52 protein-coding genes, 1 tRNA gene and 1 pseudogene (1 of these 54 cut by a window edge) are annotated in these 57,070 nt (G+C 59.2%); 24 read left to right on the plus strand and 30 right to left on the minus strand.

Annotated elements, in window-relative coordinates; genetic code table 11:
• Window positions 1–601, plus strand: a pseudogene (locus tag AKJ29_RS16860) (transposase); the annotation flags it as partial.
• 527 nt (window positions 602–1,128) lie between these two features.
• Entirely contained in the window at window positions 1,129–1,365 is a 237-nt protein-coding gene (locus AKJ29_RS16865; protein ID WP_055192718.1) for an EF-hand domain-containing protein, read from the plus strand.
• Window positions 1,366–1,434: 69 nt separating this feature from the next.
• On the opposite strand, the gene dgt is transcribed toward AKJ29_RS16865, so the two are convergent.
• Both dgt and clpB read right to left on the minus strand, forming a co-directional pair.
• Window positions 1,435–2,832: a dGTP triphosphohydrolase gene (gene dgt, locus AKJ29_RS16870; RefSeq protein ID WP_235477696.1), complete on the minus strand. Its 1,398-nt coding sequence runs from the start codon at window positions 2,830–2,832 to the stop codon at window positions 1,435–1,437.
• An 85-nt stretch (window positions 2,833–2,917) separates the two neighbouring features.
• Window positions 2,918–5,533, minus strand: a complete 2,616-nt coding sequence (gene clpB, locus AKJ29_RS16875; protein WP_055192720.1) for an ATP-dependent chaperone ClpB — start codon at window positions 5,531–5,533, stop codon at window positions 2,918–2,920.
• A 267-nt stretch (window positions 5,534–5,800) separates the two neighbouring features.
• On the opposite strand from clpB, the gene AKJ29_RS16880 reads away from it, so the two are divergent.
• From AKJ29_RS16880 to AKJ29_RS16890, 3 genes are all read left to right on the plus strand, one after another.
• Window positions 5,801–6,004, plus strand: a complete 204-nt coding sequence (locus AKJ29_RS16880; RefSeq protein WP_055192721.1) for a hypothetical protein — start codon at window positions 5,801–5,803, stop codon at window positions 6,002–6,004.
• A gap of 69 nt (window positions 6,005–6,073) precedes the next feature.
• Window positions 6,074–6,790 carry an orotidine-5'-phosphate decarboxylase gene (pyrF, locus tag AKJ29_RS16885; RefSeq protein WP_055192722.1) on the plus strand — a complete coding sequence of 239 codons (717 nt, stop codon included), beginning with the start codon at window positions 6,074–6,076 and terminating at the stop codon, window positions 6,788–6,790.
• Between the two features lie 207 nt (window positions 6,791–6,997).
• Window positions 6,998–7,753 (plus strand): hypothetical protein, encoded by a 756-nt coding sequence (locus AKJ29_RS16890; protein WP_055192723.1) that lies wholly within the window; start codon window positions 6,998–7,000, stop codon window positions 7,751–7,753.
• Here the strand turns inward: AKJ29_RS16890 and AKJ29_RS16895 are convergent.
• Both AKJ29_RS16895 and AKJ29_RS16900 read right to left on the minus strand, forming a co-directional pair.
• Entirely contained in the window at window positions 7,743–8,009 is a 267-nt protein-coding gene (locus tag AKJ29_RS16895) for an NfeD family protein (RefSeq protein ID WP_055192724.1), read from the minus strand. The genes AKJ29_RS16890 and AKJ29_RS16895 overlap by 11 nt on opposite strands.
• Window positions 8,009–8,887 (minus strand): SPFH domain-containing protein, encoded by an 879-nt coding sequence (locus tag AKJ29_RS16900; protein ID WP_302847604.1) that lies wholly within the window; start codon window positions 8,885–8,887, stop codon window positions 8,009–8,011. Before AKJ29_RS16900 ends, AKJ29_RS16895 begins: the two co-directional genes overlap by 1 nt.
• A 160-nt stretch (window positions 8,888–9,047) precedes the next feature.
• Between AKJ29_RS16900 and AKJ29_RS16905 the strand changes: the two genes are divergently transcribed.
• On the plus strand, window positions 9,048–10,313 hold the full coding sequence (locus AKJ29_RS16905; protein WP_055192863.1) for a DNA polymerase IV: 1,266 nt from the start codon (window positions 9,048–9,050) through the stop codon (window positions 10,311–10,313).
• Between the two features lie 48 nt (window positions 10,314–10,361).
• Here AKJ29_RS16905 and AKJ29_RS16910 read toward each other — a convergent pair whose 3' ends face one another.
• The gene (locus tag AKJ29_RS16910) at window positions 10,362–11,219 is read right to left on the minus strand and encodes an N-formylglutamate amidohydrolase (RefSeq protein WP_055192726.1); all 858 of its coding nucleotides are present in this window, start codon (window positions 11,217–11,219) and stop codon (window positions 10,362–10,364) included.
• Between the two features lie 167 nt (window positions 11,220–11,386).
• On the opposite strand from AKJ29_RS16910, the gene AKJ29_RS16915 reads away from it, so the two are divergent.
• Window positions 11,387–11,461 (plus strand) — tRNA-Val (locus tag AKJ29_RS16915).
• A 95-nt stretch (window positions 11,462–11,556) separates the two neighbouring features.
• Window positions 11,557–11,682, plus strand: coding sequence for a type B 50S ribosomal protein L36 (gene ykgO / locus AKJ29_RS16920; protein WP_005850168.1), 126 nt, complete (start codon window positions 11,557–11,559; stop codon window positions 11,680–11,682).
• A gap of 70 nt (window positions 11,683–11,752) precedes the next feature.
• On the opposite strand, the gene AKJ29_RS16925 is transcribed toward ykgO, so the two are convergent.
• Complete coding sequence (locus AKJ29_RS16925; RefSeq protein WP_082392660.1) at window positions 11,753–12,646, minus strand: LysR family transcriptional regulator; 894 nt, start codon at window positions 12,644–12,646, stop codon at window positions 11,753–11,755.
• A gap of 261 nt (window positions 12,647–12,907) precedes the next feature.
• Between AKJ29_RS16925 and AKJ29_RS16930 the strand changes: the two genes are divergently transcribed.
• Window positions 12,908–13,180, plus strand: coding sequence for a hypothetical protein (locus AKJ29_RS16930; RefSeq protein WP_055192728.1), 273 nt, complete (start codon window positions 12,908–12,910; stop codon window positions 13,178–13,180).
• A 130-nt stretch (window positions 13,181–13,310) separates the two neighbouring features.
• On the opposite strand, the gene AKJ29_RS16935 is transcribed toward AKJ29_RS16930, so the two are convergent.
• The 7 genes from AKJ29_RS16935 to AKJ29_RS16965 form a co-directional block, all read right to left on the minus strand.
• Window positions 13,311–14,531 carry a phenylacetate--CoA ligase family protein gene (locus tag AKJ29_RS16935; protein WP_055192729.1) on the minus strand — a complete coding sequence of 407 codons (1,221 nt, stop codon included), beginning with the start codon at window positions 14,529–14,531 and terminating at the stop codon, window positions 13,311–13,313.
• A gap of 68 nt (window positions 14,532–14,599) precedes the next feature.
• Window positions 14,600–15,424, minus strand: coding sequence for an ABC transporter ATP-binding protein (locus AKJ29_RS16940; protein ID WP_055192730.1), 825 nt, complete (start codon window positions 15,422–15,424; stop codon window positions 14,600–14,602).
• A gap of 74 nt (window positions 15,425–15,498) precedes the next feature.
• Entirely contained in the window at window positions 15,499–16,785 is a 1,287-nt protein-coding gene (locus tag AKJ29_RS16945; RefSeq protein WP_055192731.1) for an ABC transporter substrate-binding protein, read from the minus strand.
• A gap of 122 nt (window positions 16,786–16,907) precedes the next feature.
• A complete protein-coding gene (locus tag AKJ29_RS16950; RefSeq protein ID WP_055192732.1) occupies window positions 16,908–17,984 on the minus strand; it encodes a branched-chain amino acid ABC transporter permease in 1,077 nt (358 codons plus the stop codon).
• A 3-nt stretch (window positions 17,985–17,987) separates the two neighbouring features.
• Window positions 17,988–18,974 carry a branched-chain amino acid ABC transporter permease gene (locus AKJ29_RS16955; protein WP_055192733.1) on the minus strand — a complete coding sequence of 329 codons (987 nt, stop codon included), beginning with the start codon at window positions 18,972–18,974 and terminating at the stop codon, window positions 17,988–17,990.
• Window positions 18,975–18,984: 10 nt separating this feature from the next.
• A complete protein-coding gene (locus AKJ29_RS16960) occupies window positions 18,985–19,806 on the minus strand; it encodes an ABC transporter ATP-binding protein (protein WP_055192734.1) in 822 nt (273 codons plus the stop codon).
• Entirely contained in the window at window positions 19,806–21,971 is a 2,166-nt protein-coding gene (locus AKJ29_RS16965) for an AMP-binding protein (RefSeq protein ID WP_055192735.1), read from the minus strand. Before AKJ29_RS16965 ends, AKJ29_RS16960 begins: the two co-directional genes overlap by 1 nt.
• Window positions 21,972–22,209: 238 nt before the next feature.
• Between AKJ29_RS16965 and AKJ29_RS16970 the strand changes: the two genes are divergently transcribed.
• Together AKJ29_RS16970 and AKJ29_RS16975 are read left to right on the plus strand one after the other, a co-directional pair.
• Complete coding sequence (locus AKJ29_RS16970) at window positions 22,210–24,132, plus strand: hybrid sensor histidine kinase/response regulator (RefSeq protein ID WP_055192736.1); 1,923 nt, start codon at window positions 22,210–22,212, stop codon at window positions 24,130–24,132.
• Window positions 24,129–24,845, plus strand: coding sequence for a response regulator transcription factor (locus AKJ29_RS16975; protein ID WP_055192737.1), 717 nt, complete (start codon window positions 24,129–24,131; stop codon window positions 24,843–24,845). Before AKJ29_RS16970 ends, AKJ29_RS16975 begins: the two co-directional genes overlap by 4 nt.
• A 105-nt stretch (window positions 24,846–24,950) precedes the next feature.
• On the opposite strand, the gene AKJ29_RS19545 is transcribed toward AKJ29_RS16975, so the two are convergent.
• Entirely contained in the window at window positions 24,951–25,133 is a 183-nt protein-coding gene (locus AKJ29_RS19545) for a hypothetical protein (protein ID WP_139231332.1), read from the minus strand.
• A gap of 320 nt (window positions 25,134–25,453) precedes the next feature.
• Complete coding sequence (gene fdhF / locus AKJ29_RS16980; protein ID WP_409360045.1) at window positions 25,454–28,222, minus strand: formate dehydrogenase subunit alpha; 2,769 nt, start codon at window positions 28,220–28,222, stop codon at window positions 25,454–25,456.
• A gap of 156 nt (window positions 28,223–28,378) precedes the next feature.
• Between fdhF and AKJ29_RS16985 the strand changes: the two genes are divergently transcribed.
• The 5 genes from AKJ29_RS16985 to AKJ29_RS17000 all read left to right on the plus strand — a co-directional run bounded on the left by AKJ29_RS16985 (window position 28,379) and on the right by AKJ29_RS17000 (window position 32,817).
• Window positions 28,379–29,029: a histidine phosphatase family protein gene (locus AKJ29_RS16985; protein ID WP_055192738.1), complete on the plus strand. Its 651-nt coding sequence runs from the start codon at window positions 28,379–28,381 to the stop codon at window positions 29,027–29,029.
• A 31-nt stretch (window positions 29,030–29,060) separates the two neighbouring features.
• Window positions 29,061–30,116: a saccharopine dehydrogenase gene (locus tag AKJ29_RS16990; protein ID WP_055192739.1), complete on the plus strand. Its 1,056-nt coding sequence runs from the start codon at window positions 29,061–29,063 to the stop codon at window positions 30,114–30,116.
• A gap of 1 nt (window position 30,117) precedes the next feature.
• On the plus strand, window positions 30,118–31,260 hold the full coding sequence (locus AKJ29_RS16995; RefSeq protein WP_055192740.1) for a saccharopine dehydrogenase family protein: 1,143 nt from the start codon (window positions 30,118–30,120) through the stop codon (window positions 31,258–31,260).
• A gap of 151 nt (window positions 31,261–31,411) precedes the next feature.
• Window positions 31,412–31,567, plus strand: a complete 156-nt coding sequence (locus AKJ29_RS19060) for a hypothetical protein (RefSeq protein ID WP_200909167.1) — start codon at window positions 31,412–31,414, stop codon at window positions 31,565–31,567.
• A complete protein-coding gene (locus tag AKJ29_RS17000; protein WP_235477699.1) occupies window positions 31,564–32,817 on the plus strand; it encodes an NAD(P)/FAD-dependent oxidoreductase in 1,254 nt (417 codons plus the stop codon). The genes AKJ29_RS19060 and AKJ29_RS17000 overlap by 4 nt, the downstream gene beginning before the upstream one ends.
• 92 nt (window positions 32,818–32,909) lie before the next feature.
• Here the strand turns inward: AKJ29_RS17000 and AKJ29_RS17005 are convergent, their stop codons facing one another.
• From AKJ29_RS17005 to AKJ29_RS17045, 9 genes are all read right to left on the minus strand, one after another.
• A complete protein-coding gene (locus AKJ29_RS17005) occupies window positions 32,910–34,136 on the minus strand; it encodes a DNA recombination protein RmuC (RefSeq protein ID WP_055192741.1) in 1,227 nt (408 codons plus the stop codon).
• Window positions 34,133–36,040: a DNA mismatch repair endonuclease MutL gene (gene mutL, locus AKJ29_RS17010; RefSeq protein ID WP_055192742.1), complete on the minus strand. Its 1,908-nt coding sequence runs from the start codon at window positions 36,038–36,040 to the stop codon at window positions 34,133–34,135. The genes AKJ29_RS17005 and mutL overlap by 4 nt, the downstream gene beginning before the upstream one ends.
• A gap of 208 nt (window positions 36,041–36,248) precedes the next feature.
• Window positions 36,249–37,565 (minus strand): M16 family metallopeptidase, encoded by a 1,317-nt coding sequence (locus AKJ29_RS17015; protein WP_139231333.1) that lies wholly within the window; start codon window positions 37,563–37,565, stop codon window positions 36,249–36,251.
• A complete protein-coding gene (locus AKJ29_RS17020) occupies window positions 37,565–38,899 on the minus strand; it encodes a M16 family metallopeptidase (RefSeq protein WP_055192744.1) in 1,335 nt (444 codons plus the stop codon). Before AKJ29_RS17020 ends, AKJ29_RS17015 begins: the two co-directional genes overlap by 1 nt.
• 130 nt (window positions 38,900–39,029) lie before the next feature.
• Entirely contained in the window at window positions 39,030–39,554 is a 525-nt protein-coding gene (locus AKJ29_RS17025) for a DUF3035 domain-containing protein (RefSeq protein ID WP_139231343.1), read from the minus strand.
• Window positions 39,555–39,630: 76 nt separating this feature from the next.
• Window positions 39,631–40,101, minus strand: coding sequence for a signal peptidase II (gene lspA, locus AKJ29_RS17030; protein WP_055192867.1), 471 nt, complete (start codon window positions 40,099–40,101; stop codon window positions 39,631–39,633).
• 5 nt (window positions 40,102–40,106) lie between these two features.
• Complete coding sequence (purH, locus tag AKJ29_RS17035; RefSeq protein ID WP_055192745.1) at window positions 40,107–41,696, minus strand: bifunctional phosphoribosylaminoimidazolecarboxamide formyltransferase/IMP cyclohydrolase; 1,590 nt, start codon at window positions 41,694–41,696, stop codon at window positions 40,107–40,109.
• A gap of 26 nt (window positions 41,697–41,722) precedes the next feature.
• Window positions 41,723–43,462 (minus strand): heparinase II/III family protein, encoded by a 1,740-nt coding sequence (locus AKJ29_RS17040; RefSeq protein WP_055192868.1) that lies wholly within the window; start codon window positions 43,460–43,462, stop codon window positions 41,723–41,725.
• Window positions 43,463–43,634: 172 nt separating this feature from the next.
• A complete protein-coding gene (locus tag AKJ29_RS17045; RefSeq protein ID WP_082392662.1) occupies window positions 43,635–44,927 on the minus strand; it encodes an RsmB/NOP family class I SAM-dependent RNA methyltransferase in 1,293 nt (430 codons plus the stop codon).
• Window positions 44,928–44,995: 68 nt separating this feature from the next.
• Between AKJ29_RS17045 and AKJ29_RS17050 the strand changes: the two genes are divergently transcribed.
• Window positions 44,996–45,178 (plus strand): DUF1674 domain-containing protein, encoded by a 183-nt coding sequence (locus tag AKJ29_RS17050; RefSeq protein WP_055192746.1) that lies wholly within the window; start codon window positions 44,996–44,998, stop codon window positions 45,176–45,178.
• 90 nt (window positions 45,179–45,268) lie between these two features.
• Here AKJ29_RS17050 and dapB read toward each other — a convergent pair whose 3' ends face one another.
• A complete protein-coding gene (dapB, locus tag AKJ29_RS17055; protein ID WP_055192747.1) occupies window positions 45,269–46,078 on the minus strand; it encodes a 4-hydroxy-tetrahydrodipicolinate reductase in 810 nt (269 codons plus the stop codon).
• Window positions 46,079–46,174: 96 nt separating this feature from the next.
• On the opposite strand from dapB, the gene rbfA reads away from it, so the two are divergent.
• Window positions 46,175–46,600, plus strand: a complete 426-nt coding sequence (gene rbfA / locus AKJ29_RS17060) for a 30S ribosome-binding factor RbfA (protein WP_055192870.1) — start codon at window positions 46,175–46,177, stop codon at window positions 46,598–46,600.
• A 78-nt stretch (window positions 46,601–46,678) separates the two neighbouring features.
• Entirely contained in the window at window positions 46,679–47,584 is a 906-nt protein-coding gene (gene truB / locus AKJ29_RS17065; RefSeq protein WP_055192748.1) for a tRNA pseudouridine(55) synthase TruB, read from the plus strand.
• A 233-nt stretch (window positions 47,585–47,817) separates the two neighbouring features.
• Here truB and deoA read toward each other — a convergent pair whose 3' ends face one another.
• A complete protein-coding gene (gene deoA / locus AKJ29_RS17070; protein ID WP_055192749.1) occupies window positions 47,818–49,128 on the minus strand; it encodes a thymidine phosphorylase in 1,311 nt (436 codons plus the stop codon).
• 92 nt (window positions 49,129–49,220) lie between these two features.
• Between deoA and AKJ29_RS17075 the strand changes: the two genes are divergently transcribed.
• The gene (locus tag AKJ29_RS17075) at window positions 49,221–49,754 is read left to right on the plus strand and encodes a DUF1643 domain-containing protein (protein ID WP_055192871.1); all 534 of its coding nucleotides are present in this window, start codon (window positions 49,221–49,223) and stop codon (window positions 49,752–49,754) included.
• Window positions 49,755–49,797: 43 nt separating this feature from the next.
• On the opposite strand, the gene AKJ29_RS17080 is transcribed toward AKJ29_RS17075, so the two are convergent.
• Window positions 49,798–50,994 (minus strand): calcium-binding protein, encoded by a 1,197-nt coding sequence (locus AKJ29_RS17080; RefSeq protein ID WP_161805474.1) that lies wholly within the window; start codon window positions 50,992–50,994, stop codon window positions 49,798–49,800.
• Window positions 50,995–51,214: 220 nt separating this feature from the next.
• On the opposite strand from AKJ29_RS17080, the gene AKJ29_RS17085 reads away from it, so the two are divergent.
• Both AKJ29_RS17085 and rpsO read left to right on the plus strand, forming a co-directional pair.
• Complete coding sequence (locus AKJ29_RS17085) at window positions 51,215–51,523, plus strand: DUF5665 domain-containing protein (RefSeq protein ID WP_235477701.1); 309 nt, start codon at window positions 51,215–51,217, stop codon at window positions 51,521–51,523.
• Window positions 51,524–51,666: 143 nt separating this feature from the next.
• Window positions 51,667–51,936 (plus strand): 30S ribosomal protein S15, encoded by a 270-nt coding sequence (gene rpsO, locus AKJ29_RS17090; RefSeq protein WP_055192751.1) that lies wholly within the window; start codon window positions 51,667–51,669, stop codon window positions 51,934–51,936.
• Window positions 51,937–52,025: 89 nt separating this feature from the next.
• Here the strand turns inward: rpsO and AKJ29_RS17095 are convergent, their stop codons facing one another.
• Window positions 52,026–52,697 (minus strand): SGNH/GDSL hydrolase family protein, encoded by a 672-nt coding sequence (locus AKJ29_RS17095; RefSeq protein WP_235477703.1) that lies wholly within the window; start codon window positions 52,695–52,697, stop codon window positions 52,026–52,028.
• 290 nt (window positions 52,698–52,987) lie between these two features.
• Between AKJ29_RS17095 and pnp the strand changes: the two genes are divergently transcribed.
• Window positions 52,988–55,138: a polyribonucleotide nucleotidyltransferase gene (pnp, locus tag AKJ29_RS17100; RefSeq protein WP_055192752.1), complete on the plus strand. Its 2,151-nt coding sequence runs from the start codon at window positions 52,988–52,990 to the stop codon at window positions 55,136–55,138.
• A gap of 100 nt (window positions 55,139–55,238) precedes the next feature.
• On the opposite strand, the gene AKJ29_RS17105 is transcribed toward pnp, so the two are convergent.
• Together AKJ29_RS17105 and AKJ29_RS17110 are read right to left on the minus strand one after the other, a co-directional pair.
• Window positions 55,239–55,808, minus strand: coding sequence for a hypothetical protein (locus tag AKJ29_RS17105; protein WP_139231335.1), 570 nt, complete (start codon window positions 55,806–55,808; stop codon window positions 55,239–55,241).
• A 221-nt stretch (window positions 55,809–56,029) separates the two neighbouring features.
• Entirely contained in the window at window positions 56,030–56,767 is a 738-nt protein-coding gene (locus tag AKJ29_RS17110; protein WP_055192754.1) for a metallophosphoesterase, read from the minus strand.
• 108 nt (window positions 56,768–56,875) lie between these two features.
• On the opposite strand from AKJ29_RS17110, the gene AKJ29_RS17115 reads away from it, so the two are divergent.
• On the plus strand, window positions 56,876–57,070 hold the 5' portion of the coding sequence (locus AKJ29_RS17115; RefSeq protein WP_055192874.1) for an aquaporin. It continues 489 nt past the right edge of the window; 195 of the gene's 684 nt are visible here — the first part of the coding sequence; its start codon is at window positions 56,876–56,878; its stop codon lies beyond the right edge, outside the window.

The raw sequence follows: 57,070 nt of genomic DNA on the forward strand, positions 1-57,070 counted from the left end.
CGCAATGCCGAGGTCGACTTCAAGGGCGAGAAGCGCTCGAACGCGACGCATGCCTCGACCACCGATCCGGATGCGCGCCTTTACAAGAAATCCCCCGGCACGGGTGCCATGCTGTGCTTCATGGGGCATACTCTGATGGAGAACCGCAACGGGCTGGTCGTGCAGGGTGATCTGACCCAGGCCCCTCTCGGCAGATTGCTGCGCAATCGCCTGCCGGGCAATGGACGGTCATGCCGAGCGCAAGGCGGCACTGGACATGATCCATCGACATTCCCCCGGATCGACGCGGCAGCTGACGCTGGGTGCCGACAAGGGATATGACGCGGCCGGGTTCGTGTCCGACCTGCGCCAAGCCTGCGTCACGCCCCATGTCGCCCAGAAAACGAGATTTTCAGCAATCGATGGCCGAACCACCCGGCACGAGGGCTACGCTCTATCCCAGCAGCACCGAAAGAAGATCGAAGAGCCGTTCGGATGGGCCAAAACCGTCGGCGACATGGCGCAGACCATGTATCGGGGCGTCGAACGCATCCGATCCCGCTTCATCCTGACCATGGCCGCCAACAACCTTGCCCGGCTGCCGAGGTTGCTGGCGGTATGAAGGGAAAGATGGCCCCAGAAGCGAGCCGTGGGCGCGCCGACAGACATGACACTTCAGTCGAACCGGACCTGACGACGGGAAAGCGTTCCGGCTCAGCGACTATTTCAGCGACCTGTTAAAGAGCTCTCGGACAGAGGGTGCAGCCCCCATTCCTGGGCCACCAAATCGCCTCCCCTCCCCTGCAGTGCGGCCCTTCTCAGCTTTGGGCAGCGCCCCCAAAACGGTTCAGCTGCAGGAGGTTGCCCCCACGGAAGAAAACTCCTGACAAGCAGGCAAGCTACTGTGATTTAAGCAACTTTTCGCCAAAAACCGCGCGCGCTATAAGTGAGCTTTCGCCAACATCCCATCTTGGTGCTTTTCTGCGCAATTTCTCGCGCGCAGGTGGTGCACCTTCTCGCAGATCCACGCTCAAAACACCCGATTAGACGATTATCGATGCACAGGGGGACCGCATGGCGCCAGATAAGCCCGTGCCCCACGGGGCGCACCACTCACAAACCACTCACGGAACAAAAACGGAGAGAACCATGAAACTTTTCCCCCTCATCCCGCTGACCTTTATTGCAAGCGCAGGGATTGCTCTGGCCGACACCCAGATTGACACCAACGAAGACGGCCAGATCACCATGGAGGAACTGGTGGCTGTCTATGACCAGATCAGCACCGATACGTTTTCGCAGGCCGACACGGATGATGATGGCACGCTGAGCGTTGAGGAACTGGCTGCGGCGCGTGAGGCCGGCATTATCCCCTCAGAGATGTAACCCCACGTCTCTGCCACTCACGCCCCTTGCCCCTGCCGTCCCCTAACGGCAGGGGCTTTTTTATGCCTTTCAGGTGCCGGACACCAGGTTGGCCACCTCTACCGCATAACGATCGGTCATGCCTGACACGTAATCCGCCATGACATGCAGGGCAGAGTATTCATTCTCAATTCCCCGTAGATCCAGATCCAGCGCGCGTGTCAGTTTCTGTTCGTATTCCGGCAGGTTTGAGGCCTCCCAGTTGCAGGCCTGCAAGGCGTTGAACACCGGCAAGATACCGTCCAGAACACGCCGAATGACATTGCGACCACGCACCTCGAGCTTGGTCTTTCGCGGCGCCACGAACAATTGCTTCCCGGCCACGTTCCGAATTTTCCGAAATTCTTCACCCAATTGAGAATCGTCGATCAGTTCACCAGAGTATTGCCCCGCCATAATGGCATCGTAATGCGCCTTGAATGCTTCAAAGCTGGCCCAGATCGCCCCACCAATTGCCATAGCGCGGAAATGCGAGATCTTTTCATATTCCGTATGCGCGCCCAGATCATCATCATTGGGTTTCGTGTGGATCAACGGCAACAAAAGCGCGCGCACCTCGTCAAAGCTCAGATCCCCTGCCGTGAACCCATCTTCGAGATCCACGATATTATAACAAATGTCATCCGCCGCTTCGACCAGGCAGACAAGCGGATGGCGTCGCCACCAGCTTTGCCCATCCGGGCCGGTCTCTTCGATCAGACCCAACGCCTGAGCGGTTTTGGCAAACGTGACACGCTCTCCCTCAAAAAATCCAAACTTCTTTGCCCCGGCATAGATGTGTCTTTTGACCTCATCTGCGGGCACCCCCTCATCCTCCTTGGCTTTCTTGATTGCGGCCGACGTGCTGGCGGACATCGGGTATTTCGAAAACGCACCGATCACCGCATGGGAAAGATCCATCCCCACTTCGCCGCGATACATCTCCAGCCGGGTCACGATCCGGTGGCCCTGCGCGTTCCCCTCGAAGGCGGTAAATTCCAGCTGCAAGGGGATGGGTATGTCCTTGAAGAGCCCGGGGCCTTGGGCAAATTTCTCGGCAAACCAGCCGCTCATGCTCTCTTCACCCGAATGACCAAACGGCGGGTTGCCGATATCATGTGCCAGGCAGGCAGCATGAACAATTCCGGCCACCATATGCGCTTTCCCGCTGTCGATTTCCCCCTGGGTTTCAAGCCAGTGGCCAACCAGCATTCCAAGACTGCGCCCGACGCTGGCAACCTCGGCCGAATGGATCAACCGATGGCGCAGGTGGTCATTGTCGTAAAGGGGATGCACCTGCGTTTTGTTGGCCAACCTGCGAAACGGCGCTGAGAAGGTGATGCGGTCCGCGTCTATCGTATAATTCGGTCGCGCGAGGTCTTCTGCCTGTCCCGGTTTGCCATGACGTCCGGTATTCAAAAGCGACGCCCATTCCATTCTCTTTGTCATTGCAGACCCTTCCTGCTCAAGTCCCTCACCCTTAACAAAAAAAGAGCCCGCCGGGAAAGCGGGCTCTTGTTTGGTTGTGCGCGGTTTAATGCACCACTGCATCCTCGGGCGGGTGCTGGTTCGTGTTGCCAACACGGTCGCCGATGATCAGCCCTTCGGCCCCTGCGGTGACAGAGATCGTGTCGCCATCCATCACGTCCCCGGCCAGAAGCATTTCTGCCAACTGGTCCTGCAGCGCACGCTGGATCACGCGCTTCAAAGGACGCGCGCCAAACACGGGATCATACCCTTCATCCGCCAGCCAGGTCTTCGCCCCCTGGTCCAGATCAAGCGAGATATTCCGCCGTGCCAGACGTTTGCCCAGACGCGCGAGCTGGATTTCGACAATGCCGTCCATATCCGCCCGTCCCAGACGGTCAAAGATGATCGTCTCATCCAGCCGGTTCAGGAACTCAGGCCGGAAATGCGCCCGCACCGCGTCCATCACATCGCGCTTCGCGTCCGAGGCATCCGCCCCATCCGGCAGCTGGCTGAGCGCCTGCGCGCCAAGGTTCGACGTCAGGATGATCAGCGTCTGCTTGAAATCAACCGTCCGACCCTGACCATCGGTCAGCACCCCATCATCCAGGACTTGCAACAGCACGTTGAACACATCCGGGTGCGCCTTCTCGACCTCATCAAACAACACAACCTGATAGGGTCTGCGCCGCACAGCTTCGGTCAGCACACCGCCTTCGTCATAGCCCACATAACCCGGAGGCGCACCGATCAGGCGGGCCACCGCGTGTTTCTCCATGAACTCGGACATATCAATGCGCACCATCGCGCTGTCGTCGTCAAAGAGGAACTCAGCCACGGCTTTGGTCAGCTCGGTTTTCCCCACGCCGGTCGGCCCGAGGAACAGGAAACTGCCCAGCGGGCGGTTTTCATCATTCAGCCCGGCACGCGCACGGCGCACAGCATTCGACACTGCTTTCACGGCGGAATGCTGGCCGATCACGCGACGGTGCAGATCCTCTTCCATCCGCAAAAGCTTCTCGCGCTCGCCCTCAAGCATTTTCGAGGTCGGAATACCCGTCCAGCGTTCCACCACCGAGGCAATCTGCTCAGGGCGCACCGCCTCTTCGACCATCATATCGCTGTCTGCATCCTCGGCCGCCTCGAGTTTCTTCTCAAGCTCGGGGATGATGCCATAAGACAGCTCCCCCGCGCGGGCGAGGTTGCCATCCCGCTTGGCGATATCAAGCTCGGCGCGAGCGCGGTCGAGATGCTCCTTCAACTCACGCGCACCTTCCAGCTTGGCCCGTTCCGCCTGCCATTTGGCCGTCAGGGACGCGGATTTCTCCTGAAGATCCCCCAGTTCCTGCTCAAGCTTCTCAAGGCGGTCTTTGGACGCTTTGTCATCTTCAAGCTTCAACGCTTCCCCTTCGATCTGCATCTGCATGATCTGACGGTCCAGCGCGTCCAGCTCCTCGGGTTTGCTGTCCACTTCCATGCGCAGACGGCTGGCGGCTTCGTCCACAAGGTCAATCGCCTTGTCCGGCAGGAAGCGGTCGGTGATATAGCGATGCGACAGCGTGGCCGCCGAAACCAGCGCGCTGTCCGAGATCCGCACCCCATGGTGCAGCTCGTATTTCTCCTTGATGCCGCGCAGGATTGAAATCGTGTCTTCGACAGTGGGTTCCTCAACCATCACCGGCTGGAACCGGCGGGCAAGGGCTGCGTCTTTCTCCACATATTTGCGATACTCATCCAGCGTGGTGGCACCCACACAGTGCAGTTCACCGCGGGCCAGAGCAGGTTTGATCAGGTTGGCCGCATCCATCGCGCCATCCGATTTCCCTGCACCGACCAGCGTGTGCATTTCATCAATGAAAAGGATGATCTCACCCGCCGCAGCGGTCACTTCGTTCAGCACCGCTTTCAGGCGTTCTTCAAATTCACCGCGATATTTCGCACCAGCAATCAGCGCGCCCATATCAAGCGCCAGCAGACGCTTGTTGCGCAGACTTTCCGGCACATCGCCATTGACGATGCGCAGGGCAAGCCCTTCGGCAATCGCGGTTTTCCCCACGCCGGGTTCACCGATCAGAACCGGGTTGTTCTTGGTGCGACGGCTGAGCACCTGCATCGAGCGACGAATTTCCTCATCGCGGCCAATGATCGGGTCAATCTTGCCTTCACGCGCCACCTCGGTCAGATCGCGGGCATATTTCGAAAGCGCTTCATAGCTGTCTTCGGCACTGGCGCTGTCCGCCGTGCGCCCCTGACGCAGATCATTGATCGCAGCATTGAGCGATTTTGCATCCACACCGCCCGCTTCCAGCGCATCACGCGCCTTTGACTTCACAACAGCCAAAGCGGTCAGCAGACGCTCAACTGGCACGAAACTGTCCCCGGCCTGCTTGGCCAGTTTGCCTGCTTCATCCACCAGCACCGCGATCGAGTTGTCCATGTAGACCTGCGCACCCTCGCCGGACACTTTGGGCAGCTTTGCCATCCGCTCCTCAAGTGCCGCCAGCACACGTTCCGGCGCCCCACCTGCCTTGCGGATCAGGTTGGCACTCATCCCTTCTTCGTCATCCAGAAGGGCCTTCAAAACATGTTCGGGAACAAGGCGCTGGTGATTCTCGCGCATAGCGATAGTCTGGGCGGCCTGAATAAACCCACGCGACCGCTCGGTGAATTTCGATACGTCCATATCATTCTCCTTATCTTAAGCGCCCGAGAGAAAGGATGCCCACTGTTGCGGCACACCCCGGTTCGGGCCTCATAAGTCAGATGGGCATCCTTTTGGCTGAATGCAAGAGGTGTCTTTTCGCCGGGATGGTGTTCGGAAATTACCCTGAAACATCGCTGTCTTGTCCCTAAATATTGGGGCCATGAGAGGGGCCATGATGATCCATCCATTACCATTTCCGGGATCACGTTTGACGAGACGGAGCAAAAGCTAAACGCTTCCGTTGTCTTGACGCTTGACACCTCGGAAACCGATATCACCACCCGCGCGCAGTTCCTGTGGCGGACCGACATCGACCCGGACCAGTCCCGCGACCATCAGCTGCTCTCCCTTGCCCGTGAGACCCTGCGCCAGGTCCGGCGCCTGCCCGATTGCGTTGATCTTGCCGAAAACGCCGCGTTCCACCCCCAGAACATCACGCTCGTGGCCTGACCTCTCATCTGCCATTTGCCTTTGTCGCACACGCGCAGTAGGAGAGGCAGGACCAAGTAGGAGCCTGCCATGACCACCAAAGCCGATGACCGCCTGATTGTTGCCCTTGATGTCCCCAATGCGCTGGAGGGGCTGAAGCTGGCTGAGACACTGGGGGACGCCGTCAGTTTCTACAAGATCGGCCTCGGCATGCTGACCGGAGGCGGACTTGCTCTTGCCAATGAGCTGAAATCCGAACAGGGCAAGAAAATCTTCCTCGACATGAAACTCTTCGACATCGGCAATACGGTCGAAGCAGCGGTGCGCGGGCTTGCTCAATTCGACCTGGATTTCCTAACCGTGCATGGCGACCCGCATGTGGTGCGCGCCGCGCAGGAAGGCAAAGGCGGCAAAGACATGAAGATCCTCGCCGTAACCATCCTCACTTCGTTGGATCGCGCTGATCTGGATGCCAGCCTGATCAAACCCGGTGACGTGCAGGATCTTGTGCTCGAACGCGCCGCCCGCGCGATGGACGCCGGCGCCGATGGGGTGATTGCCTCGCCACAAGAAGCCGCACTCATCCGCGCCCTGCCCGAAGCCGAAGGCAAGCTGATCGTCACCCCCGGCGTACGCCCCGCAGGCGCCGCTCTCGGGGACCAGAAACGCGTCGCAACCCCGGCGCAGGCCGTGGCCGACGGCGTCGATCACATCGTGGTAGGCCGTCCGATCCGCAACGCCGCCAACCCGCGCGCGGCAGCCGAAGCGATCCTTGCGGAACTCGCCACGCCCCAGACACAGCACTGACCTGCAGCCATATTTTCTGGTTGTAAATATCCTGGGGTGAGGCCGTCAGGCCGAGGGGCAACGCCCCTCCCCTCCGCCCCGCTCCTCAAGATGTGAGCAAACGCGATTTGCCCTGCGACCGTCCTCTCAGGAACATAGCCTCGTAGTTGGTGACACGCGGTATGACATACCGTGGCGCCAAGCCCTTTGAGCACGAGGCCCCGTATCATGTCCCGCCACCACGGCCCCGACCTTGCCACCATGTTGCGCCTGCGCCGGTCAATCGGCGCAATTGGCCTCGGCCTGCCGATTGTTCTCATGCTGGGTGCGATGATCGCGCAGATGCCCATGAAGAATTCCATTTCCGAATTCTACTACTCCCCCTTGCGCGAAATCTTCATCGGCGCCGCGGCCGGGGTCGGACTGTTCTTGCTGGCCTATCAGGGATATCCTGCCACGAATGGCGAGTGGCTGACGGATCGCCGTGTCTCGAACCTGGCCGGGGCCAGCGTTCTGTTCATGGCTGCGGTCCCGACCAATTGCCTGCAGGCAACATGCTATCCGCCACAGACCCTGATGGACCAGCTGATTGCCGATGACCGCCTGCAAGCCGCACTGCACCTTGGGGCCGCCGGCCTGTTCCTGGCGAGCCTCGGCGTCATGTCCCATACCTTGTTCACCCGCTGCACCGCCCCACCCTGCAGCATGCAAAAAGAGCGGCGCAACCTGTGTTACCGGCTATTTGGCTGGGTTATCTATGCCATGGTGGCCCTGGTAGGGGGCGTCAAACTGGTGTTTCCAGAGCTGGGGCATATCTGGGACAATGGCTGGCATTTCACCTTCTGGGCAGAAAGTGTTGCCCTTTGGGCTTTTGGCCTGTCCTGGCTGATGAAGGGCGAGGCGCTACATGACACCTTGCCCTATTTTTACGAGCCCGCGCAGGTTGAGACTGGCGCGAGCCCTGACAACGCGGCTACTCGTTGATGTCGCGGTCGAAACTTTTCGACTGCCCGGCCCGCACCCCGAAGGCACGGCGCATGATCAACCAGGCGATGACCGACACCGCTCCAAAGATCACCAGCAGGGCAGGCAGGCCGATTGAGGGGCCGATCAGGGTCAGCAGCGCCACGACCGCAGCCCCGGCGGCAAAGCCCAGAAAGACAAACCCCGGCAAAAAGATTTCAAGAATCACCAGACCAATGGCACCGGCCGCCCAGACCCACCATTCATGCCAGAGCATCAGGATTTTCCTTTCAGCATACTGAACGCATCTCCGAAGGCATCCAGCGCATTGGACGGCAGAAGCACAGTCTGTTTGCCCTCGCCCTTGCCTACAATGGTCAGTGCCTCGACCTGTTTCAGAGCGACCTGATATTGCGCTGCCTCAATACCATTTTCCTTGATCGCCTTGGCCACAACCTCTGTTGCATAGGCCTCTGCATCTGCCGAGATCCGGCGCGCTTCCGCCTCTTTCTGAGCAGCATAAAGGTCGGCATCTGCGGCAAGTTCCACCGCACGGCGCTTACCCTCGGCCTCGGTCACCTGCGCGCGGCGCGCGCGTTCCGCATTCAGCTGTTGCAGCATTGCTTCGCGGGTGGCTGCATCAAGGTTCACGTCGAGGATTTCAGCACGGGTCACTTCGATCCCCCAGTCATCCACCGCATCCGCAACCTGCTGCTTGATCTTGGCAATCAGCTGCTGGCGGTTCGACTGCACCTCGTCCAGCTCCATCTCACCGATCCCGGCCCGAACAATCCCGGCAACCGTCGTGGCAATTGCCGCATCCACGTCACGGATACGGTAAACCGTCTTTTCCGGCTCCAGAATGCGATAAAACACCGACGTATCCACCTGCACCAACACGTTGTCGGAGGTGATTGCGTCCTGAGAGTTCGTCGGCAGCTGACGCTCCAGGATCGAGACTTTGTGGCGCACCACATCAAGGAACGGCACCAGAAAGTTGATCCCCGGGCCAAGCACCGTTTGCAGGCGTCCAAAACGTTCAACCACGAATTTCTGACTTTGCGGCACAATCTTGACGCCATTGAAAACCGTCAGGATCAGAAAGGCGGCAAAGACCAGCAAAACAATATTACCGCCACCAAGAAGCTCGTTCATTTTATCCCTCGTCAATCATAATAGTTTCAATTTCCACAACATATGGTCGTATCCTCGGGGAAATACAATATCCTGCTCGACATACGACCCGGTAGTTGCTCGGGCCTTCAACCCGCATGTTCCCCTTTCACCCCCGCTTATGCTTGGATATGATCAGACCATGCCCAGCCTGTGCCGATCCTGCCTGACCCCCTTTGAAACAGACCCGCCGACGCGGCGCTGTCCGGTCTGTCGCAGCCCGCGCCTGACCTCTCATCCAGAGCTTTTTGACCTTTCCATCGCGCATATGGATTGTGACGCCTTTTACGCATCGGTCGAAAAACGCGACAATCCCGATCTGGCCGACAAGCCCGTCATCATCGGGGGTGGTCGGCGCGGAGTGGTGTCCACCGCCTGCTACGTGGCGCGCATTCGCGGCGTGAAATCAGCGATGCCGATGTTTCAGGCTCTGAAGCTCTGCCCTGATGCGGTTGTCATCAAACCACGTGGCAGCCATTACGCGGCCATTTCAAAACAGATCCGCGCAATGATGGAGGAACTGACGCCGTCGATTGAACCCCTGTCGCTCGACGAGGCTTTTCTGGACATGAGCGGCACCGCCAGATTGCATGGCAACCCCCCGGCCGTGATGTTGGCAGGCCTCGTGAAGCGGATGAAAGATGAGCTGGGCCTGACCGGTTCCATCGGGCTTTCACACAATAAATTCCTCGCCAAAGTGGCGTCGGACCTCGACAAGCCGCGGGGGTTTTCCGTGATCGGCAAAGCCGAGACCATGGATTTTCTGCGCGATAAGCCGGTGCGAATGATCTGGGGGGTTGGCCCCGCCGCCCAGACCCAGCTGGAGCGCGCTGGCATCCGCACCTTTACCGACCTGCTGCGCTGGGATGAAAGCGATCTGGTGGCACGGTTCGGGTCAATGGGGACCCGGCTTTTCCATCTGGCCCGTGGCGCGGACCGGAGGCGGGTCTCGGCCCATGCCCCGGTCAAATCAATTTCAAAGGAAACTACATTTTTTGAAGATACCAGGGCACTTGAACTGCTGGACGGGCATCTGTGGCGCCTGGCCGAACAGGTGTCAGACCGCGCCAAGGCCAAGGGCAAGGCGGGGCGGGTGGTCACCCTGAAACTGAAACGCGCCAATCATGCCAGCCTGACCCGGCGGGTGAGCCTTGGCGACAGCACCCAATCCGCTGACCGGATTTATCGCACCGCACGTCCCTTACTGGAACGTGCGCTCAGCGAAGGGCCGTTTCGCCTGATCGGCGTCGGGATCAGCGATCTGGTGGGGGCTGAGGGGGCCGATCTGACCGATGACCTGCTTGATCCACAGGCGCGCCAACGGCGGGCCGCCGAACGGGCCACGGATGAGATCCGCGCGCGCTTTGGCAAGACGCTTATTGTCAAGGGGCGGGCTTTGCGCAAATAAAGCACGCGGATTTCCCTTTGGGGAGCCAAACCCAAAACTCTTAAACGGCTATTCCGCCGCGAGCCGCTCTTCAGAACACCCGATCTGACAGATATCCTGCGCCACTTTCGTCAGCCGCGTTCTGACCTGATCAAACTGCCCATTCGGCCGCACCATGCCTTCGTTCATATAAAGCGCGCGATCAATCTCAACCTGCACCACATGCTGATGATATGTCGGGCGCCCATAATGCTGCGCCATATAGGCACCCGCAAAGGGCGTGTTCAGGGCAACACTGAACCCCTGGGCCTCGAAAGCAGACGCCACCAGCTTCACAATCCCGGCCGAGGCCGCCGCACCATAACGATCCCCAAGGACAATATCGGGGCGCGCGCCCTGATAGGTCACATTGCGCACCGCCTCATGCGGCATGGAATGGCAGTCGATCAACACGGCCTGACCAAACTGGCGATGGCAACCATCAAGAAGGCGCTGCAGCTGATCATGATAGGGGAACCAGACCTCGGACAGGCGTTGCTGGGCCTCGCTCAGGCTGATCTTGCCATGATAGATCGGGCGCGCACCGGCCACCACGCGGGGGATCACCCCCAACCCCGACGCAATCCGCGCATTCAACGCCTGTCGCCGCACCCCGCGCACCAGGGCCGGGTCAAGCTCTTCAGCCCCACGATTGAGGTCGACATAGGCCCGCGGTGCATTGGCCACCAGAAACGGGGCTCCGAATTGCGGCACGTCGGCAAACAGCATGTCCACAAACGCATCCTCAGAGGAACGGATCTGCCACTGGTCCAGAAGGGTCGAACGCAGAAAAGACCGCTCATAGGCCCGCCCGGAATGGGGAGACGCAAAAACAACGCTGGTGCATCGCTCAGCCGGCAGATATAGCGCGTAAGGTTGGTTTTGCATGGTTGCTCGCACTGGTGTCTTCTGTCTTTCATATAAAGGCAAAAAAACTCTCACCAAAAGCCCTTGCGTCCTGCGCCGACTCCTTTTATAGGGACGGGACCGGCGCGGGATTTCCCGCGTTGTGTTGTTTGAAAGAGGGTGAAAACCTTGTTTCGGATAGGATTTCAGGGCGATTAGCTCAGCGGTAGAGCACTTCGTTGACATCGAAGGGGTCACTGGTTCGATCCCAGTATCGCCCACCATGAACCGCCGCACCGGATTTCGGGGTCCCCGATCAGGTGTTGGCAAAATGAAGCACAAGGCGCAATCCGCAGCGCCGCGTTGAAGGAGATAGGACATGAAAGTTCGTAACTCGCTCCGCTCGCTGAAAAACCGCCACCGCGATTGCCGCGTGGTGCGTCGCAAAGGCCGCGTTTATGTGATCAACAAAACGCAGCGCCGCTTCAAAGCTCGTCAGGGTTAATCCCCGGAGTTTTGGCATCAGCCAAGCGATTTGAAAGGCCGTCCTTCTGGGCGGCTTTTTCTTTGCGCCGCTATTCGGGGCGGGTGGCTGACTTGCCCGGTGTGATCAGTTGCGCCCCAAAGTCGCGTAGCATCGCCGCCTGGAGCCAGGTGATCACCGCCCTGACCCGCTTGCTTTCCATAGTGTCCGGATTGCGGTGCAGGTGAAGCACCCGGCCCATCTGCATAGCGCCTTCCCCATCCTGCAGCCGAACCAGACGGGGGTTCTCATCTCCCAGACATTCCGGCAACAAACCCTTTCCAATGCCATCCTCAACCGCCGTCATCAAAATGCTGGCATCCGTGGCCGTCAGCGGAACCTGCACCTTTTCACCCAGCTTTTTCCTAAGCTGGCGCGTCATGGTTGGCCCCCGCGCGTCATCATCCCGAAACAGCACCCATTGCATTGACTGTGCGGGCAGATCAAAGGCCCTGTAGCTTGCATAGGGCAACATGCAAAACGGTGTTGAAAACTCCATCGAGGCCGGGGGTGCATCAAACCACAGGGACAGGGTCGCCTCGCCATGCGGCGGCACGGGGGGCAGGCGCCCCGAAAAGCGCAGCTCAAGCCTTGGATGGCTGTTCAGAATATCTTTCGCTGCACGACGCGCCAGACGTTGCAACACCCAGGTATTGCTGACGATCCTGACAACCCCGGCCACATTTTCCGATTGCTCTCGCAGGTCATCCTGCATCTGCTCCAGCATCGCTTCGACGCTTCTGGCATGTTCCAGCACGATACGCCCCTGATCTGTCGCCATGAAGCCGGATTTGGAACGGACGAACAAAATCTCTCCCAACTGGGCCTCAAGCGCGTTCAGGCGGCGCCCGACGGTGGTCTGATCCATTTCCAGTAATTGCGCAGCCTGCGTCAGTGTCCCGGCGCGCGCAATCGCCATCACGACTTTCAAATGGCTCCAGTCCATCCTGCACCTCGGGTCTTGTGGCCAGCCGTGGCAGCCAGGCCTGCGCTTAGCAACCTGCAAATATGCAGGAAGGTTAGGCGTTTGAGATGCTTAATGTCCAGCACCTGTTCGGATAACGTGAAAAATCAGGGATGACGAACAGGCCCCCGGTTCCCAGCCGGGACAAGCATTGCACCACAACCCACCTTCGAAGACAGGGAGAACAATTATGCATTTCAAGACCCTTTCCACATTTGCGAGCGTCGTGGCCCTTATGGCCGCATGTTCGCAGGCCCCCCCGCCCCGGAACCCATTCGCGCGGATCCCGTGTTCAACAAGCAAGGGGAGCCGATCGGATGTGAACAAGGATATGTGCTGATTGCAGGAACCGCGGCCCCGCCGGCCTGTGTCCCCGATGGTGGGGAATGTGCAGAGCCGGCTTATTATGACGCCAATGGATCCTTGGTGGATCCCTGCCCCGAACCGCGCGATCCACGTGATCGCGGCGACACGCCCCAGCGCGACCCGCAGCGCCACACACCTGATCCCCAGTAACCACCTCACCTCATGAAAAAAAGGGCCGAGACAAAGCTCGGCCCAGTTCATCAGGAGGAAGAAGTTACCTGACGGGGATTTGTCCTGCGGATGCGGTCAGGGCTGCAGCCGCAGATACCAACTCGGTTAATCAGTCGTAGACCCGCTGATCGTCGATCACGACACCATCATTGGGCAGGCTGCCCCGGGCGACGATCTCGACCTTGCCTTTCAGCTTCAGTGTCTCGGCCACGGATTTGGCAAACGGGTCCGGGTCGGTGGCATCGGTTTCCACCTGCACGGTCATCGCATCCATCTCGCCCTCGCGGGTGGCAATCACGCGGGCTTTCGCAACATCCGAATGCTTGGCCACGAAATCGGCAACCTGTTCCGGGCGCACGAACATCCCTTTGATCTTGGCGGTCTGATCAGCGCGCCCCATCCAGCCTTTGATACGCATATTGGTGCGACCGCAGGGGCTTTCGCCTTCCATCACCGCCGACAGATCGCCGGTGGCAAAGCGGATCAGCGGGTAGTCGGGGTTGAGCGTGGTCACCACCACTTCCCCCACCTCTCCCGGAGCCACGGGATCACCGGTGCCGGGGCGCACAATCTCGACAATCACACCCTCATCGACAATCATGCCTTCCATCGCATCGCTTTCATAAGCCACGTTGCCCAGATCGGCAGTGGCATAGCTTTGCAGGCAGGTGATGCCGCGATCGGCGTATTCCTGACGCAGGCTCGGGAACAGTGCCCCGCCCCCCACGGCGGCCTTGGTGATCTTGAGCTTCACCCCATCTGCATCGGCACGGTCAAGAATGATCTTCAGATAATCCGGCGTGCCCGCATAGGCAGTGGTGCCAATATCGGCCGCGGCACGCACCTGAAGCTCGGTCTGGCCCACGCCAGCCGGCACCACAGCGGCCCCGACGGCACGCGCGCCATTTTCAAAGATCATGCCCGCAGGCGTCAGGTGGTAGCCGAAACAGTTCTGCACAATGTCGCCTTCGCCGATGCCGCAGGCATTGAGGAACCGCCCCATGCGCCACCAATCATGTCCGACCCCACCGGGTTCATAGATCGGTCCGGGCGATTGGAAGATATGGGCAAACTTATGCGTCGGCAGGGCAGCATACCCGCCAAGAGGACCATCTGCAGCCTGCGCCTTGCCGATCTCGGACTTGCGCAGAACCGGCAGCGAGGCCAGATCAGCCAGGGTTTTGACCGAAGCGGCTTCGACCCCCTTGAGGCTTTCACCATAGCCCGAGAGGGCCTGTGCGCGTGCGATCTGCGCGGGCAGTGCAGCGGCCAATGCGCTGATGCGTTCATCTGCGGAACGGGTTTCCAGCGCGTCAAAATACTTGGACATGAGTGAAACCTCTTGTCTGAGCCGGCAGCCACCGGCGATACGGAACTTTAAAGGTGGCGTTGGGGCGATCAGGCCAGCCAACGCTTACGACGGCGGTAGGAGCGCACGTCGCGGAAGCTCTTGCGCCCTTCATCGGACATACCGAGATAGAATTCTTTCACATCCGGGTTTTCGCGCAGTTCAGCAGCGGGACCGTCCATCACGATGCGGCCATTTTCCAGAATGTAACCGTAATGCGCATAACGCAGCGCCACGTTGGTGTTCTGTTCAGCCAGAAGGAAGGTTGTGCCCTGCTCTTCGTTCAGACGTTTCACGATCTCGAAAATCTGCTCCACCAGCTGCGGTGCAAGACCCATCGAGGGCTCATCAAGCAAGATCATTTCCGGGCGTGACATCATTGCGCGGCCCATGGCCACCATCTGTTGTTCCCCACCGGAGGTGTAGCCGGCCTGGGACTTGCGGCGTTCAGCCAGGCGCGGGAAATACTCATAGACCATTTCCAGGTCTTTTGCGACGGCAGCGCGGCCATCCGTGCGGGTATAGGCCCCGGTCAGAAGGTTTTCTTCCACTGTCAGGTGTTCGAAACAATGGCGGCCTTCCATCACCTGAATAACCCCGCGCTTCACCAGCGCAGCCGGGTTCAGTTCGGCAATGTTTTCGCCCATATGGTCGATGGTTCCCTTGGTCACCTCGCCCCGCTCGGCCTGCAACAGGTTGGAAATGGCTTTGAGCGTGGTGGTCTTCCCTGCACCGTTCCCGCCCAGAAGCGCGGTGATGCCCCCTTTCGGGACCGAGAGGCTTACACCTTTCAGGACGAGGATCACGTGATTGTAGATCACCTCGATATTGTTGACCTCGAGCAGGTTCTCTTTTGCTTTCGCGGCGTCCAGCATGATTGGTCGTCCTTAACGTAGTCGTTCGTGGGATGGTTCGGGCCAAATGGCCCGAACCCCTCGCGTATCGCAGCTTAGTTGCAGCGCTCAGCGATGTTGTTTTCAGAAGCGTAGGCTTGTGAGTCAGCATCGATCAGCGGCTGGATCACTTCCATATCCGACGGACCGAAATCCGAGATCAGCGACCAGGTGCCTTTGCCCGCATCCCACTGCGAGATCGCAGCAGTACCGGGGCCACCGTGGTTTTCACACGATACCGAGAATGCCGGGCCGAAGCCTTCCATGCCCAGCTCTTTCATGCGGGCATCGGTGATTTCCAGCTGCTCCAGACCATCACGCATCTGACCCGAGGTGATGTCTTTCACACCGTGGATCTCCTGCGCTTTGCGGGCCGCTTCGGCCAGCATCATGGCAGCGTAAACGCCACGGTTGTAGATCACGGTGCCGACATTGTCGCCGTTACCGGCGGCTTTGCCTGCGTCCACAACATATTTCTGGATGTCGCTAAAGACAGGATAGTCCGAGCCAACACCGTGGAAGGCAACAGCCTTGTAGCCGTTTGCAGCGTCACCAGCCGGTTTCACGTCGTGCTCAGCACCCGACCACCAGACACCGATCATGTTTTCCAGCGGGAAGCGGATGTTGGCAGCTTCCTGAATGGCCACCTGGTTCATCACGCCCCAGCCCCAGAACAGAACATAGTCCGGACGCTCACGGCGGATCTGCAGCCACTGCGACTTCTGTTCCTGACCCGGATAGTCAACCGGGATGGCCGAGAAGTCGAAGCCGTGTTTTTCGCCCAGCTTGGTCAGGGTCGGGATCGGCTCTTTACCATAGGCGCCGTTGAAGTGCAGCAGGATGACCTTCTTGCCCTTCAGGTCTCCACCATTGATGTCCAGCAGGTGGTTCACAGCAGCCGAGGCACCGTTCCAGTAGTTGGCCGGATAGTTGAACACGTGGCTGAACACTTTACCGTTGGCAGCCGAGGTGCGACCGTAACCCGGGGTGTAAAGCGGGATGTCATCTGCGGTCGCTTTCGGGATCAGCTGATAGGTGATGCCGGTCGACAGCGGGTTATAGGCAAGAGCGCCCTCGCCTTTGGTCGATTCATAACATTCCACACCTTTTTCGGTGTTGTAAGCGGTTTCACATTCCGGCACGGCGATCTTTACGCCACCCACACCACCGTCACGCTCGTTGAGCAGGGTCATGTAGTCGGCAAAACCGTCGGCGTAAGGAATACCACCAGCGGCAAAGGGGCCGGTGCGATAGCTCAGCGACGGGAAAACGAGATCGGCCATCGCCGGTGCGCCTACCATCAGCGCGGCAACCGACGCCGCTGCAACTTTCTTAAAGGTCATTTGCTTCCTCCCTAGATTAGCAAAAATATCGTGCCCGTTATGGGTCACTTTGGTTTCGGTCGTCCGGTCCGCTCCTCATGAACCGGAAGACCAATTTTTTCCCCGTCAGGGGCCGTTCCCAATTAGTGGGGGAATGGCCACAGACGCAGTTTCTCTTTGGTCAGGCGCCACAGTTGGGCCAGGCCATGCGGTTCCACGATCAGGAAGAACACGATCAGCCCCCCCACGATCATGAATTCGAAATGCGCCGCCAGGTCGGTCGGCCAGCCGAGGCCACCCACCAGCACGTTCTTCAGAAGCACCGGCATCAGCACCATGAAGGCCGCACCCGCAAAGGCCCCGAAGATCGAGCCCAGACCACCAATGATGATCATGAAGAGGATCAGGAACGATTTGGAGATCCCGAAGCTCTCACCTGCTTCAACCGCGCCAAGGTAGACCGAGAAGAACAGGGCCCCGGCCACGCCGATGAAGAATGAGCTGACCGCAAAGGCCGACATCTTGGCCATCAGCGGGTTCACCCCGATGATCTCAGCCGCGATATCCATATCACGAATGCCCATCCATTTCCGGCCGGTCATGCCGCGCGTCAGATTGCGGGCCACCCAGGCCAGCGCCACCAGGAACACCAGACAAATCAGGTATTTCGCCCAAGCGTCGGTATTGGGCCCGGTTACGATGATGCCAAACACGGTGCGTTCCGGTGCGTTGATCTGACCCGATGCCGAGTAGTTGTAGAACCACGGCACCTTGTTAAAGAGCCACACCAGGAAGAACTGCGAGGCAAGCGTGGCCACAGCGAGGTAGAACCCCTTGATGCGCAGCGACGGCAGGCCGAACAGAACACCCACAACCGCGGTGATGCCACCAGCAATTAACACGTGGAACACAATATTGATCTCTGGAAAGGCGACCATCAGCTTATAGACGGCGTAAGCCCCCACTGCCATGAACCCCCCGGTGCCCAGCGACACCTGACCAGCATAGCCCGTCAGGATGTTCAGGCCCAGCGCCGCAATGGCGTAGATGAAGAAGGGGGCAAAGATCGAGTTGACCCAGTAATCATTCACAATGAACGGAATGATCAGGAAGGCAACTGCCATTGCGACCCAATAGCCAGCCCGGTCCAGACGGATCGGAAAGGTCTGGTTGTCGTCCTGGTAGGATGTTTTGAAATCACCAGCTTCACGGTAAAACATGGATCAGACCCTTTCGATGATTTTTTCGCCGAACAGGCCTTGCGGCCGGAAGATAAGGAAGACGAGCGCAAGAACGTAGGCGAACCAGTTCTGCGTCGCGCCACCGATCAGCGGACCAATGGCAAATTCGAAAAGCTGCTCACCCACACCGATGATCAGACCGCCGATAATGGCGCCCGGGATCGAGGTGAATCCGCCCAGCATCAGAACCGGCAGGGCCTTCAGCGCGATCAGCGACAGCGAGAACTGCACACCGGACTTGGCGCCCCACATGATACCAGCGACCAGCGCCACAAAGCCTGCAATCGACCAGACCAGAACCCAGATGAAGCGCAGCGAGATACCAACCGACAGCGCGGCCGAGTGATCATCTGCCACGGCGCGCAGCGCACGGCCCTGTTTGGAGTATTGCGAGAAGATAGTCAGCGCAGCCACCAGAAGGGCAGCAATCACAGCGGCTACGATGTCTAGATTATCAAGGAAGAACCCGTAACCAAACAGCTTGTCAGTGGCATCCAGAACAGTCTCGTTCAGACCGGTCGGCAGACCCACGTCCAGCGTCTTGATCTCAGAGCCCCACATGATGTCCCCGAAACCTTCCATGAAATAGGCAAGACCAATGGTCGCCATGAACAGGATGATGTCAGGCTGGCCGACAAGGTGTTTGAGGATGTAACGCTCCACCACCCAGGCAAAGCCAACCATCACGCCAGCGGCAAGGATGATCGCGATGATCGCAGGCACCTGCCACGGGAAGTGGTGGACCTCAGTGCCGAAGATGGCGTTGATCAGGTGCGAAAACGGAATCTGACCGTTTTGAATACCCACCAGCGTCATGGCCGCAAACAGCGCCATCACACCCTGAGCATAGTTGAAGATACCGGAGGCCTTGAAAATCAAGACAAACCCCAGTGCGACGAGTGCGTAAAGAACCCCGGCCATCAGGCCGTTCAGGGTGACTTCCGCTGCAAAGAGCAATTGTTCAGACATGTCTCCCCCCTTAATCGTGTGCCACGCCGAGATAGGCGTCGATCACATCCTGGTTGTTGCGCACCTCGTCGGGTGTGCCGTCCCCAATTTTCTTACCATAGTCCATGACCACCACGCGGTCGGACAGGTCCATAACCACGCCCATGTCGTGCTCGATCAGGGCGATGGTGGTGCCAAACTCGTCATTCATGTCGAGGATGAAGCGGGACATGTCTTCTTTTTCCTCAACGTTCATGCCGGCCATCGGTTCGTCGAGCAGAAGCAGCGACGGTTCAGCCGCCAGCGCACGCGCCAGCTCAACCCGCTTTTTCAGACCATACGGCAGACGCCCCACCGGGGTTTTGCGGATGTGCTGAATTTCCAGAAAGTCGATAACTTTCTCGCACGCTTCGCGGTTTTCCAGCTCTTCCTTCTCGGCTTTGCCTTTCCAGATCGCCTGCTGAAAGATATTGGCGTTCATCTTGTTCAGGCGACCGGTCATGATGTTGTCCAGCACGGTCATGCCGTCAAACAGCGCGATGTTCTGGAAGGTCCGGGCCAGGCCCTGCTGTGCCACCTGATAGGGGCGCATCGGCGGGCGTTTTGCGCCGCGGAACCAAACCTCGCCTTCCTGCGGTTTATAAAATCCCGAGATCACGTTCAGCATCGAGGATTTGCCAGCCCCGTTCGGACCGATGATCGCGCGGATCTCGCCCTCACGAATGTTGAAGCTGATATCCTTGATCGCAACCACACCACCAAAACGCAGCGTGATATTCTTCAAATCCATGACAACGGGGCCAATGGTGCGCCCGTCTGCGGTGACGTAGCTGTCGGCGTTCATATCGGTCATCATTCTGCCGCCATCCCCTGAGTGTTACCCACCACAACCGCATCGCGGATTTCCAGGGTGGCGTTGATCGAACCCTTGCGGCCGTCCTCATAGGTGACCTCGGTTTCGATATATTGTTCGGATTTCCCGCCATACAGCGCGTCAATCAGCGGGGCGTATTTCTCCTCGACGATCTTGCGGCGCACTTTCCGGGTCCGGGTCATCTCACCGTCATCTGCATCCAGTTCCTTGTGCAGGATCAGGAAGCGGTGGATCTGACAGCCCGACAGCATCTCATCTTCAGCAACGGATTTATTGACCGTTTCAACATGCTCCTGAATGGTCGACAGCACCTTGGGGTGGCCGGCCAGTTCCTGATACGAGGCATAAGCCACGTTGTTGCGTTCGGCCCAGTTGCCAACGGCGGTCAGGTCGATGTTGATGAAGGCCGTGCACATGTCACGGTCATTGCCGAAGACAACCGCCTCCAGAATGTCCGGGTAGAACTTCAGTTTGTTCTCAACATATTTCGGCGCGAACATCCGGCCATCGGCCATTTTGCCCACATCCTTGGCGCGGTCGATAATGCGCAGATGACCGTTCGTCTTGTCGAAGAAACCAGCGTCACCCGTGGCCACCCAGCCTTCCGCATCCTTGGTGTCGGCGGTCGATTCCGGGTTGTTGTAATATTCCACAAACGTCCCCGGCGAGCGGTAGAAGATCTCACCATTATCCGCCAGACGGATTTCAACACCCGGAGCAGGCACACCCACGGTGTCATTGCGCACTTCGCCATCAGGCTGCACGGTGATGAACACGGTGGCTTCGGTCTGACCGTAAAGCTGTTTCAGGTTGATCCCCATCGAGCGATAGAACTCGAAAATCTCAGGACCAATTGCTTCACCGGCAGTGTAGCCCACACGAATGCGGCCAAAGCCAAGCGTATCTTTGAGCGGGCCATAAACCAGCACGTCGCCGCAACGATATTTGAAATATTCCTGCAGCTTGCCACGATAGAGTTTCAGACCGATCGGGTCTTTTGCCTTGAAATGCTTGCGGGTTTCTTTCGGGTGACGCAGCTTGGCAAAGCCCAAACGGATGGTGTTCTCAATCAGCGTTTCCACCGCAAACCCAATGCCCATGGCATAGCGGAACCCGTGGCGGATCTTCTGTTCCAGCGTCTTTTTCTCGGTGGTCACCTTGCGCTTGGGCATCCCGTATTTCTCGCCCGCGCCCTTTTTGGCAAAGTCCATGAAGTGGTGAAACAGCGCGTATTTAAGATCGCCACTGTCTTCCATGCGGATCATCACATTGGTCAGCTGGGTTTCAAACACGCGCGGCGGGGCAAAATAATAGGTCGGTCCGATTTCGCGCAGATCCGACATCAGCGTGTCAGCGCTTTCCGGGCAGTTCACACAGAAGCCGCTCCACATGGCCTGACCCAGCGAGAAGATAAAGTCCCCCACCCATGCCATCGGAAGATAGGCCAGAACATCTTCATTGCCGCCCAGATTGTCGAACTCGGACGAGTTCTTGGCGCTTTCAATGATGTTCCGGTTCGACAGAACCACGCCTTTCGGGCGACCGGTCGTGCCCGAGGTGTAAAGCATCACGCAGGTGCTGTCATAGGTCAGCTCAGCTTCGCGGGCGGCCATTTCTTCTTCGAAACGCGCATGTGCGACACGGCCTTCTTCCTGGATATCGTGATACCAGTGCAGATGGCTGTGATCGTATTTGCGCAGACCGCGCTTGTCGAAATAGATGACGTGTTCGATGCCATGGATCTTCTCCTGCACCTCGATCACCTTGTCGACCTGTTCCTGGTCACCGCAGATCACGAAACGTGCGCCGCAGTTTTCCAGAACATATTCCATTTCTTCGGCAACAGCGTCCTGATAAAGCGGCACCGGCACGGCGCCCACTTTCTGCGCGGCAACCATTCCCCAATAATGGGCAGGGCGGTTGCGCCCGATAATGGCAACATGGTCGCCCCGTTCAATCCCCAGCGCCAACAGGCCCATGGCCAGGTTCTGGATTTCTTCGGCGGCCTGCGCCCAGGTCCAGCTTTGCCAGATCCCGAATTCCTTTTCCCGATAAGCCGGGCGATTTCCAAATTCCTTCACGTTCCGCGCAAGGAGCGCCGGAATGGAAGCGAATGCACCAGCTGCGGCTAATTCTTGTCCCAAATTTTCCTCCCACCGTCGGCCTGTCCGACTTCGAATGTCAGGGCCTCTCCTCGGACCCGGTTGCAGACGAATCTATGCCAACAACCCTGACGGAAAAAATCTCGCCGTCAAAGGTTTCGCCACTTTTTCCAAATCCTAACGAATTGTAACAGCTTCATTAAGCAGGGTTTTTCCGCAGCAAACCCCTTTTCTGAAAGGGGGTTCGGTGATAGCGAAGACAAAGAGGGGACCGAAATTCATGCCAAACAGCAAAGAAGCCACCGCCCTGACGCAGGCCGGGCTGAACCTCATCCAGCAAGCGCTTTCCATCTATGATCGAGAGCTTCGGCTGGTCATTGGCAACCGCCAGTTCCAGGATATGTTCGATCTGCCCGACCGGCTGGTCCGTGCAGGCGCCGAGTTCGGTGAAACCATTCGCCACCTTGCCGAGCGCGGTGATTACGGCGCTGTCGGCAATATCGACGCCTTTGTTCTGGCCCGCGTGGAGCAGGCCAAAGCCTTCGTGCCGCACTACATCGAACGTACCCGCGCCAATGGCTCGGTGATCTCGGTTGAAGGAAACCCGCTGCCACAGGGGGGCTGGGTTACGGTCTATACCGACATCACCCATATCAAGCGGCAGGAACGCCTGCTGCGGGCGCGCTCCGAGGAACTGTCCGATCAGGTGCTCTCACATACCGAAGAGCTGGCCCAGACCAACCGCGCCCTGGCCTCAACCAACAAGGCGCTGGAGGAAACCAAGCGCGAGCTTCTGGAAATGGAAAGCCGCACCCGTCTGACCGCCGAAATGATGCCCGCCCATATTGCGCGGATCGACCTGGATCAGACCTACACATTCTCGAACCGCCGACTGGGCCGGGTGATCCCAGGCCGCCCCACGGACCTGTTTGGCCTGCACGCAAGCGAAGCCCTCGGCCGCGAAGCCTATGCACGCATCTCGCCCTATTTTCAGAAAGCCTTCAAAGGTGAGGCCAATGTATTTGAATTCAGCCACGAGGGGTCCGGGCGGCGCATCCGTGTGGCTCTGACCCCGGATCGGGACGAGGAGAGCGGGCTGATCACCGGGATCTACATCCTGTCCATGGACATCACCGAAGAGGCTCAGGCCCGCGCAGCACTTGCCCAGACCCACAAACGTGAACTGGCCGCACAGCTCACCTCTGGCGTGGCCCATGATTTCTCCAACCTGCTGACCATTATCCTCGGGCTACAATCCCGGCTGGGGCAAATGGACATTGGCGACAGCGCAAAAGAACTGGTGCAGGCCACTACCGCCGCCGTGCGCCGGGGGGGCACACTCCTGGAACGCATTGCGTCAATTTCCGGCAAACGCGAAATTCATTTCGAACAAACCGATATTCCGGAACTCCTCAAAGGGCTGGAAACATTGGCAAAACCGACGCTCCCCGACGGGGTGGAACTGGTGATCACCCAAGAAAACCTTGCAGATCCCGTGGTGCTGGATGCCGGCGCCGTACAGGATGGGCTGCTCAATCTGATCATCAACGCCACCCATGCCATCGGATCAGGCCCCGGTCGGATCACCCTGTCGGCCAGACCAATCCGCGAAACATGGGTCGAATTTCAGGTGCGCGACACCGGCACCGGATTTTCTGATGAGGCGCTGGAGCGGGCGATGGATCCGTTTTTCACCACCAAAGGGGGGGACGGCTCCGGGCTGGGCCTGTCCATGGTTTATGATCAGACCACGGTGGCAGGTGGCCAATTGAAAATCGCCAATGCGCCAGACAGGGGCGCAGTGGTCACCATCCGCCTGCCCCTGCGCAAACCAGCCCGGCCGATCGCGCCGCGGCTGGTCCTACTGATCGAAGACAATGCCGACATCCGCGCCTCGGTCCGCACCATGCTGATCGAGATGGGGCATCAGGTGATCGAAGCCGTTTCCGCCGAGGAGGCGCTTGGGCTGATGACACTGGAGGGGATTGGCCTGATCCTGTCCGACGTGATTCTCGAAGGGGCGCAGACTGGGCCGGAATTCCTGCGTGGATTGGACGCCGCCGGGGTGGATATTCCCAAACTCCTAATGACTTCCCTACCGTCAGAAGACCCAAGACGGGCAAAAGCGGGCTTTCCTGTTCTACATAAGCCCTTTACCAAGGGGGAACTCGCCACGTTCCTGTCGCAGGAGGTCCGCACATGACCCAACCATCCAGCCATCGCCCGATGATCGCCATTCTGGACGATGAACCTGAAATCCGCCGGATGTTGTCGGAGGCGCTGGAAGATGCTGGGTTTCGCACCGCCAGTTTTGCCCGCGCCACCGAGTTCGAAGCCGCCCTGAACACCATGGCGCCCGATGTCTGCCTGGTGGATCTGGGTCTGCCGGACCGGGACGGGCTGACGCTGGTGCACCGGCTGGCTTTGGAATCCGGCGCCTCGATCATCATCATTTCAGGTCGTGTGCAGGTGCAGGACAAGATAACCGGGCTGGAACTCGGGGCGGATGACTATATCATCAAACCGTTTGAACCGGCAGAAGTGGTTGCCCGTGTACGCGCCCGCCTGCGCAGCCAGAAAGTCGGCGCCCCCGCATCGCACACCGCCCATTTCAATGGCTGGACCGCGCATTTCGACCGATACGTTCTGGAAGATGAAAGTGGCGCTGAAACGACGTTTTCACATGCCGAGGGTGAGGTGCTGCGCCTGTTCCTCGACGCCCCGAACCGATTGATTTCCCGCGCCCAGATGCAGGAAAGCCTGGGGGGTGTCGCCGGCGAAAGCTTTGATCGCGCCATGGATGTGCGCATCTCGCGCCTGCGCACCAAGCTGAAGGAAGACCCCAAAAACCCGCGCCTGATCAAAACGATCTATGGCGCGGGCTATATCTTTCTCGGGAATGTGCGCTGGGGGTAATCCCGCAGTCAGTTTTCCGTAAGCCGTTTTCTGAAGTCATCCAAGCGTTTCAGGAGACCCCCGAGACACAGGTTTATCCTGAAACGCCCATTTCAGTGACATCCGTTACAACGGTTCGGTATTGCCGACCTCAGGTGAAAACCGAAACGCTTCAGCGGCACGGGCCAGCCTCATGGTGGTCATCGACCCGTCCGTCATGCCCACACCAGGGATATCCGCATCCATACGGATCGCACCCGCACATTGTGCTTCGGGTATATTCGCAGACAGTGTTGTAGTCGCGCTCATTCGCGGTCTGGTACGATCAGGCCAGCGCAGCACTTGCGGGGACAGCGCAAGGGCCGCGACTGACGCCACCTGCGTCAGGGTGGCAAATGGGGTTTGTTTCTTTCTCCATGAGGGTAGCCACTCCTGTTTACATTGGATTGCTACCCAAGCCCCCACAGCCCACATTCTGTGGACTCAAAGCGTTTCCAGTTATTGCTGTGATCAAAAATAACTGGAAACGCCTCAACAGGAAATAAGCCTCAACACATTCATAAATTCAAATAAAAATACCCCACAGAAACTCGCAGGGCATTTTTATGTGTTATCAATGATGTGGGGATTTACTCCGCCGCAATCCCCTGATCAATTTTCTCCACCCGAACGGCCGAGAATTTCATTTCAGCGATCTTGCCATACGGATCCAGCGCCGGATTGGTCAGAATATTGGCCGCCGCCTCAACATAGGCAAAAGGCAGGAACACCATGTTTTCAGCCACCGCATAATCCGCCCGCGCCATCACATCAATGGTGCCACGGCGGGTGGTCAGGCGGATCATGTCACCGGGTTCCACCCCCATTTCGCGCAGGGTTTTCGGGTTGAGAGAGCAGTTTGCCTCTGGCTCAATTGCATCCAGAACCGTGGCGCGACGGGTCATTGAGCCGGTGTGCCAATGCTCCAACTGACGGCCGGTGGTCAGAACCATCGGGTAATCCGCATCCGGGGTTTCAGCCGGTGGCAAGATCGCAGCCGGCGTAAAGCGGGCACGGCCATTTTCGCGCGGAAACCTGTCGCCAAACACCACCGCCTGACCGGGATCTTCCGGCGAAAGCGAGGGATAGGTCACCGCGTCAACGCGCTCCAGACGGTCCCAGGTGATGTTGTTCAGAGAGGGCATCACGCGGTTCATCTCGGCAAACACGTCACTCGGGTGATCGAAATTCCAGTTCAGCCCCATGCGTTTGGCCAGATCCACGGTGATCCGCCAGTCTTCACGCGCCTCACCCACGGGCGGCACGGCCGGGCGGGTCAGCTGCACCGTGCGGTTGGTGTTCGACACGGTGCCCAGCTTCTCGGCCAGCGCGGCGGCGGGCAGGATCACATCCGCGTAAGAAGCGGTTTCGGTCAGGAAGATGTCCTGCGACACAAGGAATTCCATCCGCCGCAGAGCTTCACGCACATGGTTCACATCCGGGTCGGACATGGCCGGGTTTTCGCCGAGGATATACATGCCCTTGATGTTGCCATCATAGACCTGATCCATGATCTCAACCACGGTCAGGCCGGGGTTGGGGTTCAGCTCATCCACCCCCCAGACATCGCGGTAAAGCGCCTGAATTTCAGGGTCTTTCACCGATTTGTAATCGGGGTAGAACATCGGGATCAGACCCGCATCCGACGCGCCCTGAACGTTGTTCTGGCCACGCAGCGGGTGCAGACCCGTGCCCGGACGCCCCACATTGCCCGTCATCAGCGCCAGTGAAATCAGGCAACGAGAGTTATCGGTGCCGTGGGTATGCTGGCTGACACCCATCCCCCAGAAAATCATGCCGTTCTTACCGGCTGCAAAGGTGCGGGCCGCGGCGCGCAGATCATCGGCAGAGATACCGCAGATCGGGGCCATTTCCTCGGGCGAGAACGCCTTGAGGTGCTCGCGCATTGCCTCCCAGTTCTCGGTGTGCTCAGCGATATAGGCATCGTTTTGCAGGCCTTCCTCGGCGATCACATGCATGATGGCATTGAGCATCGACACGTCCGCGCCGGGCTTGAACTGCAGGCGATGCGTGGCATAGCGCCCCATGCCCACGCCGCGCGGATCCATCACGATCAGCTTGCCACCACGCTTGGTGAACTGTTTGAAATAGGTCGCTGCAACCGGGTGATTTTCGATCGGGTTGGAGCCAATCACAATCGCCACATCGGCGTTTTCAATTTCGTTGAACGACGCGGTCACCGCACCGGAACCCACATTCTCCAGCAGGGCCGACACCGACGAGGCGTGGCACAGGCGGGTGCAGTGATCGACGTTATTGTGGCGGAACCCTTCGCGGATGAACCGCTGGAACAAATAGGCTTCTTCATTGGTGCATTTGGCGGACCCAAAGCCCGCAATGGCTTCGCCACCATGCTCATCGCGCAGCTTCATCAAGCCCTTGGCAGCCACATCCAGCGCCTCGTCCCAGCTGGCTTCGCGGAAATGGGTCAGCGGGTTGGCCGGATCCACATTCAGCCCCTTCTCGGCGCCATCTTTGCGAATAAGCGGTTTGGTCAGGCGATGGGGGTGGTTGATATAGTCAAAGCCGAACCGGCCTTTCACACACAGACGCCCTTCGTTGGCGGGGCCATTGATGCCCTCGGCATAGACCACCTTGTCGTCCTTCACCTTCAGGCTGACCTGGCAGCCCACGCCGCAGAACGGGCAGATGGTTTTGACTTCTTTATCGAAATCCGAGCTGTCCTTGACCGTGGCCGGCATCAGCGCACCGGTCGGGCAGGCCTGCACACATTCACCGCAGGCCACGCAGGTCGAGGCACCCATCGGGTCGTTGATATCAAACACCGGATAGGCGTCGTGACCACGCCCCCCCATGCCGATCACCTCGTTCACCTGCACTTCACGACAGGCCCGCACACAGAGGTTGCACGAAATACAGGCATCAAGATTGACCGACATCGCCACATGGCTGTCATCCAGAAGCGGCACCCGCCCCTCTTCCAGCTTCGGAAAACGGCTTTGCGTCACGCCATTCAGCTCTGCCATATCCCAAAAATGCGCGTTGGCATCGTGGCGTTCCTCAGGCTGGTCAGCCACCAGAAGCTCCACCACCATCTTGCGGGCAGACCGGGCGCGGGCATTGTCGGTCACCACCACCATGCCGTCGCTGGGGGTGCGGATGCAGGACGCGGCCAGGGTGCGCTCACCTTCGATTTCAACCACACAGGCACGGCAATTCCCGTCGGACCGCAGATTGGGCACATCCTTGTGGCACAGATGCGGGATCAGCGTGCCCTCTCGTTTTGCCACTTCCCAGATGCTCTCGCCCGGTTGCGCAACCACTTCGCGCCCGTCCAAGGTGAAGGTAATCCCCGACATATTTTGCCCATCCGCCATAGTAAATTCTCCGTTTCAGGGGCCAGTATATCGCATTTGCGCGTTTCTTTCAGTTCGTCATTCACGACATAAGCTGTGGATTTTGCGCCAGCCCCCCTTTCAAGATTGGATCCAATCCCTTAGCAATGCGGTGAAGGATGTGTGAAAGGGAATGTTATGACGCAAATCACCCTGATCCGGCACGGGCAGGCCAATAACAGCGCCACGGACGAGGCGGGCTATGACCACCTGTCCGATCTGGGGCGTCAGCAGGCCCGCTGGCTGGGCGAGCACATGCGCGCCACGGGGCAGGCGTTTGATGCCGTTTTCACCGGCACCCTGACCCGTCACAAACAGACCGCCGAAGAATGGGGCGCCGCTGAGGTGCGCAGCGATTCGCGCCTGAATGAAGTGCGCTATTTCGACCTGTCAGAACGGATGCATGCCCAATACGGCCTGGCCCATCCAAAGACGCATGAGGATTTCGTCGATCACCTGCCGCTGACCTTTTCCGCCTGGCAGGAAGGCAAGATCGACGGCGCCCCCGAAAGCTTTCACGACTTTCAGACCCGCGTGCAGGAAGTGATCCACGATATCGCTCAAGCCCATGAAAACCCGATTATTTTCACCTCTGGCGGCTTTATCGGCATGGCCACGCGGGTGGTGATGGGGCTGGATATCGGCCCGTTCACCCGCGCCATCCTACCGATCATGAACAGCTCAGTCCATCGGATGCGGATGCTGCCTGCGGGGCTGACGCTGACCCAGTTCAACGGGGTGCCACATCTGGAACATCCCGACCGCCATCACGCCCAGACCCATTTCTGAGGCCAGACCAACACTTATCCAGGAGAACAGGATGACACATCTTTGGGTACGGGCCGAGCAGCGCCCGAATGAGGACCGGGTTGGCCTGACCCCGGACGGTGCCAAGGCACTGATCGAGGCAGGGATTCGCGTAACCGTCGAGGAAAGCAAAGTCCGCTGCATCGGCATCGAGGGCTACCGCGCAGCCGGGTGTGACATCGCAGCCGAGAACAGCTGGCCAGATGCCCCCCTCGACGCCATCATTTTTGGCCTCAAGGAACTGCCCGAAGACGGCACGCCCCTGCGTCATAAGCACATCATGTTCGGCCATGCCTTCAAGGGGCAGTTTTCCGGCAAGATCCTTCTGGAACGGTTCAAGGCTGGTGGCGGCACCCTTTATGACCTTGAATATCTGGTGGCGGAAAACGGGCGCCGCGTGGCCGCCTTCGGCTATTGGGCCGGGTTTGCGGGGGCCGCCGTGACCCTCAAAAGCTGGGCTGCCCAGCAACGGGGCGAGATTTGCGGGCCGGTCGGCGCCTATCCCGGCAAGGACGCGCTGCTGGACGAGCTCAAGACCGAGCTGGACGCCACCGGCGCGCCGCGCCCCAACGCCATCGTGATCGGCGCCTTGGGCCGGGTTGGCACCGGGGCCTCCGACCTGATGGAAGCGATGGGTGTTGCCGTGACCAAATGGGACATGGCGGAAACCGCCCATGGCGGGCCATTCCCGGAAATTCTCACCCACGACATATTCATCAACTGCATCCTGGCCGGGCCACAGACCCCGGTTTTTGTGCCACAAGACGCGAAAGAGGCCGACCGCAAGCTGACCGCCATTGGCGATGTGGCTTGCGACCCGGACAGCGATTACAACCCGGTGCCGGTCTATAACAAGGCCACCAGCTGGGCCGCCCCGGCGCTGCGGGTTGCGTCCGATCCGGTGCTCGACGTGATGGCAATCGACAACCTGCCCTCGATGCTGCCGGTGGAAAGTTCAATTGATTATGCTGGCCAACTGTTGCCCAGCCTGCTCACCCTGACCGACCTCTCCTCCGGGGTCTGGGGGCGGGCCGCCACCACCTTTCACGAACATATGAAGGAGATCTGACATGACCATCCATTGGTGTGGCACCGGCCTGTCGGCCATCCCCGGCCTGCGTCGCCTGATCGGGAACGGACAGGATGTGGTGGTCTGGAACCGAACCATCGACAAGGCCCGCGAAGCGGTGGGCGACATTGCAAAGGACATCCGGGCCTTTGAGATGGACGCACTGGATGCAGCCCTTCAACCCGGTGACATCGCCGTGTCGATGCTGCCCGGTGATCTGCATGTGCCGGTGGCGGAGCTGTGCCTGAAAAACGGCGCGCATTTCGTGTCCTCCAGCTATATCTCCCCCGAAATGCGCGCCCTGGACGCCAGGTTCAAAGATGCGGGTCTGTGTTCGGTGAACGAGGTTGGGCTGGACCCCGGCATTGACCATTTGATGGCCCATTGGCTGGTGGCTGATTACCGCGCCAGCCAGGACACGGATCAGAGGCAGGTGCTCTCATTCATCTCGTATTGCGGCGGGGTGCCGAAAACGGCCAACCCGTTCCGATACAAATTCAGCTGGTCGCCGCTGGGGGTGCTGAAGGCGCTGCGTTCACCATCCAGATCCCTGAAAGGCGGCAAGGTTTTTGACGTGGCCCGCCCATGGGACGCCATTTCCGCCTATGACGCCCCGCTGCCGCAGGCCGAAAGTTTCGAGGTCTATCCCAACCGGGACAGCCTGCCGTTCATGGAAGAATACGGCTTTGATCCTAACTGGAACACCGATCTGTTTGTGCGCGGCACCCTGCGCCTGAACGGCTGGGCCGATGCGTGGAAAGATGTGTTTGCCGAGGTTGAAACGCTGGAAGGTGCGGCAGGTGATGCGCGCCTCAAGGAAATGTCCGACCAGTTCTGGCAGGACAATGCCTATGACGAAGGCGAGCCTGACCGCGTGATCATGTGTGTGGCGTTGAAAGCGGAAAAAGATGGTGCGGTCACCTATCACAAAACCTATGTGATGGATGCCTGGGGCGACGCCCGCGGCAGCGCCATGGCGCGGCTTGTCTCCACGCCGGTCTCCTTGGCGATTGAAGCGGTGCAAGAGGGCAAAATTTCCGCAGGCGTCAGCGCAGCCCCCTCGGATCCGGCCCTGATCGACAGCTGGATGGGTGAGGTGCGCACCCTTGCTCAACATCTGGCTATTGTCGATCACATCGCCTGAGCGACACGCCACGAACGACATTATCCTGTCGCAAACAACTCGGCATGGCGTCCCAAGGGCGTTAGGCTTTCCAAAAAGAGAGGACGCCATGCCCGCGAGACATACAAGGACAGCCCGCATTACGACGCCTGCGTGCGGTTCTGTCACGGGTATGATCAGGCCCAGTTTCGACCCGCCCCACCCCACCAAACCGCTTGAGTTTTTTGAACCGATGCTGCGCCGAGTGTTCAGCCGAACCCAGGGGCATATGGAACTGAATGAAACCCGTGAGGATGTCCCGAAGGACAAGGACCAGACAGGAACGTGACAGAGCAATATGACTTTGACCTGATCGTGGCAGGGGCTGGCATTGTCGGCATGTCCACCGCGCTTTATGCGCAAAAGGCGGGCCTGCGGGTGGCACTATGTGACCCGAACCCGCCCGGTTCCGGCACCACGTCCGGCTCTGCCTGCACCATCGCCACCTATGCGTGCCTTCCGGTCAATTCCCCCTCTGTCCTGAGCTCTCTGCCCCAGCTTCTGACCAGTTCGGACAGCCCGCTCAGCTTCAACCTCTGGCACGGGCTGCGCAATCCCCGCTGGATGCTGTCCTTTCTGAACAATTGCCGTGCCGGCCGGGTTCGCCACATTACGCGCGCCCTCGGCCGGTTTCTGGCACAGGCAGATGCGGGCCTTGACCCGCTGATTGCCGAGGCCCGCGCCCAGGACCTGATTGTCCAGAATGACTGCCTTTATGTCTGGTCGTCAAAATCCGGCTATGACAATGCGCGCCACGGCAATGAGATGCGCCGCGCACAGGGGGTGGCGTTTGACGAACTCTCCCCTGACGAGTTGCGGGATCTGGAACCGAACCTGACCCTTCCCCTCTATCGCGGCCTGTTGTTCAAAGGGGCCCGCCACGTGACCAGCCCCGAATTGCTGGTATCGCGCATGTGTGCCCGGTTTGAAGAGCTGGGCGGGGCGTATCTCGCGCAGGGCATTGGCCGCGTCTCCCCTGACACAACAGGTGTAACCGCACATCTTGAGGGCCAGCGGCCCCTTCGCGCGCGCAAATTTGTCCTCGCCGCAGGCGCATATTCACGACGCATTCGAGGGACGGGGGGCGAACATCTGCCGCTGGGCACGGAACGCGGCTATCATGTGCTTTATCGCAACCACGGCCATCTGATTTCGCGCCCCGTGGGCTGGGCCGAAGCCGGGTTTTATGCCACGCCAATGGCGGAGGGGCTACGGATTGCAGGCACGGTGGAAATCAACGCCCTCGACGCGCCCTTCAACACAGGTCGCACCGATTACCTCACCCGAAAATCACAAGACATGTTCGGCCCGCTCGGAAGACCGGATGCGACGTGGCTGGGCCACCGCCCCACCCTGCCCGATGCCCTGCCGGTCATTGGTCCCTCGCCGCATTCCGACCGTGTGCTTTTTGCATTTGGGCACCAACATATTGGCCTCACCCTGGGAGGGATCACCGGAAAGGTGATTTCAGATCTGGCACAGGAAAAGATACCCTCCTGCAACATAGAGGATTTCTCACCCAACCGGTTTCCTCATTAAACCGTTTCGCCCGAAACACTGGGACGTTGCACTGCGCAACTCTTTGCCCGGAAACAGAAGGAAATTGTTCGGCCCAGACAGTCAGCTTGCAGTCAGCTGGGTGCCTTCGCGATCGGCACCACGGTTTGGCCCTCTGCTTCCACTTCTTCAAAATCAAAATTATCCAGCCGTTTCGCGCGGTTACCCGCTTTCTCGGCGGAAATCTTGATGTCGGAAATATCTTTGGAAGCCTGGTGAAAATGCCGGTCGAGATTGGCAACCCGATCACCCAGCCGTCCTACATCCGCTGACAGAAGATGCAATTCCTTGCGGATGGCCCCGGCCTGTTCCCGCATCCTTGCGTCTTTCAAAATCGCCCGCATCGTATTCAGCGTCGCCATGCAGGTGGTGGGGGAAACGATCCAGACGCGTTTGGTAAAGCTTTCCTGCACCAGATCGGGAAACTTGGCGTGAAGCTCGGCATAAACCGCCTCAGACGGCAGAAACATCAGCGCCCCATCCGCAGTTTCACCCTCGATGATGTATTTGTCGGAAATATCGTTGATATGCTTGCGCACCGAGCTGCGAAACATCTGCATCGCAGCTTTCAGCTCCGCCTCGGTGCTGGCCGCGACAAGCGCTTCATAGGCTTCCAACGGAAATTTGCTGTCGATCACAATCGGCCCGGGCGGGTTGGGCAGGTGGATCAGGCAATCGGCGCGTTTGCCGTTCGACAGCGTGGCCTGCAACCCAAAGCTGTCAGCGGGCAGCGCCTTGGAAACGATATCGCGCAACTGGATCTCGCCAAATGCCCCGCGGGTCTGCTTGTTTGACAGGATATCCTGCAGCGACAGCACATCCCCCGACAGCCGGGTGATATTGTCCTGAGCCTTGTCGATGACCTTCAGGCGCTCCTGCAGCTGGGTCAGGCTTTCGGTGGTTTTCACTGCGGAACCCTGCAGGCTTTCCTTCATCCGTTCCTGCATGTCAGCCAGCGCCCGGGCGGATTTCATCGCATTGTCATGCAGCCGGTCATTCATCTGCTGCTGCACTGCGCCAAGGCGTGCCTCAACGGTCTGGATCACCTGCACCTGTGCGCTGGCCTGCTGGTCTGACACATGGTTCAAACCTCCACGGAGCTGCTCCTGCCCCTGGCCGAGCTGCTGCACGTTCTGCCCCAGCCAGTGCATCTGCCGGGCCAGATCCTCCCCCATACGTGCCGATTGCCCGGCGCGCCGCAGGGACAGCATCAGCAAGATCAGGATCAGCGCCACGACCCCTGATACCGCCAATACAAGCGGATGGGTCAATGGCAGTGAGAATTCTCCGATTTCAATCATGTGCGCCCAAACAGCCTTTCGATATCAGCAAGCTTCAACTCCACATAAGTGGGGCGGCCATGGTTGCATTGCCCCGAATGCGGCGTTGCTTCCATCTCGCGCAGAAGCGCATTCATTTCCTCACCACGCATCCAGCGCCCGGACCGGATCGAGCCATGGCAGGCCACCCGCGACAGAACCGCTTCGATCCGCGCCTGCACCGTGTTGCTGTCACCCAGATCCGCCAGCTCATCCAACACATCCCGGATCATCGCGGTGGCGTTGACCTCACCCAGGATTGCCGGGGTTTCGCGCACGGCAACCGCCGTGCCCCCAAACGGTTCAATCACCAGTCCAAGGGTTTTCAGATCCTCGGCCACCTCCAACAGGCGGGCAATCTCGTCTGAAGACAGTTCGATAATTTCCGGGATCAGCAAAGCCTGCGAGGCCACGCCGTTTTCCGCCATTTGGTGTTTGAGCTTTTCATAGACCAGCCGTTCATGCGCGGCGTGCTGATCAACGATCACGATCCCGGTCTCAGTCTGGGCGATGATATAGTTTTCATGCACCTGCGCCCGGGCGGCCCCCAGTGGCAGTTCCGTGGCCCGAACCGCATCGACAGGTGCGGGGGACGGGTCCAGGACCTGATCTTCGAACCGGGCAGACGGGGTTGCCATCTCGGAAAACCCCGGCGCGCCATAGTCCCGCCCTGGCAGGTTTTGCGGCGCTTGCCCCTGATACGAGGCACGCAAGGCCCCCATTGACGGGCGGTCCATCTGGTAAACCCGCGCAGCACCGGTCGCGGTGGGTTCCTCCGGGCGCATCGCCCCGAGGGTGGCCCCGGCCACGGTTGTCGACGCACGGTGGCCAGCTTCCGCCAGCGCATGGCGCAGCCCCGACACGATCAGCCCGCGCGCCAGCCCCGGATCACGAAAGCGCACCTCGGATTTGGCCGGGTGCACGTTCACGTCCACCAGTTGCGGATCACAGGTGATGAAAAGCGCCGCCGCGGGATGGCGGTCGCGCGACAGGAAATCGAAATATGCCGCCCGCAATGCGCCGGTCAGCAGTTTGTCCTTCACCGGGCGACCATTCACAAACAGGAACTGTGCCACCGCGGCCCCGCGCGAATAGGTTGGCAGCGCGGCATAACCCGTCAGCCGCAACCCTTCCCGCGTGGCATCAATTGCCAACGCGTTTTCGGTAAACTCACGGCCCAGGATCTGGGTCAGCCGACCATAAAGCGCATCAAACAGATCGCCGGACTGGGCATCAGCGCGGAAGGTCACGCGCCCTTCCCCTCCACCCGACACATCGCGCAGGGTAAAGCCCACATGTGGCTCTGCCATGGCCAGACGCTTGATCACATCATTGATCGCCTGCGCCTCGGCCCGATCCGTGCGCATGAATTTCAACCGGGCGGGTGTGGCAAAAAAGAGGTCCCGCAACTCGACCATCGTGCCCTGAGACAGGGCCGCGGGCTTCACTGCGCCCATCTTGCCGCCGGTCACACGCAAGGTAGCGGCCTCATCCCCTTCGGCGCGCGATGTTATGGTAAGCCTTGCGACGGCCCCCAACGATGGCAGCGCCTCGCCCCGGAAACCGAAAGTGTGAATATCAAGCAGGTCGGAGCCGTCAATCTTTGACGTAGCATGGCGCGACAGGGCCAGTGGCAAATCTTCAGGCGCGATACCACACCCGTCATCGGTCACCCGGATCAGCGTCTTGCCGCCATCCGCATAAGCCACCTCAATCCGGGTGGCCCCCGCATCAATGGCATTTTCCACCAGTTCCTTGACCGCAGACGCAGGGCGTTCGACCACTTCACCGGCTGCGATCCGGTTGATCGCGGCGTCATCCAACTGGCGGATCACGGGGCGTTTCGGCGCGGAATTCAAGCTCATATGGGGGGTGTCCTCAGGCATACCACAAAATTTAGCATGGCTCCGCCCGATTCGACACCCGATTCGGAACGGGGAAGCACAGGCGCGTATCGGCGGCTCTGGGCTTCCCCTCCGGTTAAAGTGTTTCGACTTATTATTGAGACACAATAATGAGGCGAAACGCTCAACACCTACTGATGTTGCGGGCGTTTCGAAATCAACTTGTGTCTCAAGTTAATCTCGAAACGCTTTAGTTCGATGCTGGCTGATCAGCCAGCCCCTCTGGCTTTCCGATGATCATGAAGGTCAGCTCATCCGGGCGGAAAATTTCACCCGCAACCCGGTTAGCCTGTTCCAGCGTCACGGCCTCCACCTTATCATTGCGCGTAGAGATATAGTCGATCGGCAGACCCTCGATCTGCATCCCCACCAGAAGGTTGGCGATATTCGAATTGCCATCAAAGCGCAGCGGATAAGAGCCGGTGAGATAGGTTTTTGCCGCCGACAGCTCCTCGGCGCTGATACCGTTCTGCGCCATGTCGGCCCATTCCTGACGAACCACCTCTACCGCCTCGGCCATGCTGGCATTCTGGCTGGAGAACTGCCCGGCGAACCCGTTGGCATATTCACGGTCAAACAGATAGGCACCGATCCCGTAGGTCAGGCCCCGCTTTTCACGCACTTCCTGCATCAACCGGCTGTCGGACCCCAGACCGCCCATGATCTGCGAGACCAGATAGGCGGCGAAGAAATCCGGGTCCTCACGGTCGATCCCACCATGACCAAACCGCGCAATGGATTGCGGGGTGTCAAAGGGGATCACGGTCTGCGCGCCGTTCCAGGTGACATCCGCCCGTTCGGGAAAGGGCGCCCCCTCGGCGCTCAGCCCCTCAAGAAGACGGTCCATCAACTCGGCCAGTTCCTCGGCCCTGATATCCCCAACGGCGGCAATATAGACCCGATCCAGCGCCAAAGTGTCACGATAGGCGGTCAGCAGGTCCTCACGCGTCAACCCCTCGACACTCTCCACCGTGCCACCATCATAGCTGCCATAGGGGTGGTCGCCATAGGTGGTCGCATCCCAGGTTTCCGACAGGATATCCGACGGGTCCGTGGCGCGGGAGCGCAGGTTCGAAAGGAGCTGATCGCGGACCCGTTCAATTGCGTCCGCTTCAAACCTGGGTTCGATCAGGGCCGAACGCAGCAGCGCCATGGCCTCATCCCGGTTTTCGGTCAGAAACTGCGCGGATACATCCACACCATCGCGCCCGGCCCGGAACATGAAAGACGCGGCCTGCGCCTCGGCGGCTTCTGCAAACCCGCGCGCATCCAGATCGCCTGCCCCCTCTTCAAGAAGCGATGTCATCAACTCAACCGAGCCCCGTTTGCCCGGCCGATCCAGCGAGGTCCCCCCGCGAAAACTGATCTCAAGCGCCACAAAAGGCAGGCTGTGTTCTTCAACCAGCCAGGCCTTGAGCCCCGCCTTTGAGGTGACGTCCTGAATGGCCACTTCAGCGCGGGCCGGAAAGGCCGCAAGGGCCAGAACAACAAGGAGAAATCGCAGCATCACATTTCCTCTCCACCTTCGGGGACCAGCCAGCCCGTGACCGATTGCTTCCTATTCAGCACTTTGCGCGCCACTGCCATGACGTCGCCGGGCGTGACCGCCTGCAATACGTCCTGCCAGGCATCTATGTCCTGCAGGGTCAGACCCGAGCTGAGCGCACGACCATAGCGATCCGCCCGCGCCTGTGCATTGTCCTGGGCATAAATCTCAGACGCTTTGAGCTGAAACTTGATCCGCTCGAACTGGGCTACATCAATTTCGCCTGCCAGAAATGTCTCCAGCGTGTCATCCAGAGCGGTTTCCGCCGCGCGCAGAGAGGTCTCGCCATTGGGCACGACCACGAGGCTGAAACTCGTGTCATCCAGCGCCGTGGCCCCATAGCTTGCCCCTGCATAGACGGCGATCTGGGTATCAAACTGCAAGGCCCGCCCCAATACCGAAGTGGCCCCGGAACCGCCAAGGATTTCCGACAGATAGACCAGAGCTGCGGCCTCTTTCTGGTCCCCCGAATCACGTTCCGGCGCCAGGTAGCTGCGCATCAGATACGGTTGCGAGACCCGCGCATCCGCCATGCGCAAACGCCGCTCAGCCAATTGCGGGGGTTCGGTGATCCGGGCGCGCGGGGGAAGATCCGCCGTCGGTTCCAGCGGACCGTAATAGGTCTCAGCAAGCTGCCTGACCTCCTCCGGGTTCACGTCCCCTGCCACCACCAGCGTCGCATTATTGGGGGCGTAAAACCGCTGATAATACTCCAGTGCAGCCGTGCGAGAGAGGTTTTCCATCTCGTGCCGCCAACCAATCACCGGGATTCCATACGGGTGGTTCAGATATTGCGCGGCCCGCATCTGTTCATAAAAGAGCGATCCGGGATCGCTGTCGGTGCGTTGCGCGCGTTCCTCAAGGATCACCTCACGCTCCGTCACCACATCCTCTTCGGTCAGGCGCAGATTGCGCATCCGGTCAGCTTCCATCCGCATGATCAGCGGCAGGCGATCTGCCGCAATGCGTTGAAAATATGCGGTGTAATCTTGCGATGTGAACGCATTGTCCGAGCCGCCATTTTCCGTGACGACCCGCGACAGCTCTCCTGCTTCCATCGTATCGGTGGCCTTGAACAGGAGGTGTTCAAGGAAATGCGCAACCCCAGACACCCCCGGCTTTTCATCTGCCGCCCCGGCCCGATACCAAAGCATCTGCACGACAACCGGTGCCCTGTGATCTTCGATCACCACCACCTGCAACCCATTGTCGAGCTTGAACTCTGTCACACCATCCTGTGCCGCCTGCACCGGCAGCGCGAAACAAACCGCCAAGGCGGCCATCAATCGTCGCATGGATCACTCCTGTTCTGTTGCGATCAAGTTAGGGTCCCTGACGCGGGCTGCAAGCCATGCGCACGCAAAGTTGATAAGCTTCTGCACCCAAGCGCGCAAAAGTGCAAAGCTGCAACAGAGGGGAGCGGATTTACTCGGTCGGAAGGAATTCAGGCGGAGCAGACGGGGTCCAGACACCGGCACGGCGGAGGCGTTCAAGCTCACGGTGCTGATCCAGCTCCATCCTCTCATACGCACGGAAATAGACATTCACGTCAAACAGGCGTTCCAGCAGGCGCCCATCGTTTTCGCGACGCCATTCCAGATCTTCCGCAGCAAGCGCCTGACGAATATTGCCCGTCACGCCTTTGCGCCCTGCGTAGGATACCAGCGCAGTTTCACTGCGCCGGATCCCGGTATCGTCCAGCAATCCGGGCTTTCCGCCCAGTGCCGCCACCGCATCCTTGACCGGGGTCGGGTCGGTCAGGTTGCTGCCACCGGGGGTTGGCGTGGGGAGATCACGATAGCTCGGGGGTTCCTGCAACGGTTTGGTTGGCAGGACGGCAAACTCATCCGGGCTACTTTGTGTCGATTTCAGGTTCATCAGGCGCGGGTTGTCATCGCTGCTGCAGGCAGAGATCGCAAACACGGTGGCCCCGAGGATCAGAACTTTCATCGTTACATTGTGCATTGAGAAAACCCCCATTTCTTACCGTTTCTTAGCCCATCTGGAAACGCGCGTCACGCGCCTTTCACTCGGACTTGGCAGGATCGGCAAAAAGCGCCAGCCCAAATGCGCCAGCAAAGACAAATATATCCGCGACATTGAAGGAATAGGGGTTTTGAAAACCACAGCAGGACATGTTCAGAAAATCGACCACGGCCCCATAAATCACCCGATCCACCACATTCCCGAGCGCCCCACCAACCAAAAGCCCCGCACTGATCAGCGCCAGGCGGCCAGCGCCTGTTTTGATAACCCAGCGCACCACCCAGCCAGAGATGCCCAGCGCAAGGACAATCAACACCCAGCGCATCGCCGCGCCATCTGACCCGAAGAGGCCAAAATTGACCCCCCGATTCCAGGCCATCTGGAAATTCAGAAAAGGCGGAAACACTTCGAGCCAGCCACGTTGCGTAAGGTCCAGCACGTTCAACACAAAGAATTTACTGCCCTGATCAATCAGGAGCGACAGGGCAGCGAAAAGAGCAATCACACGCATGGGCATCAATGACGGAAGTGGCGCATGCCGGTGAAAACCATGGCGAGGCCAGCCTTATTTGCCGCCTTGATCACCTCGTCATCGCGCATCGACCCACCGGGCTGGATCACGCAGGTGCCACCCGCAGCGGCGGCTTCCATCAGGCCATCCGGGAAGGGGAAAAACGCATCCGATGCCACGGCGCAGCCCTTGGCAAGGCTTTCTTCCAGCCCCAGCTCTGCCGCCATCCGGCCCGCTTTCGACGCGGCAACATTGGCGCTGTCCAGACGCGACATCTGGCCTGCACCAACACCGACGGTTGCGTTGCCTTTCACATAGACAATCGCGTTGGATTTCACGTGCTTGGCAACTTTCCATGCAAACAGAAGGTCTTGCATCTGCTCATCGGTCGGCGCTTTTTCGGTCACAACCTTCAGGTCATCCATACCGACATAGCCAACATCCTTGTCCTGAACGAGCATGCCACCGGCAACCTGTTTATAAGCCACGATCGGCTCGCGCGTGTTCGGCAGGCCATCGGTCAGCAGCAGGCGCAGGTTCTTCTTGGCAGCAAAGATTTCCTTGGCCTCATCGGACGCGCCCGGCGCAATGACAACCTCGGTGAAGATCTCGACGATCTTGGTTGCGGTTTCTGCATCCAGCGGTTTGTTCAGGGCAACAATGCCCCCGAAAGCCGAGGTGCGGTCGCAGTCAAACGCCTTTTGATAGGCTTCAACCAGCGTCGCGCCTTTTGCCACACCGCAGGGGTTGGCGTGTTTGATGATCGCCACAGCAGCACTTTCGGCGGGATCAAATTCGGCCACCAGCTCATAGGCTGCATCGGTGTCGTTGATGTTGTTGTAGCTCAGTTCCTTGCCCTGCAACTGAACAGCGGTCGCAACCCCCGGACGGTTCGAACCATCGGTGTAAAACGCCGCTTTCTGGTGGCTGTTTTCACCATAACGCAGGGTCTGTTTCAGCTCACCGGCAAAGGCGCGGCGCTTGGGCGCGTCCAGTTCCAGCGCCTTGGCCATCCAGTTCGACACGGCCGAATCATAAGCCGCGGTGCGGGCATAGGCTTTCTGCGCCAGCTTTTTGCGGAATTTGGGGCAGGTCTTGCCGCCATGCTGATCCATGTCACCCAGCAGTTTTTCGTAATCTTCCACATCCACAACCACGTTCACGAAGGCGTGGTTCTTGGCCGCGGCACGGATCATCGCCGGGCCACCAATGTCGATGTTTTCGATGCAGGTGTCATAATCGGCCCCTTTGGCGACAGTGGCCTCAAACGGGTAGAGGTTCACAACGAGAAGGTCGATGGCGCCGATGCCGTGCTCGGTCATGGCGGCAACATGTTCGTCATTGTCGCGCAGGGCCAGAAGGCCACCATGCACGCGGGGATGCAGGGTTTTCACCCGACCATCCATCATTTCCGGGAACTCGGTGATTTCCGAGACATCTTTCACGGCCACACCGGCCTCACGCAGCGCATTGGCAGACCCGCCGGTCGACAGGATTTCGACACCGCGCGCCTGCAGCGCCTGTCCCAGCTCAATAAGCCCGGTCTTGTCGGATACGGAAATAAGCGCGCGCTCTACGCGATGAAGGTCGGTCATGTCGGTCTGGCCCCTTAGGCACGAAGTTACTGTGGCAGCTCGCGGTCACCGTCTTCAAGGTCGCGCAGAACCGAAGGGGTCTCTTGCGCCTTTGCCAATGACCAACGAATGCGTGTCGCATAATCCATTGCGACCGCCCTGAGAACCACCTGTTTCGTCGCACGGGGCTTTAAACGCGTTTTTTCCAGATAAACGCTGTTTTCCAGCGTCAGTTCTGCCTGTCCGTCGTGGCGGAAAACCCAGATTTCACCTGATCTGAGCGCCATCGACACGGCCGTTCCCCCCAGATCCAGCGCCGCATCCACATCCGGGTGCAGGTGGAAACGCACCGCGAAAGGAATTCCCTGCAACCCACGCGCATCCATCACCGCATCAAACCGGCCCTTATGGTCGGGATCAAGTGCCGCAAGCGTTTCTTCGCCGGTCAGGTCGCGACCATCCACGCCCAGCTCCAGACGTCGCATGTGCAAAAGGCCATGGCTGGCCAGATAGCCGTCATGATCGGCAAAGATCCCCACCCGCCCCGCATCCTGTGTCATCTGCACCCGCACATCTTCGGGGGCCAGAAACAGTTGACCACTTACCCCATCCCCCCCATCCGCCACGCGTGAGGACGAAATCCCTTTGAGGCCCAATGTGGAATGCGAAGGTGTGGCCCGCCCCGCCTTGCGCCAATCCTCGCCAAACTGCACACCAGTGCCGCAATTCACGATCAGCGGGCGCCGCCCCGAGGTCAGTTCGAAAGACAGGGTCGAGGCATGGGCATTGACAGAAGCCCTCCCCCGGGGGGGCGCAGCCGCATCCATTACAATTGTTGTGCGCCCTCCGGTCATCCGGGCAAACCCCATCGACAGGCCCGGATGCGCGCCCCCGCGAATGCCGGAACTTGCCAGCGCATGATCCAATCGCCCCTCAAGGCCACGCCCACCGCCATGAAACCGCGCCAACCCGCCATCAGCGTGGCGCAGGGCCCGCAGGGTCGGCGCGATCCGTTCCATGGCCGCAAGATGATCTGAAGGTGCGGCCTGTCCACTTTCTGACAGGGCGGACGCCACCCAGGTCAGCAGGGTAAACACCTCCAGCAACTCTTCGGGGTTGCGGGTCGGAATGCCACCTTCGGCGTCAATCTGCTCACGACAATCCTGCGCCAGCGCGCGCACCGCAGGCGCAACATGCTTTTCCATCCCGGTCAAGCTGAGGCCCGCATAGATCAACCCTGTCAACGCTTCGAACCGGGGCAGTCCCGGACTGGCCCCATGCCAGCGGCGCGACAGAAAAATCGTCTGCTGCCCAAGTGAGGAGAAAAACCGCTTGCTGTTTGCAGGCTCCATTCCAGCCATCAGGAACAGCGCATGGTTGATCCAGCGGATCAAACGCCGCCCGGTCAGGTCCGGGGTCCAGCCCGGTCCACGTCCTGCACCGAAGTGATCAATCCAGCCGATCAACCAGTCCTGTCCCCGTTTCCTGGCCTGCAGATCCCCGAGGGCCGCAAGATCATCCAGCCAGACAAACCCCTGCAATTCCTTGGCAAATTGCGGGCTCGGCGGGGCAAGATCCCATAATCCACATGCAGGCGCATTCACCAGATGTCCGGCAAACAGAAAATTGCCCGCCACCAGTTGCTTGCCTCTGGCAAAAGATCCCACTGTCCGTGGCTCTGGCTGTGACACAAACCCCGTCGCCGGTGCCGCACGGGTAGAGCGCCATGCCTGCCAGCGATTGGCAAGCTGGTTTCGAAAATCTGTTGGGGGCGTTCGCTGTGCCACCTGCTTCACCTTGGCAACTCCTTGCCCTGCATGGCCTTTTTGCGGCCAACCGGGCTTCACCTCAAACCAGTATTCCCCTCTTTTTGTCGGGGGTTGAGAGGAGCATACATCCGGGCGTCGCCGCTGTCATCTGGCGATTTCACACCTGCAGCAGGCACGTTAAACTGCGATGTCAGGCCTTGCGAAAAGCGGTGACAAAAAACCCGTCCATCCCCCCAAGATCGGCGTGATAATGGGGAAACAGGCGCAGCCCTTCGGGGCCTATCCAACCCTCATCCACACCGGGAATACGCAAGGCGTCAAGGTCCAGTTGCAGGCCTTCGTGGCGCGACAGCGCATCCCGCACCTGCTCTTCCCCCTCGTCAATCAGCAGCGAACACGTGCAAAATACCAGCCGTCCGCCTGACCGCAAAAGGCCCAGCGCCCGGTCAATCATATATTCCTGCAATTCGAACAGACCCGGAAACTCGCTCCCGTCCTTGGCATGTGGCAGGTCCGGGTGACGCCGGATTGTGCCGGTTGCCGTGCATGGTGCATCCAGCAAGATCGCATCAAACGGTCCGCCCTCGAATTCCAGCGCATCACCGACAACCGTCGTGGCCTGCAACCCGGTGCGGACAAGGTTCTCCTCGACCCGCTTCATGCGCCCCTCGGAAATATCCAAAGCGGTCACATCTGCCCCCGCTGACGCAAGCTGCATCGTCTTGCCCCCGGGGGCCGCGCACATATCCAGAACCCGCTCTCCCGCTTGCGCGTTCAGCACCTTCGCCGGAAGAGACGCCGACACATCCTGCACCCACCAATCCCCGGATGCATAGCCCGGCAAGGCCGTCACCTGTCCGGGATCCATCAGTCGCACGGATCCCGTTGGCAGGTACATCCCCGTCAGGCGCTCTGCAAGATCTGCCGAATTTGATTTGGCGGAGAGGTCCAGCGGTGCCCCAGCAAAATGCGCGACCTCCATCGCCTCGACCGCTTCCTTGCCGTAATCTGCCAAAAGCGGTTTGCGCAGCCATTTCGGCAGACGGGGCACGGGCAACTTGTCCCATTTATCGACCTCACCCGAAATCTTGCGCAAAACGGCGTTGACCAGCCCTGACATCTTCTCGGTGGTGCGGTCCTCACGCGCGGCGGAGACACAGGAATTCACCACCCCATGTGCTGCCCCCCCCGAGCAGATTTCAACCACCCCCAGGCGCAGGATATTCATCACCCGGAGCGGCGGGCGTTTTTTCAGATGCGGTCCCAGCATCCGGTCGGCACGGTCCATACCGCGCAGAACCGTCAGAACCAGTCGTTGGGCACGTGCGCGCTCTTCCACCTCAAGACGTTTCAACCGCTTGGGCAGAACTTCGGACAGCAGGCGCTTGTCTTCGATCACATCCCCCAGCAGGTCCACCACAACATGCCGCGTGTCGATGACACGTGTTTTGCCTTTTTGCCCGGCCTGTCTTGCACCCGCCATTTTCTCACCTTTGCCTTTTTGTCATGAGCGGCCTATATCAATCCCAGCATAGCGACAAGGATATCGACATGTCCGACGAAAAACGAGATCTCCCCCCCGCCGCCCAACGCGCCCTGGACGAGGCAGAGGCACGGCGAAAAAAGGCGGAAGCGGTCGCAAAAGAGATCCCCAAGGAATATGGTGGCCGTGACGGACCCGAACCCGTGCGCTATGGCGATTGGGAAAAAAAGGGCATCGCCATCGACTTTTGAGGCGCCCCTCAAATCCCGCCGAAAGGGGCTCTGCCCCTCGAGCTTTGCTCTCACCCCGAGGTATTTCGGGCAAGAAAAAGGAGCGCGGCTTCAGAGACCGAGCACATCCAGCATGTCATATTCGCCAGGCTTCTGGCCCTGCCCCCAAAGCGCGGCTTTCAACGCACCCCGCGCAAAGACAGACCGATCGCTGGCCACGTGACGAAGCGTTATGCGCTCCCCCTCAGCGGCAAACAGAACATCATGTTCCCCGATGATGTCACCGCCGCGGATGGCATGAAACCCGATATCACCGCGTTTGCGTGCTCCGGTGATCCCGTCCCGGCCGCGATCAGACACATCCGTCAGGTTCACACCACGGCCTTCAGCGGCAGCCTCTCCCAGCATCAATGCGGTGCCAGAGGGCGCATCCACCTTGTGGTGGTGATGGCTTTCGATGATCTCGATATCGTAATCTTCATCCAACGCCGCTGCGACCTTTTTGGTCAGCTGGGTGAGGAGGTTCACCCCAAGGCTCATATTACCAGCCCGCACAATGGTGGCGTGTCGCCCGGCAAGGCGGAGTTTTTCGAGGTCCTCATCGGTCAGCCCAGTGGTGCCGATCACATGCACAGCACGGGCCTGCGCGGCGATTTCAGCCATATCCACGGTGGCAGACGGGGCGGTGAAATCAATCACGGCCTGTGCTTTGGACATGGTTTCCAGCGCGTCATCGCTGACCGCAACGCCAACCGGCTGGCCGCCCATACATTCGCCCACATCACGCCCGATCCAATCATGCCCCGGGCGATCAAGCGCACCAACCAGCCGCGCCTTGTCCGAGGCCAGAACCTCTTTGATCAGCATCTGCCCCATCCGGCCCGACGCCCCCATCACAACAATGCCCGGCAATTCGCTCATGTCTTGTCTCCTTATTTCGTTCCTCTCCTAACCCGCATTTCCCTGCTTGGCAAAGCCCTGCTTGCATGATTGCGCATTCCGCCCTATGTGGACGCCATGGCAAAGAACCGATTTCATGACCACGATGGCCCGTCGCAGCGACAGCTGCGTGTGGCTGAATTGATTCGCCGCACCCTGTCCGAGGTGCTGGCACGCGGCGATGTGCATGACCCCGAGCTGAACCGGATGTCGATCACGGTGGGTGAGGTGCGCACGTCGCCGGACCTGAAGATTGCCACCGCCTATGTGCTGCCTCTTGGCGGGCATGGGAAGGACGAAGCAATTCAGGCCCTCGCCCGCAACAAAAGCGAGCTGCGCCGCGCCCTTGGCAAGTCGACGAACCTCAAGTTCACACCTGACCTACGGTTCCAGATTGACGAAACCTTCGACCAGATGGACGAAACCCGTCGCCTGTTCGCACAAGAGGACGTGCAGCGGGATCTGGACGAAGGTTTGGACGACGACAGAAGCGACGAAGACTGACCTGTTCTTTTCAACTAGACTGACACCGCCACCCCGATTGACCCGCGGGTGGGAAAATTCATCTGTGGGGCACAGCATATGGCACGCAAACGCAAGGGACGCGACATTCACGGCTGGCTGATTGTGGACAAGCCAGCGGGCATCAGCTCAAACGCGGTGGTGAACAAGGTGCGCTGGGCGATGGACGCAAAGAAAGCGGGCCACGCGGGCACACTGGACCCGGAAGCCACCGGCGTTCTTGCCGTTGCGCTGGGAGAGGCCACCAAGACGGTTCCTTATGTGACGGACACGCTGAAGGCCTATCGCTTCACCGTTCGGTTGGGACAGGCAACCAACACCGATGACGCTGAAGGCGAGGTGATTTCCGAAACAACTGCACGCCCGTCCGATGATGAAATCGAGGCAGCCCTCGGTCAATTCACAGGTCAGATCATGCAGGTTCCGCCCAAATTTTCTGCCATCAAGATCGACGGTGAACGCGCCTACAAACTCGCCCGGGACGACGAAGAGTTCGAAATTGCCGCGCGGCCACTTTGGGTCGAAGAACTGCGGATGGTCGGGCGCGATGATGCGGATCATGTAACGCTGGAAATGACCTGCGGCAAAGGGGGGTATGTGCGTGCCATTGCCCGCGATTTGGGCGAAGCGCTTGGCTGTTTTGGCCATGTTCGCGAACTGCGTCGAATTTGGTCCGGCCCGTTTGAGGTTGAGGATGGTGTCAGCATGGAACTGGTTGAAAGTCTTTCCAAAACAGGTGAGCTGGACCAATATCTGCTGCCTCTGGAAGACGGCCTGTTCGAACTGCCCGAACTGATCTGCACCGCAGATGGTGCCACGCGCCTGAAACATGGCAATCCTGGCATGGTGCTGGGATCCGACGTGGAATATGGCGATGAAGCCTGGGCTTCCTTTGAAGGCAAGGCGGTTGCGGTGGGGATATTCCGCTCGGGTGAATTGCATCCCAGCCGCGTCTTCAATCAGTAACGCGCGCGAAGACGACACGACATCACATTGCTCTCACAGCCCAAAGGGGCTTTGCCCCTCGGCCCCGCTTTTATAGCATGGCCTCACCCTAGGATATTTCTGACCAGAAAATAAGGCCGGTGCGCGCCCCTTTTTCTTGCCTGAAATACCTCGGGGTGAGCCTCGAAGAGGCGAGGGGCAGCGCCCCTTATGCATTGCGGGACGCGCTTTTGCAGATAAGATCTCTGAATGCGTTAGCCTTCGACAATGTCACGCAAGGCGGGTGTTTTTTCGGGGGCGGCGCCGATTTGGTAAGCCGCAAGAACCTGATCATGGGCAGCGGCGGCGCGGGTGTCATCATCTGCATGGATCAGGGCAATTGCATCACCTTTTGAGACTGCCACTCCCAAATCCAGGAGCCCGGTCAGCCCGACAGCGGGATTGACCTCATCTGAGGCGCGCCTGCGCCCACCGCCAAGTTCAACCACGGCAAGGCCGATATTGCGGGTGTCAATTGCACGGATAAAACCATCGGCCTGCGCACTGACCTGCGTAACATGCTTTGCTTTGGGCAGCAGGGCGGTGTGGTTTTCGATCAGGTCTGCAGGGCCGCCCAGCGCCGTGACCATGCGGCCAAATAGCTCGGTCGCTTTGCCGCTATCCAGCGCGCGGGTGACCGCGGTCAATGCAGCCATGCGATCTGTTTGCAAGCCTGAGGTGAGCAGCATTTCCGCGCAAAGGGCAAGCGTGACCTCACGCAGACGGAGGTCTTGCTTGGTGCCGGTCAGGAACTCGATCGCATTGACCACTTCCAACGCATTGCCTGCCGCCGAAGCCAGCGGTTGGTTCATATCGGTCAGCAAAGCGTGGCATGGCAGGTCTGCACTGCGGGCCACTCGTGTGATTGAAAGGGCCAGATCCTTGGCCGTTTCATAGTTGGCCATGAAAGCCCCGTTGCCAAACTTCACGTCCATCACAAGAGAGCCCAGCCCGGCTGCGAGTTTTTTGGACAGGATCGAGGCCGTGATGAGCGGGATGCTTTCCACCGTCGCGGTCACATCACGAATGCTGTAAAAGCGTTTGTCAGCGGGGGCGAGATTGGCGGTCTGGCCAATCACCGCGCAACCGACATCTTTCACAACCCTGGCAAAGAGCGCATTATCGGGGGTCACGGTATAGCCGGGAATGGCTTCCATCTTGTCCAAAGTGCCCCCGGTATGGCCCAGCCCACGGCCGGAAATCATTGGCACATACCCGCCGCAGGCAGCAACAATCGGTGCGAGCATCAGACTGACATTGTCCCCCACCCCTCCGGTCGAATGCTTGTCAACCGCCGGGCCGGGCAGATCATCCCAGCGAAAGACATCCCCGCTGTCGCGCATGGACAGGGTGAGTTGCGCGGCCTCGTCCGGCACCATGCCCTGGAAAAAGACGGCCATGGCAAAAGCCGCCACCTGCCCTTCGCTGGCAGTCTGATCTGTAATCCCCTGAACCATGGCAGCAATCTCGTCCATTTCCAGACGGAGCCCGTCGCGTTTTTTACGAATGATCTCGGCAATCAACATGGTGGTGTCCTTTCCTCGAGCGAACAGATTTGACCTTTTGGACAAAATTGGCAAGGGATTGCTTTTCCCGCCACGCGGAGGCAATGACAGGCATGATTACACGAGAGTTTCAAAAAGGCGATGCTGCCAGCGTAGCGGTATATTCGGATTGCGAACATTATCGCTATGCCCTGACGCGGGTATGGGAACCGCAGGCGAAACGGGTTCTTTTCATTATGCTGAACCCCTCCAAGGCGACGGAAATTCAGAACGATCCCACTGTAGAGCGGTGTGAGCGCCGGGCGCGGGCGTTGGGATTTGGTGGATTTCGGGTGGTCAACATCTTTGGCCTACGCGAGACGCATCCACAGGTGATGCGTCAGGCGGCAGATCCGGTCGGGCCCGAAAATGATCTGGAACTGCTGGCAGGATGTGACTGGGCCGACCAGATCATTTGCGGTTGGGGGACGCATGGAGCGCATCGTGACAGGGGGAGTGAGGTTGCAGATCTACTGCGCGCGGGGGGCCACCGCTTGTATCACCTTGGGCTGAGCAAAGCGGGGCATCCAAAGCATCCGCTGTATATAGCCTATGCTACGCAACCAATGCGCTGGGACCGCGGAAACGCGACGGACGGGGGTCGGTAGATCAAGAGAACAGATTGCAGGTGCACTCACGACGGTCCGGTCGTTAGGCGTAGACCTCTTCCATGACCTCAACATAGATGTCGGCAACAGTGGCCCCGGGCGCGCCTTGCAAGATGGCGACGACTTCGCCGTTCACCGTAACCACACCATCTGCCCCATCATCAGAAGGGGACACGTCAAGCGCTATGGTGTCGGGATCGACATCCGGATCAAGCGTGATGCGCAGAAAATCCTCGCCAGACACAAAATCGGTGACGGTTGCATGCCCAAGCCCGGCGTCCTGATCGGAATAGAGGTGGAAATTATCCGCTCCTTCGCCACCAGTTGCGATATCGAACCGATCAAAAATCAGAGTGTCATTGCCTTCCCCACCATCCAGCGTGTCGCTGTCACCATCAATATGCCAGTCAAAGCTGCTGCGCTCAGCACCGCTGTTTTCCATCGCGTGGCCAAGGTGATTTAGAATGTCATCGCCCGTGCCCCCAGAGATTTCATCCGCACCATAACCGCCGGCAATCTGGTCATCCCCGGCACCGCCGGAAAGGGTATCATTATCCGGCCCGTCGCCGGTATCGTCATGCTGCCCGCCGAAAATCAGGTCAATGCCTTCGCCACCAAGGATGCTGTCATTGCCAAGCCCCCCATCGAGATAGCCCGAATATTGGTCCTCATTTGCGGTATAGGCCCCTACGATCTGATCATTGCCTTCGCCGCCAAAAACGGCGGCAGGAGCGGCACCCACGGTGATCAGATCATCCCCGGCACCTCCGAAGGCAAAGCTGGCATCATCCCCTGTGGTGATGGTGTCATCGCCGCCCTGCCCGTCAATCACCTCGACCAGCCCGTCCTCTTGCAGATCGACGAAGGGGGTGCCGTTAAACAGTTGAAGCGCCGCGTCCGAGGCCGTTCCATCGCTGGACCCGACAAAAACATCATCCCCATCGCCCAGTCGAACGGGGTCGGGGTCACGATCATCCGTTACCTTGTCATAGTCCTGCAACCCATAGATCGCGTCGGTGTTTTCTGCCAGAAGCTTATCAAGAAAGGTTGCGTCCGGCCCTTCACCAGCCCCTTCACCCGGCTGATCAATCGGGTTGAGAACATCACCGTCATCAGGAGATTGGGGGCTGCCAGGGTTCAGGAAATCGCCGGTCGCTTCACCCGTGGTCTGGCCGTTGGTCGTAGGCTGCACATCATCCGGCTCAACCTCTTTGCTGCCTTCAAGGAAACCCTCCGCCATGAAGGCAGCGGGCACAAGACCGAGAAACAATAGACCTAAAAGCATTTGGCACCTGTATTTTTTGCCATCACCACTTATATCGCACCATAACAACGAGAATCGTGAGGTGACACACAACCATCGTTCGAGGCTACCGCAACCACACCAAACTTGCAAAAAAAAATGCCTTCAAATTTCACTAAACACCCTTAAAAATATAGACATAGTTAACGGAGGCTCCGTGCAAAAATCAGATCAGACACCGGCTGACACCCGCACCTCCAGCATCGGGGACGAGATCCGCGCCTTGCGTGAAGAAGTGCATCACCTGAACAGTCACCGCTTCATCCGCCTGCATGACAGCCTGTGGAAACTGGGCCTGTTTCAGCTTTACCGGGGGCTGGCCTTTGGGCTGGGATCGGTTCTGGGCGCCACCTTCCTTGTGGCCGTGGTTGTGCAGATGCTGTCTTCGATCGACTTCATTCCAGTGATCGGAAATTGGGCGCAACAGATCATCGAGCAGATCAACGCCCCACAATCCACGCCCTGAGCAGCCTTGTTTTCCTTGCCATTGCTGCAGAATCCCCCTATACGCGCGCATCGGTTTCTGAAACGGGACCGATACCTCCATGGGCCCTGCTGGACGACATCCCGGCCTGCGCCATCCACTTTAACCTTGTAAAGGAGACCCCGATGTCGATTACGCCCGAAGAAAAAGCTCGTCTGATCAAAGAGTTCGGCACCAAAGACGGCGACACCGGTTCGCCCGAAGTTCAGGTTGCCATCCTCAGCTCGCGCATCGCGACCCTGACCGAGCACTTCAAAACCCACAAGAAGGACAACCACGGTCGTCGTGGCCTTCTGAAAATGGTTGCTCAGCGTCGTAAGCTCTTGGACTACACCAAGGCAAAAGACGAGGCCCGTTACCAGGACCTCATCAAACGCCTCGGCCTGCGCCGCTAATCGCTCCGATATTCGGAATGATGCGCCCGTCTCGAAAGAGGCGGGCGTTTTTTGTGTCGACCCCCAAACGCCTCGCGTTAGCGCCCTATTTAGCGCCCCTTATCCTCACGCCGGATCAACTCCACCACCCGCTTGCCAATCGCGCGGCTGCCCTTGATCGACGGGTGGATCATGTCAAAGGCATGGAAGCTCTTGTCGCCATGGGGCACAAGGTCAGCGTTGGACAGGAAATGCACCCCCTTGAGGCGCTTGGCCATCATCGCCAGACGTGCCTCATAGGCGTCACCCTCATCGCGGCAGCTTTCAATCGGCGAGTTCACACCCGGGCTGCGCAGATAGCCCAGCATCACCACCCGCGCGCCGGTCTTGCGAATTTTCGTGACCAGATCCACCACCGCGCCGCTGCGGCCGTCTTCGGAAATCATCCGCCCCATCCGGCGCTCGCATTTGTTGCAGCCGCAACCGAACCACAGATCATTGCCGCCGCCTGACAGCACCACCCAGTCACGCGGCTGTTTCGGGTTGAACTGGCGTGCAATCCGCATCCCCAGCGCCCCGGTGATAGGCAGGCCATAGATGATCCGTGCACCTGATACGGCACGGCTTTTGACCGGTTCCCCCAATTCCTGCGCCATCACATCCGCCACGGATTTCTGCCCCGGCCCGTTCCACGCAATCAGGCTGTCACCGATGGCAAGAATGCGCGCTGCGGGCTCTGCCGCGATCGGTGCGCTCAGGACTGCGCTCAGGACAAGGGACAATAAAAAAACAGAAAGAAGGGGACGCAGCATTTGCAGGCTCTGGAACGTGTTAAACAATCTGCCGCCACCCTTGCCGAAATCCCGCGCAAAATCCAGCACAGATTACGAAACAATCTGGCGCCAAAACCACCCCCTCTTCCCAAGCGCCCCCTTTTCATGTATGGCGCAAACATCTGAGACTTGCGCCCGGACCCCGGCGCTCGAATAGGATAGTGGGGTCGGCGGCAATGGGGCCGCCATTTCAACGGGAGACCCGGAGGGCCGGGAGTGCTTCCAACTAGGAAAACATGATGTTTGACGTAACTAAAAAATCGATGGAGTGGGGCGAAGAAACCCTCACTCTGGAAACGGGCAAGGTTGCCCGTCAGGCCGACGGTTCGGTCATCGCCACTCTGGGCGAGACCTCTGTCATGGCCAACGTGACCTTCGCGCGCCAGCAGAAGCCCGGTCAGGACTTCTTCCCGCTGACGGTTCACTATAACGAGAAATACTATGCCGCTGGTAAGATCCCCGGTGGCTTCTTCAAGCGTGAAGCGCGTCCGACCGAGAAAGAGACGCTGACCTCGCGCCTGATCGACCGTCCGATCCGCCCGCTGTTCGTTCCCGGCTTCAAAAACGAAGTTCTGGTGATCTGCACCGTGCTGTCGCACGACCTGGTTAACGACCCGGACATGGTTGCGATGATCGCAGCTTCGGCCGCTCTGACCATTTCGGGCGCTCCGTTCATGGGCCCGATTGGCGCTTGCCGCGTTGGTTTCGAGGATGGCGAATACATCCTGAACCCGACCTGCGACGACATGCACGATCTGCGCAACAACCCGGACCAGCGTCTGGACCTTGTTGTGGCCGGCACCAAAGACGCCGTGATGATGGTGGAATCGGAAGCCTACGAACTGTCGGAAGCCGAAATGCTGGGTGCCGTGAAGTTCGCCCACGAGCAGATCCAGCCGGTGATCGACCTGATCATCGAACTGGCCGAAGACGCCGCGAAAGAGCCGTTTGACTTCCAGCCTGCTGACTATTCGGAGCTGTATGAGGCTGTTAAAGCCGCTGGCGAAGACAAGATCCGCGCTGCATACGGCAACACCGACAAGCAGGAACGCGTTGCTGCAGTTGCTGCCGCCAAGGAAGAGATCATCGCATCGCTATCCGAAGAGCAGCAAGAGGACGCAAACCTCGGCACCGCTCTGAAGAAGCTGGAATCGGCTGTTGTGCGTGGTGACGTTGTGAAAACCGGCAAGCGTATCGACGGCCGCGCACTGGACACTGTCCGTGCCATCGACAGCTCGGTTGGCATTCTGCCGCGCACCCACGGTTCGGCGCTCTTCACCCGCGGCGAGACCCAAGGCCTGGTTGTGACCACCCTGGGCACCGGCGACGACGAACAGATGATCGACGCGCTGACCGGCACCTATAAATCCAACTTCCTGCTGCACTATAACTTCCCGCCGTATTCGGTTGGTGAAGTGGGCCGCTTTGGCCCTCCGGGTCGTCGTGAAATCGGTCACGGCAAGCTGGCATGGCGTGCGCTGCAGGCTGTTCTGCCGTCGGCCACCGACTTCCCCTACACCATCCGCCTGGTGTCCGAGATCACCGAATCGAACGGATCAAGCTCGATGGCGTCGGTCTGTGGTGGCTCGCTGTCCATGATGGACGCCGCTGTTCCGCTGAAGGCTCCGGTTGCTGGTGTGGCCATGGGTCTGATCCTGGAAGATGACGGGTCTTACGCTGTTCTGACCGACATTCTGGGTGACGAAGATCACCTGGGTGACATGGACTTCAAGGTGGCTGGTACCGAAAACGGCATCACCTCGCTGCAGATGGACATCAAGGTCGCAGGCATCACGCCCGAGATCATGGAGAAAGCCCTGGCACAAGCCAAGGACGGCCGCATGCACATCCTTGGTGAGATGAGCAAAGCCCTGGCCGAAGGCCGTCAGGAATTCTCGGCACACGCTCCGCGCATCGAGACCATGAACATCCCGACCGACAAGATCCGTGAAGTGATCGGCTCGGGCGGTAAGGTGATCCGCGAGATCGTGGAAGTGTCGGGCGCCAAGGTCGACATCAACGACGATGGCGTGATCAAGATCGCATCGCCGAATGGCGACGCCATCCAGAAGGCCTATGACATGATCCACTCGATCGTGGCAGAGCCGGAAGAAGGTGCGATCTATAACGGTAAGGTCGTGAAGATCGTCGATTTCGGCGCCTTCGTGAACTTCTTCGGCAAGCGCGACGGCCTGGTGCACGTATCGCAAATCGAAAACCGCCGCCTGAACCACCCGTCGGACGTTCTGAAAGAAGGTCAGGAAGTGAAAGTCAAACTGCTTGGCTTTGACGACCGCGGCAAGGTGCGCCTGTCGATGAAAGTTGTCGATCAGGAAACCGGCGAAGAGGTTGCTCCGGAGCCGAAAAAGAAAAAAGACGAAGACGCTTAATCAGCATTTTCTCTGAAACAGAAAGCCCCGGTGGAAACACCGGGGCTTTTTAGTTCAAGATTTGGATCACGACCCAAGGGGTGGTCCGTCCCGATACCGCTTAGCCAGCAAACAGTCCGGGACATGAGGTGGAAGACCCCTTTGCCCATTCAATCGCAGCATCTGAAAGATCGAAGAATGCCTTGTTTCGGGTGGTTTTCAGCAATGTACCATCCGCACCGTCCGACAGGATCTGCGTCGACAGCTGGACATTTGCCTTTTTGCCCGCAGCGGTGGTCAGTACAGCACCTGAAAGCTGTTGCGAGATGATCAAGCGCTTGATGCCGTCTTCATTTGAGATGCGCGCGCCGTAGGTCTGAAGCATGGGTCCCCCGAACGGCATGCCCATCTGCGTGTACCGCTGGGTCTTGATCGTTTTCCCATCGATGCATTGCCGGGCAAACGCCGCCAATCGCGCCTCGACGGTTCTTGGGGCTACGGCCACCTTGTTGGCATGCTGCGCAATGCCAATTTTGAAACGCGGCGCAAACTCCTCAAGAGCCTTGCCTGTCGGGATACCTGCGCTACGGGCCGAGCTCGCCTTTGTGTCAACAGGCCCCGAGGTCGTTTCCGAAACGCACCCAGCCAAAAGCCCGGCACAGGACGCCAGAATCAAAAACTTTTTAATCACCAAGATTTCCTTTCAAGAACTTGAGTTACTTATAAAACTAAAATCAACCATTAGGAGAGGAGATTAACCCCGTCAATATAGGAGGTCCCTGATCGTCAAACTGGTGAGCCAAGCTTTGAAAGCGAACTATGCACGCTGAATATAAAGGGCGCCATCTTGGCCTCGGTCGCTGGCAAGTCTCCAAAACGGCTAAGGAATAGTCAGAATGGGAAGAGTGGCTCTTATCGCGCCACCTCTTCGCGCCCCTCACCCGACAGAACCCACGCCTCGCGCCCCTCGATCACGACGACGCCGATGTCTTTGCCGTGTCCGGCGCCGGTGTCGATGTTCAGGCGGTTGCCGTAATGTGTGACCTCGTCCACCGGCGTGTGGCCGTGCACGATCAGCGGGCCGTGATCGGCATCTGAATTGTGGAACTCCTGCCGGATCCAGGTCAGATCATCTTCCACCTGATCCTCCAGCGCCACGCCGGGGCGGATGCCCGCATGAACAAAACACAAATCGTCTATGCGATGCAGGCAGGGCAGCGTATCCAGAAACCGGCGATGCGCTTGGGGCACGGCGGCCAGCGCCTGTGCGTGCAGCTGATAGGTGCGGATGCCCTCGGGCACCTCAACCCCATAACTGGCCAGCGTCTCTACCCCGCCGATCCGAGGGTGAAGCCAGTTGTGGTCATACAGCAGCATGTGATCAACCATCGGATAGTCGCGCAGGAACATGGCCGCCATCCGGTCGTGATTGCCCTTCAGCACCACCCAGCTCTCGCCCCGCGCCTGCCCGTCGATCAGGTATTGGATCACGCCCTTACTGTCCGGGCCACGATCCACCAGATCCCCCACATGAACAACAGGGGCGGCAGCGTCCCCGCAACGCGCGCGATCTTCTGCAATCAGCGCATGGGCCGCGATCAGCTTGTCCAGATGGCCGTGAATATCACCAATGGCATAAACGCGCGTCATGGGCAGCTCCTGTCTGGGGTGGTTTGCGCCTCCAAATTCCCCGCGACCAGACGGGGCGAACTGCGCAAAATGGGCACCAATGCGTTTCTAGTAACAGGGAGTCCCCATATGAAACAAGCAGTTGCAGAATTTATTGGCACCATGAGCTTGGTATTGTTCGGCTGCGGCGCCGCCGTGATTGCGGGCGGAGATATCGGGCTGACCGGCATCAGCTTTGCCTTTGGTCTGGCCCTGATCGGCATGGCCTATGGAATTGGCAATGTCTCAGGCTGTCACATCAACCCCGCCGTGACCATCGGGGCT

Origin of the sequence: Aliiroseovarius crassostreae (assembly GCF_001307765.1) — a bacterium.
Classification (GTDB): domain Bacteria; phylum Pseudomonadota; class Alphaproteobacteria; order Rhodobacterales; family Rhodobacteraceae; genus Aliiroseovarius; species Aliiroseovarius crassostreae.

Excerpts from the sequence above, each read along its gene's own strand:
- AKJ29_RS16865 (WP_055192718.1), top strand. The coding sequence starts at position 1,129 with ATGAAACTTTTCCCCCTCATCCCGCTGACCTTTATTGCAAGCGCAGGG.
- dgt (WP_235477696.1), bottom strand. The coding sequence starts at position 2,832 with ATGACAAAGAGAATGGAATGGGCGTCGCTTTTGAATACCGGACGTCAT.
- clpB (WP_055192720.1), bottom strand. The coding sequence starts at position 5,533 with ATGGACGTATCGAAATTCACCGAGCGGTCGCGTGGGTTTATTCAGGCC.
- pyrF (WP_055192722.1), top strand. The coding sequence starts at position 6,074 with ATGACCACCAAAGCCGATGACCGCCTGATTGTTGCCCTTGATGTCCCC.
- AKJ29_RS16890 (WP_055192723.1), top strand. The coding sequence starts at position 6,998 with ATGTCCCGCCACCACGGCCCCGACCTTGCCACCATGTTGCGCCTGCGC.
- AKJ29_RS16895 (WP_055192724.1), bottom strand. The coding sequence starts at position 8,009 with ATGCTCTGGCATGAATGGTGGGTCTGGGCGGCCGGTGCCATTGGTCTG.
- AKJ29_RS16900 (WP_302847604.1), bottom strand. The coding sequence starts at position 8,887 with ATGAACGAGCTTCTTGGTGGCGGTAATATTGTTTTGCTGGTCTTTGCC.
- AKJ29_RS16905 (WP_055192863.1), top strand. The coding sequence starts at position 9,048 with ATGCCCAGCCTGTGCCGATCCTGCCTGACCCCCTTTGAAACAGACCCG.
- AKJ29_RS16910 (WP_055192726.1), bottom strand. The coding sequence starts at position 11,219 with ATGCAAAACCAACCTTACGCGCTATATCTGCCGGCTGAGCGATGCACC.
- ykgO (WP_005850168.1), top strand. The coding sequence starts at position 11,557 with ATGAAAGTTCGTAACTCGCTCCGCTCGCTGAAAAACCGCCACCGCGAT.
- AKJ29_RS16925 (WP_082392660.1), bottom strand. The coding sequence starts at position 12,646 with ATGGACTGGAGCCATTTGAAAGTCGTGATGGCGATTGCGCGCGCCGGG.
- AKJ29_RS16930 (WP_055192728.1), top strand. The coding sequence starts at position 12,908 with ATGTTCGCAGGCCCCCCCGCCCCGGAACCCATTCGCGCGGATCCCGTG.
- AKJ29_RS16935 (WP_055192729.1), bottom strand. The coding sequence starts at position 14,531 with ATGTCCAAGTATTTTGACGCGCTGGAAACCCGTTCCGCAGATGAACGC.
- AKJ29_RS16940 (WP_055192730.1), bottom strand. The coding sequence starts at position 15,424 with ATGCTGGACGCCGCGAAAGCAAAAGAGAACCTGCTCGAGGTCAACAAT.
- AKJ29_RS16945 (WP_055192731.1), bottom strand. The coding sequence starts at position 16,785 with ATGACCTTTAAGAAAGTTGCAGCGGCGTCGGTTGCCGCGCTGATGGTA.
- AKJ29_RS16950 (WP_055192732.1), bottom strand. The coding sequence starts at position 17,984 with ATGTTTTACCGTGAAGCTGGTGATTTCAAAACATCCTACCAGGACGAC.
- AKJ29_RS16955 (WP_055192733.1), bottom strand. The coding sequence starts at position 18,974 with ATGTCTGAACAATTGCTCTTTGCAGCGGAAGTCACCCTGAACGGCCTG.
- AKJ29_RS16960 (WP_055192734.1), bottom strand. The coding sequence starts at position 19,806 with ATGACCGATATGAACGCCGACAGCTACGTCACCGCAGACGGGCGCACC.
- AKJ29_RS16970 (WP_055192736.1), top strand. The coding sequence starts at position 22,210 with ATGCCAAACAGCAAAGAAGCCACCGCCCTGACGCAGGCCGGGCTGAAC.
- AKJ29_RS16975 (WP_055192737.1), top strand. The coding sequence starts at position 24,129 with ATGACCCAACCATCCAGCCATCGCCCGATGATCGCCATTCTGGACGAT.
- AKJ29_RS19545 (WP_139231332.1), bottom strand. The coding sequence starts at position 25,133 with ATGAGCGCGACTACAACACTGTCTGCGAATATACCCGAAGCACAATGT.
- fdhF (WP_409360045.1), bottom strand. The coding sequence starts at position 28,222 with ATGGCGGATGGGCAAAATATGTCGGGGATTACCTTCACCTTGGACGGG.
- AKJ29_RS16985 (WP_055192738.1), top strand. The coding sequence starts at position 28,379 with ATGACGCAAATCACCCTGATCCGGCACGGGCAGGCCAATAACAGCGCC.
- AKJ29_RS16990 (WP_055192739.1), top strand. The coding sequence starts at position 29,061 with ATGACACATCTTTGGGTACGGGCCGAGCAGCGCCCGAATGAGGACCGG.
- AKJ29_RS16995 (WP_055192740.1), top strand. The coding sequence starts at position 30,118 with ATGACCATCCATTGGTGTGGCACCGGCCTGTCGGCCATCCCCGGCCTG.
- AKJ29_RS19060 (WP_200909167.1), top strand. The coding sequence starts at position 31,412 with ATGATCAGGCCCAGTTTCGACCCGCCCCACCCCACCAAACCGCTTGAG.
- AKJ29_RS17005 (WP_055192741.1), bottom strand. The coding sequence starts at position 34,136 with ATGATTGAAATCGGAGAATTCTCACTGCCATTGACCCATCCGCTTGTA.
- mutL (WP_055192742.1), bottom strand. The coding sequence starts at position 36,040 with ATGCCTGAGGACACCCCCCATATGAGCTTGAATTCCGCGCCGAAACGC.
- AKJ29_RS17015 (WP_139231333.1), bottom strand. The coding sequence starts at position 37,565 with ATGCTGCGATTTCTCCTTGTTGTTCTGGCCCTTGCGGCCTTTCCGGCC.
- AKJ29_RS17020 (WP_055192744.1), bottom strand. The coding sequence starts at position 38,899 with ATGCGACGATTGATGGCCGCCTTGGCGGTTTGTTTCGCGCTGCCGGTG.
- AKJ29_RS17025 (WP_139231343.1), bottom strand. The coding sequence starts at position 39,554 with ATGAAAGTTCTGATCCTCGGGGCCACCGTGTTTGCGATCTCTGCCTGC.
- lspA (WP_055192867.1), bottom strand. The coding sequence starts at position 40,101 with ATGCGTGTGATTGCTCTTTTCGCTGCCCTGTCGCTCCTGATTGATCAG.
- purH (WP_055192745.1), bottom strand. The coding sequence starts at position 41,696 with ATGACCGACCTTCATCGCGTAGAGCGCGCGCTTATTTCCGTATCCGAC.
- AKJ29_RS17045 (WP_082392662.1), bottom strand. The coding sequence starts at position 44,927 with ATGGCGGGTGCAAGACAGGCCGGGCAAAAAGGCAAAACACGTGTCATC.
- AKJ29_RS17050 (WP_055192746.1), top strand. The coding sequence starts at position 44,996 with ATGTCCGACGAAAAACGAGATCTCCCCCCCGCCGCCCAACGCGCCCTG.
- dapB (WP_055192747.1), bottom strand. The coding sequence starts at position 46,078 with ATGAGCGAATTGCCGGGCATTGTTGTGATGGGGGCGTCGGGCCGGATG.
- rbfA (WP_055192870.1), top strand. The coding sequence starts at position 46,175 with ATGGCAAAGAACCGATTTCATGACCACGATGGCCCGTCGCAGCGACAG.
- truB (WP_055192748.1), top strand. The coding sequence starts at position 46,679 with ATGGCACGCAAACGCAAGGGACGCGACATTCACGGCTGGCTGATTGTG.
- deoA (WP_055192749.1), bottom strand. The coding sequence starts at position 49,128 with ATGTTGATTGCCGAGATCATTCGTAAAAAACGCGACGGGCTCCGTCTG.
- AKJ29_RS17075 (WP_055192871.1), top strand. The coding sequence starts at position 49,221 with ATGATTACACGAGAGTTTCAAAAAGGCGATGCTGCCAGCGTAGCGGTA.
- AKJ29_RS17080 (WP_161805474.1), bottom strand. The coding sequence starts at position 50,994 with ATGGCGGAGGGTTTCCTTGAAGGCAGCAAAGAGGTTGAGCCGGATGAT.
- rpsO (WP_055192751.1), top strand. The coding sequence starts at position 51,667 with ATGTCGATTACGCCCGAAGAAAAAGCTCGTCTGATCAAAGAGTTCGGC.
- pnp (WP_055192752.1), top strand. The coding sequence starts at position 52,988 with ATGTTTGACGTAACTAAAAAATCGATGGAGTGGGGCGAAGAAACCCTC.
- AKJ29_RS17110 (WP_055192754.1), bottom strand. The coding sequence starts at position 56,767 with ATGACGCGCGTTTATGCCATTGGTGATATTCACGGCCATCTGGACAAG.